Source organism: Pseudomonas sp. CROZ-RG-20F-R04-15 (assembly GCF_022662375.1).
In the GTDB taxonomy this organism is placed as follows: Bacteria; Pseudomonadota; Gammaproteobacteria; order Pseudomonadales; family Pseudomonadaceae; genus Aquipseudomonas.
Map to the genome: position 1 here is coordinate 225,372 of NZ_JAKNQL010000005.1, position 56,721 is coordinate 282,092.

The window sequence follows — 56,721 nt, forward strand, 5'->3', positions numbered from 1 at the left end:
TGAAGGCCAAGGGTGCTGATCTGGAGGCCGAAGATCCGTTGGGCAATAGCGCCGCGCGTCTGGCCAGCGGCGAAATCCGCAGTGCTGCGCCGCGCTGATCGGCGGCCCGTGCGTTATCATCGCGGTTTTTGTCGGGGGTTCTGATGGCCAAGGCCAAGCGCATGTATGGCTGCACCGAGTGCGGCGCAACCTTTCCCAAGTGGGCCGGGCAGTGCGGCGAATGCGGCGCCTGGAATACCTTGACCGAAACCATGATCGAAAGCGGCGGCGCCACGGCGCCGACCGGGCGCACCGGTTGGGCCGGGCAGCAGGCGCAGATCAAGACGCTGGCCGAAGTCAGCATCGAAGAGATACCGCGCTTCTCCACCGCTTCCGGTGAACTGGATCGGGTACTTGGCGGTGGCCTGGTTGATGGCTCGGTGGTGTTGATCGGCGGCGATCCGGGCATTGGCAAATCGACGATCCTGTTGCAGACCCTGTGCAATCTCGCCAAAAGCATGCCGGCCCTCTACGTCACTGGCGAAGAATCCCAGCAGCAAGTCGCCATGCGCGCCCGCCGTCTCGGTTTGCCGCAGGATCAACTGCGGGTGATGACCGAAACCTGCATCGAAACCATCATTGCCACCGCCCGCCAGGAAAAGCCCAAGGTGATGGTGATCGACTCGATCCAGACGATCTTCACCGAGCAACTGCAATCAGCACCCGGTGGCGTATCGCAAGTACGTGAGAGTGCGGCGCTGCTGGTGCGATATGCCAAGCAGAGCGGCACGGCAATTTTTCTGGTCGGCCACGTGACCAAGGAAGGCGCGCTGGCCGGTCCGCGCGTTCTCGAGCACATGGTCGACACCGTGCTGTATTTCGAAGGCGAATCCGATGGGCGTCTGCGTTTGCTGCGCGCGGTGAAAAACCGTTTCGGCGCGGTCAACGAGCTTGGCGTGTTCGGCATGACTGACAAGGGTCTGAAAGAAGTCTCGAACCCCTCGGCGATTTTTCTCACCCGCGCGCAGGAAGAAGTTCCGGGCAGTGTGGTCATGGCGACGTGGGAAGGCACGCGGCCGATGCTGGTGGAAGTGCAGGCGCTGGTCGATGACAGTCATCTGGCCAACCCGCGACGGGTGACGCTGGGTCTGGATCAGAACCGTTTGGCGATGCTGCTCGCAGTTTTGCATCGACATGGCGGAATTCCGACGCACGATCAGGACGTGTTTCTCAACGTGGTTGGCGGGGTGAAGGTGCTGGAGACGGCATCGGATCTGGCGTTGATGGCGGCGGTGATGTCGAGTTTGCGCAATCGTCCGTTGCCGCATGACCTGCTGGTATTCGGTGAGGTGGGCTTGTCCGGTGAAGTCCGTCCGGTCCCGAGCGGCCAGGAACGTCTGAAGGAAGCCGCCAAGCATGGCTTCAAACGGGCGATCGTGCCCAAAGGCAATGCGCCAAAGGAATCCCCGCCGGGCTTGCAGATCATTGCCGTCACCCGCCTTGAACAGGCCCTCGACGCATTGTTTGAGTGAACTCCTAACCTGTGGGAGCGAGCTTGCTCGCGAAGAGGCCGTGTCAGTCGACATCATTACTCGATGACACACCGTCTTCGCGAGCAGGCTCGCTCCCACAGGGGATTTGTATTGATGGCTAGATCTCGATCAGGGCGCCCAGCTCGCGTTCCAGCTCTTGCGGATCGGCCAGGTTCAGCTCTATCACCCGCCGCAACCGCTGGATCGATTCCAGGCTGATGTGTCGGCAGACAAAGCCCAAGTGTCCATGATCGTTGTGGGTCAGATGCACATCCATTTCGATTTCGACGTCCGGGCTCAGATGGATACTGACGAAAAAGTCTTGCGCTGCATCGCCCAGCCACGGCTCCGGCCGTTCAATCAGCAACCCTTTCAGCGACAGATCAATCAATTTGACCGGCCAGATGTACTCGCCCTGACTCAGCTCGGTTCTGGCATCGAACGCAATACGTTTGAAGCGACGACGGTTGGCTGGGTGCTCGCTCATGGCGCAATCCTCATGAAGGTTCGCTGACTATAGACCGCGAATGCGGGCGCCAGCCAATCGCTAAAGCGTCTAGACCAACGTCGGGGTATGGCCTTTGGCGCCGTAAGCGCTAAACTCGGGGTGGCTGTCTTTCTTGTCCACCCTGGCTGGAATAATAAAATGAAAAATAATAATAGCCTGCTACGCCACTTACCCTGGCTAGTGCTGGCAATCGTAGGAGCGTGCGCCCTCGGCGTAGTGGCCTTGCGCCGCGGCGAGGCGATCAACGCCTTGTGGATCGTGGTCGCTGCCGTGGCCATTTATCTGGTTGCGTACCGTTACTACAGTCTGTTCATCGCTAACAATGTGATGCAACTGGACCCGCGTCGGGCCACCCCCGCCGTGCTCAACAACGACGGTCTGGACTATGTGCCGACCAACAAACACATTCTTTTCGGTCACCACTTCGCAGCGATAGCGGGCGCCGGACCTCTGGTCGGTCCGGTATTGGCAGCGCAGATGGGTTATCTGCCCGGTACGCTGTGGCTGATAGCCGGTGTGGTGCTGGCGGGCGCGGTGCAGGACTTTATGGTTCTGTTCATGTCGACCCGGCGCAACGGCCGTTCCCTCGGTGACATGGTGCGTGAAGAAATGGGCCGCATTCCCGGCACCATTGCACTGTTCGGCTGCTTCCTGATCATGATCATCATCCTCGCGGTGCTGGCGCTGATCGTCGTCAAGGCGCTGGCGGAGAGCCCGTGGGGCATCTTCACCGTGATGGCGACCATCCCGATCGCGATGTTCATGGGCATTTACATGCGCTACATCCGCCCGGGCCGCATTGGCGAAATCTCCGTGGTCGGCGTGTTGCTGCTGCTCGGTTCGATCTGGCTCGGCGGGCAGATTGCCGCTGATCCGGTGTGGGCCAAGGCGTTCACCTTCACCGGCGTGCAGATTACCTGGATGCTGGTCGGTTACGGTTTCGTCGCGGCATCGCTGCCGGTCTGGCTGATTCTGGCGCCGCGTGACTATCTGTCCACGTTCCTCAAGATCGGCACCATCATCGCCCTGGCGATCGGTATTCTGGTAACCATGCCCGAGCTGAAAATGCCGGCGCTGACCCAGTTCGTCGACGGCACCGGCCCTGTGTGGAAGGGCGGTCTGTTCCCGTTCCTGTTCATCACCATCGCCTGCGGTGCGGTTTCCGGCTTCCACGCGCTGATTTCTTCGGGCACCACGCCGAAGCTGCTGGATAACGAAACCAACGCCCGTTATATCGGTTACGGCGGCATGCTGATGGAGTCATTCGTGGCGATCATGGCTATGGTTGCCGCTTCGGTGATCGAGCCAGGTGTGTACTTCGCCATGAACAGCCCTGCCGCCGTGGTTGGCAGTGATGTCGCTTCGGTTGCGCAAGTGGTTTCCAGCTGGGGCTTTGCGATTACGCCGGAAGCGCTGCAAGCGGTAGCGCACGACATTGGCGAAACCACTATTCTGGCCCGTGCCGGCGGTGCGCCGACCCTGGCGGTTGGTATCGCGCAGATTCTGCACAGTGTCCTGCCGGGTGAAAACACCATGGCGTTCTGGTACCACTTCGCGATCCTGTTCGAAGCGCTGTTCATCCTGACCGCAGTCGACGCCGGTACCCGTGCCGGACGTTTCATGCTGCAGGATCTGCTCGGCTCTTTCGTGCCGGCACTGAGACGTACTGAATCGTGGACCGCCAACCTGATCGCCACCGCCGGCTGTGTGGCGATGTGGGGCTGGTTGCTCTACCAAGGCGTGATCGATCCACTGGGCGGCATCAACACCCTGTGGCCACTGTTCGGTATCTCCAACCAGATGCTGGCCGGTATCGCACTGATGCTCGGCACCGTGGTGCTGATCAAAATGAAACGTCAGCGCTACATTTGGGTCACCCTGTTGCCAGCGGCCTGGCTACTGATCTGCACCACGACTGCAGGCTTCATCAAGCTGTTCGATGCCAACCCGGCGATCGGCTTCCTGTCGCTGGCCAAGAAGTACAGCGATGCGCTGGCCAACGGTCAGGTGCTGGCACCGGCAAAAAGCGTCGAGCAGATGCAGCATGTGATCTTCAACGCCTACACCAACGCAACGCTTACCGCGCTGTTCCTGTTCGTGGTCTTCAGCATCCTGTTCTATGCGCTCAAGGTCGGCATCGCCGCCTGGGGCAAAAAAGAGCGTACGGATAAAGAATCGCCATTCCAGGCCCTGCCGGACGCGTAACCAGAGGATTGCACCATGTTCAATGACCTGAGTCGCCTCGGTAAATACCTCGGTCAGGCCGCGCGCCTGATGGTCGGCATGCCCGACTACGACACCTACGTCGAGCATATGCAAACCAAGCACCCGGACAAACCGGTGATGAGCTACGAGATGTTCTTTCGCGAACGTCAGGAAGCCCGTTACGGTGGCAAGGGTGGGCCGAAGTGCTGTTGAGCTGACAGCGCAAAGGTTGAGGTAATCCCTGTGGGAGCGAGCCTGCTCGCGAATACGGAGTGTCAGTTGATGAATAATTTGACTGGCATACCGCTTTCGCGAGCAGGCTCGCTCCCACAGTTGTTTTTGTGTTGTTCATTCATTTTGTGAAGGAGAAAGCGTTTGTCCTCTCCCATTCCGGTAACGGTACTCAGCGGTTTCCTCGGCGCCGGCAAGACCACTTTGCTGCGCCATATCTTGAAAGCCGAGCACGGCCTGAAAATCGCCGTGATCGAAAACGAATTCAGCGACGCCGGCATCGACACTCAGTTGTTGGGTGACGAGCCGGTGCAAGTCATGACTCTGGCCAACGGCTGCGTCTGCTGCACCATTCACACTGATCTGACCAAAGCCTTGTACCTGCTGCTCGAACGACTGGACAGCGGCGAGATCGCCTTCGACCGTCTGGTGATCGAATGCACCGGTCTGGCCGATCCGGCCCCGGTGGCGCAGACTTTTTTCATCGACGAAGAACTGCGTGAGCGTTACCTGCTCGACGGCATCATCACCCTGGTCGATGCGGCGCACGCGGATGTGCACCTGACCCAGACCATTGCCCAGGCGCAGATTGGTTTTGCCGATCGCTTGCTGGTGAGCAAAACCGATCTGGTCGACGCAGCCACGTTCAACGCACTGAGCGAACGCCTGACGCGGATCAATCGCCGGGCACCAGTCCGTGTGGTTGATCACGGCAACATCGATCTGGCAGAACTGCTGGATGTGCGCGGCTTCAACCTCAATGCTGATCTTGGCGGCGGTTTGAGCCTGCGCCCGGTGAGCAAGGCGCCGTCGATTGATCGCATTTCCAGTCTGGTGCTGCGTACCGATCAACCGCTGGATATCGATCAGCTCAGCGAATTCATGAATGAATTGCTGGAAGAACACGGCAAACAACTGCTGCGCTACAAAGGCGTGCTGAACATTGCTGGGGAAGATCGGCGCTTGGTGTTTCAGGGCGTGTTAAAGCTTTATGGTTTCGACTGGGACACCGAATGGGCCGAGGGTGAGGCGCGGGAAAGCGTGATTGTGTTTATTGCTGATGATTTGCCGGAAGAGAAGATTCGGGCGGGGTTTGCCAGAGTGGTTTCTGCCTGAATCTTGGTTGTCAGTGATGGCCTCTTCGCGAGCAGGCTCGCTCCCACAGTGGACCGCATTTCTCTGGAAGGAATACGGTCTCCTGTGGGAGCGAGCCTGCTCGCGAAGGCGATTTAACCGACAGCACAATGCTCAAGGTCTGAACCCAGCAGCGTCTGTTCAAGATGATCCAGATGCTGATTCATCAGCATTCCGGCCTTGGAAGCATCTCGTCGCTCCACGGCCTCAACCAGCGCCAAATGCTCCCGCCACGCGCAACAGCTGTGCGTCTGCGACGAACTTCGCGCAATCGCCAATGAGGTCGACGGCACCAGACCGCTCAAAAAATGCGCCAACGGTGTATTTCCCGCCATCTGCGCCAAGTGCAAATGAAACTCCCCGGACAAGCGAATTGCTGCGCCGCGACGATCCTGCTCGACGGCCTCACGCTCGCGCTCGATCAATCCGCGCAGGCGTTTCAAGTCTTCTGCTTGCGGGCGCTGACACGCCAGACGCACCAACGTGCTTTCGGCCAGCCGCCGCGCATGCAGTGTCTGTCGTGTCTGCTCCCGATCAGGTGCGGCCACACGCGGGCGATGGTTGGCACGCAACACAATGACTTGCTCAAGCGACAACTGCGTCAGCACCCGCCGCACATCAGCGCGGCTGACACAGAACATCTCTTTCAAACTGTCTTCGGTGAAGCGGCTGTCGGGATTGATGCGCTGTTCGAGAATCGCATCCAACAGTCGCGGATAAAGATCCTCCACCGGCGCCCGCAGCCGGGAAAAGGGCAGGGGCGCGGCGCTCGGCCCGGCGTGCGAGGGTGACGCGAAACTGTTCATGGCCTGTCTCCAATAGGGATCAGCGACTCAAGTTGTCTTCCGGAATATTCAGCTCAATGCCCATGCGCTGACCTTCACGCAGAATGTGCCGACGCATTTCGGCGCTGGCCTGGGCGCTGTTCTTGCTGCGGATCGCGCGCACTACGGCTTCGTTTTCTTCAAGGCGTTCGGCGAGGTGTTCCGGGGAATTGCGTAGCACCTCGGCGCTCTGCTTGAGGGCATTGCTGGTTTGCTGCACGACACTCTGGAAAATCGGGTTCGAGGTCAGCGTGAACAGCTCTTCGTGGAAGGCGATGTAGGCGTTGACGCCGGCCTCGCTGTCGCTGGCTTCAAGGGCTTCGCGCATGTCCATCAAAGTCAGGCGCAATTGACCGACTTCCTTGCTGCTGATCGATTGCGCGACCAGGCCGACGATGAATGGCTCAAGGGTGTAACGCAGTTGCAGCACGTCTTCGAGGCTGGCCCCGGCGACCGCGCTGTCGTGGCTCTGGCTATCGCCGATGTGCGCGTCGAGCACGACCACGCCTTTGCCCGGCATCGAGCGGACGAGGCCGAGGGTTTCCAGGACGATCACCGCTTCTCGCAGGCTCGGGCGGCTGATGCCCAGTTGTTCGGCCAGTTCACGCTGGCCCGGCAGCATGTCGCCGGAGCGCCACTGACCACGGGCCAAAGCGGCCCGCAGTTTTTCTACCACTGAGTTGACGACGGTTGATGTAGTGATCACGTATTCGCTCCATGAGCCGTGCCTGCGGAGGGGCAGGCACGGCGGTCATTCAGAATTCTTTGGCCGCCGCATGGGCGACCGGTTTTCTCGGCTGAAAGCTATAGCCCTGCTCACCGTTGAGCACCTTGTTCGCCCGCTGTACGTCGATGTCCTTTTCCCAGCGCGCGATGGCCACAGTGGCGACGCAGTTGCCGATCAGGTTGGTCAGCGCCCGGCCGATGCCCATGAACCAGTCCACCGCCAGCACCAACACCAGACCGACCACCGGGATCGCCGGAATCGCCGTCAATGTTGCCGCCAGAATCACCAGCGCCGAACCCGGAATCCCGTGAGCACCTTTGGAGGTAATCAGCGACACCAGCAGAATCGTCAGCAGGTCAGTCATGGCCAGCGGCGTGCCGGTGGCGTTGGCAATGAAGACGATGGCCAGGGTCAGGTAGATCGAGAAACCGTCGAGGTTGAACGAGTAGCCGGTCGGAATCACCAGACCCACGGTCGAGCTGCCGATGCCCAGGTGCTCAAGTTTGCGCATGATCTGCGGCAGCACCGCGTCGGACGACGCCGTACCCATTACGATCAACAGTTCTTCACGCAGGTACTTGAGCAGCGGCCACATACGCAGGCCGGAGGCGCGCATCACCAGACCGAGAATCACGCTGACGAAGGCGATACAGGTCAGATAGAACAAACCGACCAGACTGCCCAGGTGCTGCAGCGAATCGAGGCCGTATTTGCTGGTGGTGAAGGCGATGGCGCCGAACACGCCGATCGGCGCCAGACGCACGATCATGCCCATGATGCGGAAGATCACATGGCTCAGTTCGTTGATCAGTCGGGAGATCCCGGACGCCGCTTCACCGACCAGATTCAACGCGCTGCCGAACAGCACCGAGAACAGCAGCACCTGCAGGATGTTGTTGTCGGCGAAGGCGCCGATCACCGATGTCGGGATCAGGTCCATCAGGAACTGCGTGGTGGTGTGCATGTGCTGGCCGCGCTGGGCGATGTCGCCCATATTAGCGGCGGACAGCTGCTCCAAATGGATGTTCGCGCCGCTGCCAATGCCGGTACTGAAGGCGAACACCAGGCCGATCACCAGCGCGATGGTGGTCAACACTTCGAAGTAGATCACCGATTTGAGGCCGATGCGCCCGACCTTCTTCAGATCGCCCGCGCCGCTGATGCCGCTGACCACCACGCAGAACACGATGAGGCCAATAAGCATCTTGATCAGTTTGATGAAGCCGTCGCCGAGCGGTTTGAGCTGGGCCGAGTATTCAGGAAGAGTCAGCCCGCAGACGATGCCGAGCATCAGTCCGAGAACCACTTGGAGGAAGATTGAACGCGAGCACCATCTGAGCATGGGAGGAATCCTGGTCGGTGTCCTGGCTGCCGTGCGCGGGGCGCATCAGATTCAGGACTTAATTATTGTGGTCTTACCGGTATGTCCAGTGCAGGCGCAGTCTAGGCGCTGGTTTTCCATGATCGCAAGTGAAAAGTGACGAATTGGCATGACCGGTCTGACCAGTTGAGCGGCAAGTCCCATTCTTGAGCGGTTCAGGCGTTTGAAAAAATCCGGACGAAAAAAAACCGGCCAATCACTTGGCCGGTTTTCATGCTGCGGGTTTAACGTCGCATCAAGCGCCGTACACCGGCAGTTTCTTGCAGATGGCTTTGACTTTCTCACGAACGGCGTCGATCACCGCTTCGTTGTTCAGGTCAGCCAGGATGTCGCAGATCCAGCCGGCCAGCTCTTTGCACTCGGCTTGCTTGAAGCCGCGAGTGGTCACAGCCGGAGTACCGAAGCGCAGGCCGGAAGTGACGAACGGCGAGCGTGGATCGTTTGGCACGGAGTTCTTGTTCACGGTGATGAACGCTTTGCCCAGAGCGGCGTCAGCGTCTTTACCGGAGATGTCCTGCTTGATCAGCGACAGCAGGAACAGGTGGTTCTTGGTGCCACCGGAAACGACGTCGAAACCGCGCTCGATGAACACTTCGGCCATGGCCTGGGCGTTCAGCACCACTTGTTCCTGGTAAGCCTTGAACTCTGGCTGCAGCGCTTCCTTGAAGCAGATCGCTTTAGCGGCGATCACGTGCTCCAGCGGGCCACCCTGGGCGCCCGGGAATACCGCGGAGTTCAGCTTCTTCTCGATGTCGGCGTTGGCGCGAGCCAGGATCAGGCCGCCACGTGGACCGCGCAGGGTCTTGTGCGTGGTGGTGGTCACGACGTCAGCGAAAGGTACCGGGTTCGGGTAAACACCAGCGGCAACCAGACCGGCCACGTGAGCCATGTCGACGAACAGGTAAGCACCAACCTTGTCAGCGATGGCGCGGAAGCGTGGGAAATCCAGAATCTGCGAGTAGGCAGAGAAACCGGCGACGATCATTTTCGGCTTGTGCTCAACCGCCAGACGCTCGACTTCGTCGTAGTCGATCAGGCCGTTGGCGTCGATGCCGTATTGAACCGCGTTGTACAGTTTGCCCGAGGAGGAAACGCTGGCGCCGTGGGTCAGGTGACCGCCGTGGGCCAGGCTCATGCCCAGAATGGTGTCGCCACCTTGCAGCAGGGCCAGGTAAACGGCGGCGTTGGCTTGCGAACCGGCGTGCGGCTGAACGTTGGCGTAATCGGCGCCGAACAGCTCTTTGGCGCGGTCGATGGCCAGTTGTTCAACGATGTCGACGTACTCGCAACCACCGTAGTAACGCTTGCCTGGGTAGCCTTCAGCGTACTTGTTGGTCAGGACCGAGCCTTGAGCTTCCATCACCGCTGGGCTGGTGTAGTTTTCCGAAGCGATCAGCTCAATGTGTTCTTCCTGGCGCTGAGCTTCTTGCTCCATGGCGGCAAAAAGGTCGGCGTCGTACTTGGCAATAGTCAAATCACGGCTGAACATGGCGGTCCTCAAGGATCGGGGGCAGAAAAGGGGGGCATTCTAACCCAATGGGTTTTGGATGGCATATGAAACGACATCATGTCGCAGACAAGTGGCGTTCATGACAGATGTGCGGTGCCTTTGAAGGCCCCTTCGCGAGCAGGCTCGCTCCCACAGTAACCGAGGTGCTCTGCGATTTTCTGACCGACATCAATCCCATGTGGGAGCGAGCTTGCTCGCGAATGCCGCGCCGCCGATCTTCAGTCGAACATGAACAGCGCATCATTGCTGAACTGCGCCTCAAACCGGCTAGCCGGCATCGGCCGCCCGAACAGATAGCCCTGAACCTCGTCGCAACCATGCTCACGCAGGAAGTCCAGCTGTTCATGGGTTTCCACGCCTTCGGCGATCACCGCCAGATTCAGGCTGTGCGCCATGGCAATGATCGCCCGGGCAATCTGCGCGTCCTGCTCGCCGGACGGCAAACCGTCGACAAACGTGCGGTCGATTTTCAGCACGTCGATCGGGAATTGCTTGAGGTAGTTCAGCGACGAGTAACCGGTGCCGAAGTCGTCGACCGCGATGCTCAGGCCAAGGTTTTTCAGCCCGGCGAGAATCTGCATCGCTTCGCTGACTTCGCGCATCAGGATACTTTCGGTCAGTTCCAGTTCCAGGCACGCCGGCGGCAGGCCGGTTTCGCGCAGGATCGTGGCGATCCGCGTGCCGAGCTGGCCATCGGAGAACTGCCGCGCGGAAATGTTCACCGAGACCTTCGGTACACGCACGCGGTTCTGGTGCCAGGTCTTCAACTGGCGGCAAGCCTCGCTGATCACCCAGTCGCCAACGTCCACCACCAGACCGAGTTCTTCCAGCACCGGAATGAAATCCCCCGGCGGCACCAGTCCGCGACGCGGATGACGCCAGCGCAACAGCGCTTCGGCGCCGGTCAGGCGTTTGCCGTCGCCGCTGAACTGCGGCTGGTAATACAGGACGAATTCGTTCTGCTCCAAGGCATGGCGCAAGTCGCTTTCCAGTTCCAGACGCTCCAGCGCACTGGCGTTCATGTCGGCCTGATAGAACTGGAAGTTGTTCTTGCCGCGCTCCTTGGCGTGGTACATCGCCGTGTCGGCGTTCTTCATCAACTGGCTGAGTTCGTTGCCGTCCTGCGGACTCAGGGCGATGCCGATACTGGCAGTGACGAAGAACTCGCGGCCTTCCAGCACGAACGGTCGGACCAGGCTGCCAAGGATCTGCTCGGCGACATGAATCGCCCGGTTCAGCGCCAGTTCGCGGCTCGAGCGATGTTGCAGCAGCAGCGTGAACTCGTCGCCGCCCATGCGCGCCACGGTGTCGTCATCGTCGACGCAAGCCAGCAAACGCGTGGCCATGTCTTTCAACATGCGGTCGCCGGCGGCGTGGCCGAGGGAGTCATTGATCGGTTTGAAGCGGTCGAGGTCAAGGAACATCAGCACCACCCACGACTTCTGCCGCTCGGCCGATTGCAGCGCGGTGTGCAGGCGATCCTGGAACAGCGTGCGGTTCGGCAAGTGGGTCAGGGCGTCGTAGTAGGCGAGGCGGTGAATCCGCTGCTCGCTGGCCTTGCGTTCGCTGATGTCGCTGAAGAAACACACGTAACTGGCCAGGTCGCCTTCGTCGTCGAGCACCGCGGTGATGCCGACCCATGCCGGGTAGTGCTCGCCATTACGGCGCTTCATCCAGACTTCGCCTTCCCACGTGTTGTGCTCGTGCAGTTGTTTGAGCACGTAGCGCAAGTGCGCGTCCTGTTGCTCGTCAACGGTGAGCATGTTCGGCAACTGGTCGAGCACTTCGCCCACGGCGTAACCACTGACGCGACTGAAGGCTTCGTTGGCCTGAACGATGTAACCGGCCGGGTCGGTGATCAGGATCGCCGACGTGGAATGCTCGAATACTGTCGCCGCCATGCGCAGGTCTTTTTCGGCGCGGCGCTGCTGGCTGATGTCGCGGCCGACACCGAGCACGCCTTCGAACGCGCCGTGCTCATCCCATACCAGCACCAGGCGCAGCTCGATCGGGATCTTGCGGCCATCGGCACGCAGGCAGTCGAACAGGAACAATTGCGTCTGTACCTGACGGCGCAAAATCGCCAGTTGTTCGGGGTTGTCCAGCGCCTTGCTGACCCGGTCCATCAGCGTATGGATGCCGCTCAGTTGCTGCGGGTTGGCGATGGTCGATTGCCAGCCGTTCTGGAAAATCCACTCGGCGTCGTAACCCAGCACCGCCTGCACCGACGGGCTGACGTAGTTCAGCGAGAGCTTGCTGTCGGTGGAGAAGATCACGTCGCTGATGCTTTCGGCGAGCATGCGGTAGCGCTGTTCGCTGTCACGCAGCGATTCGCTGGCTTCGATCTGTTCGGTGATGTCCTTGGCCACGCCGATGATCCGCGTGACTTGATCGTGCTTGTCGCGCGCCAGGGCCTGTTCGCGAATGTCGAAACGCCGCCATTTGCCGTCGCGATGGCGGAAGCGCAACTGGCATTGCAACAACTGGCTGTAACCGGCGTGGCGCTGCAACTGGCGCGAGCGGTGGTAGTAATCGGCGTCTTCCGGGTGCAGGAGAATTTCCCAGAAGTACTCGCCCATCTGGTGCAATTCGGTGCGGTTGTAGCCCAGGGTCTGGCCGAGGTGGTGGTTGCTGAAAATCATCCGCTGGCTGATCACATCCTGCACATACAGGTGATCCGGCACGGTGCGCACCACGTCCGACCAGAAACCTTCGCGTTCAAGCAATGACAACTCGATCAGCTTGCGGCTGGTGATGTCGTTGATGCTGAGGATCACCGCTTTGTAGTCGTGCTGCTCGGTCGGCAGGCGCAACACCATCCACAGGTGCTGGTCGCGGCCATTGATGTCCGGCAGTTTGATTTCCAGTTCCAGCTGCTTTTGTTGCTGCAGCACGGCATCGAGTACTTGATTGCCGATTGCGCAATGGCGGTGCGGATGGCCGTCGATCAGCAATTGCCAGGCGTGCTCGCAGGAATTGACATTGAGCAGTTGCAGCGCCACCTGGTTGACCTCGGTGACGCGCAGTTCCTGCAGCAACTGTTGGCGCTGCTGCGGTTGGTCGAGCCAGGCCTTGAGCTGGTCGCTGGTCTGGATCTGCGCCTTGTCGAAGACTTGCTTCAGACCCGACAGATCGAGCACGCACAGCGCAACCCCGGTGCCTTCGAAAATGTCCTGATAGCGTCGGCGTCCCTCATGTAACTGGCGTTGGCGGCGGCGCATGTTCAGCAGCGCGATCACCGGCAGCATCGAGAATGCCAGGCCCAACAGGCATTTACCGATAAACGCTGGCAGCAGTTCTTCGAGCACGCGTTGGCGGTCAAACAGCCCACGCAACTGCCAATCGCTGCTGCTCAGCGGCACAGTCAGTACGGTGTTGGCCAGGTCGTCCGGAGTCAGTACGCCGGGTTTGGCCGACGGCAGCGCTTCGTCGCGGCTGATGATCTGATGGTTGACGCGGTTTTCCACCAGCCACAGCGGACGTAAACCGATATCACCCTGTTTGGTCAGCGAATCGAAGAATGTCGGTGTCAGGCGCAATGCCCAGTAGCCGCGCGTGCTGCCGCTGGCCTGATGCAACAACAGATGCACCACCGAGCCGTCATCGGCGTTGCTGAAATAATGCGCCTGGGCGTGACTGCGGCGGACCAGTTCAGTGAGGTAGTCGGCGTCGTGGCTGTCGACGGCGCTGTCGCTGATGATTCGCCCGGAAGGGCTGAGCAACGCCATGCTGCGCAGATCGGGCAGCGACTGCTGGAGCTTGCGCAGCAGCGCCTGCTGTTCGTCGGCTGATTGCGGTTGTTCGACGATCGGTAGCAGATTGAGGGCGATTTGTGCGTTCAGCGCCATGTTCAGGCTGACCTGCGAGGCGAGGTCGGCGGTGTAGTCGATGGTGTACTGACGCTGGTTTTTCTGGGTTTCGCGCAGTTGATCGAGCAGTTGCCAGAACAGCAACGCCAGCAACAAAAGCACGAGCGTCGCCAGCGCACCCTTTAATGTACCGCGCAGGGACGAGCCGGGCGCCGGTGGGGTGCTGCTCACAGAAGCTGGCGGAGTGACATTGGACAAGCTGTAATCCTGCGGTTTGGCTGGACTGGCGCGACGTGCACTATAAGCCGGACGCCCAAAGGGCGGCTAGCATGCCTTGAGTCGTGGCGAAGTGCCAGCCCCGCGCGGCTGGACTGCCTTTCATCATTAAGGTAGCTTTGCCGGTTACGCGGGAGCCAAGACACTGTTAAAACTACTGCGCTCGGAAATACTGCGTTGAAAACAGGCTCGGACTGCTCATTTACAACCCGTAAACTCCGCGTCCTCGCCTGTTTTCGCCTTGTCTTTCCTTCGCTCGTTACGTTTTAACAGCGTCTGGTCCAGCTCCTAGACTCAGACTTTTTCAGCGCGCACGCATTGATAACCATCAAGTGAACGACGCGCATGGTCTGGCCGGGCATCGCCTGCGCTGCAATCATTCATCTGTCACTGACCCAAGGTTCTCCATGGCTCAATACGTCTTCACCATGCATCGGCTGGGCAAAGTTGTTCCGCCGAAGCGGGAAATTCTCAAAAACATTTCGCTGTCCTTCTTCCCCGGCGCCAAGATCGGCGTACTCGGCCTCAACGGTTCGGGTAAGTCCACGCTGCTGAAAATCATGGCTGGCGTCGACACCGAGTTCGAGGGCGAGGCCCGTCCGATGCCGGAACTGAACATCGGTTATCTGCCGCAAGAGCCGCAACTTGACCCAACCAAAACCGTGCGTGAAGTGGTCGAGGAAGCGGTCAGCGTGATCAAGAACGCCCAGGCTCGCCTGGACGAGGTCTACGCGGCTTACGCTGAAGAAGATGCCGACTTCGACAAACTGGCTGCCGAACAGGCCAAGCTCGAAGCGATCCTGCAAGCCAGCGACGGTCATAACCTTGATCGCCAACTGGAAGTCGCCGCCGACGCACTGCGTCTGCCTGCATGGGACGCCAAGGTCGAATTCCTCTCTGGTGGCGAAAAACGTCGCGTGGCCCTGTGCCGTCTGCTGCTGTCCGCTCCGGACATGCTGCTGCTCGACGAACCAACCAACCACTTGGACGCCGATTCGGTTGCGTGGCTGGAGCACTTCCTGCACGACTTCCCGGGCACCGTGGTAGCGATCACGCACGACCGTTACTTCCTCGACAACGTCGCTGGCTGGATTCTCGAACTCGACCGCGGCGCGGGCATTCCGTACGAAGGCAACTACTCGGGCTGGCTCGAAGCCAAGTCCGATCGTCTGGCCGCCGAATCCAAGCAGCAGTCGGCCCACGAAAAAGCCATGAAGGAAGAACTGGAGTGGGTGCGCAAAGGCGCGAAGGCCCGCCAGTCGAAATCCAAGGCACGTCTGCAACGCTTCGAAGAAATGCAATCGCAGGAATTCCAGAAGCGCAGCGAAACCAACGAGATCTACATCCCGGCCGGTCCACGCCTGGGCGACAAGGTCATCGAATTCAAGAACGTCACCAAGGGCTACGGCGATCGCGTGCTGATCGACAACCTGTCGTTCTCGATGCCGAAAGGCGCCATCGTTGGTGTGATCGGTGGTAACGGTGCCGGTAAGTCGACCCTGTTCCGCATGCTGATGGGCAAGGAAACACCGGATTCGGGCAGCATCGAAGTCGGCGAAACCGTGCAACTGGCCTGCGTCGATCAGAGCCGCGATGACCTCGATGGCAGCAAGACTGTGTTCCAGCAGATCTCCGACGGTTCCGACCAGATCCGCATCGGCAACTACGAGATCCCGTCGCGTACTTACGTCGGTCGCTTCAACTTCAAGGGCGGCGATCAGCAGAAGTTCGTCAAGGACCTCTCCGGTGGTGAACGCGGTCGTCTGCACCTGGCGCTGACCCTGAAGGAGGGCGGTAACGTCCTGCTGCTCGACGAACCGTCCAACGACCTCGACGTTGAAACCCTGCGTTCCCTGGAAGAAGCCTTGCTGGACTTCCCGGGCGCCGCCATTGTGATCTCTCACGATCGGTGGTTCCTTGACCGCGTGGCAACGCACATCCTGGCGTACGAAGACGATTCGCAAGCGATCTTCTTCGAAGGCAACTACACCGAGTACGAAGCTGATCGTAAAAAGCGTCTCGGCGAAGCAGCTGCCCAGCCACACCGGGTACGTCACAAGAAACTGGCCTGATTCAGGTTGGTTACATGAAAAAGCGGAGCCTTCGGGCTCCGTTTTTTTTGCCCGGTTTTTGTCAGCGGGACCGAGGCGATCCCTTCGCGAGCAGGCTCGCTCCCACATTTGAAATGCATTCCCCTGTGGGAGCGAGCCTGCTCGCGAAAGCGCTATAACTGCTGGTGCATTTCTTGAATCCAGACTCCCCATTCAGGTGCGGAATCACCTCGAAAATCCTTCGAATTTATATCCTGTGCACCATTTAATTTCATAACTGCGACATTTTGCTCTGTTCCAGTGCGCAATTCGTTTGTTACAGTCCGGCCCAATCTCCTCCAACGACAATAAATTTGCCGAGACTTTTGCCATGATCGAATCCGTCGAATCCTTCCTTGCCCGCTTGAAAAAACGCGACCCGGATCAACCCGAATTCCACCAGGCCGTCGAAGAAGTCCTGCGCAGTCTGTGGCCGTTTCTCGAAGCCAATCCGCATTACCTGACCTCGGGAATTCTGGAGCGCATTTGCGAGCCGGAGCGCGCGGTGGTGTTCCGCGTGTCGTGGGTCGACGATCAGGGCAAGGTCCAGGTCAATCGCGGTTTCCGCATCCAGATGAACAGCGCCATCGGTCCGTACAAGGGTGGTTTGCGCTTTCACCCGTCGGTGAACCTGGGCGTGCTGAAATTCCTCGCCTTCGAACAGACCTTCAAGAATTCCCTGACCTCGTTGCCCATGGGCGGTGGCAAGGGCGGTTCCGACTTCGATCCGAAGGGCAAGAGCGACGCCGAAGTCATGCGCTTCTGCCAGGCGTTCATGAGCGAGTTGTATCGCCATATTGGTGCCGACGTTGACGTGCCGGCTGGTGACATCGGTGTCGGTGCGCGCGAGATCGGTTTCCTGTTCGGCCAGTACAAACGCCTGAGCAACCAGTTCACCAGCGTTTTGACCGGCAAAGGCATGACCTACGGCGGCAGCCTGATTCGTCCGGAAGCCACCGGTTTCGGCTGCGTGTACTTCGCCGAAGAAATGCTCAAGCGTCGCGAGCAGACCGTTGAAGGCAAGCGCGTGGCGATTTCCGGCTCCGGTAACGTTGCGCAATACGCCGCGCGCAAAGTCATGGACCTGGGCGGCAAGGTGATTTCGCTGTCCGACTCCGAGGGCACGCTGTATTGCGAGGCCGGGTTGAGCGAAGAGCAGTGGCTGGCGTTGCTGGAATTGAAAAACGTCAAACGCGGACGCATCAGCGAACTGGCGGCAGCGTTCGGTCTGGAATTCCGCGCCGGGCAATTGCCGTGGTCGCTGCCGTGCGACATCGCGCTGCCGTGCGCTACGCAGAATGAGCTCGACGCTGAAGCCGCACACGCGTTGTTGCGCAATGGCTGCGTGTGCGTAGCTGAGGGCGCGAACATGCCGACTACGCTCGAGGCTGTGGATATCTTTATCGAGGCCGGGATTCTGTTTGCCCCGGGCAAAGCGTCCAACGCTGGTGGCGTGGCAGTGAGCGGTCTGGAGATGTCGCAGAACGCCATGCGCCTGCTGTGGACAGCGGGCGAGGTGGACAGCAAGTTGCACGCGATCATGCAGTCGATCCATCACGCTTGCGTGCATTACGGCGAAGAGAACGGCCGGATCAACTACGTCAAAGGCGCGAACATTGCCGGTTTCGTCAAAGTCGCCGACGCGATGCTGGCGCAAGGTGTGGTTTAAGCCGGTTCGATGCGGATCACTTCAATCACCTGATCGCCGGCGGGGCGCTGCCACAGCACCTCGTCGTTGAGTCGGGCACCGAGCAGGGCGCGGCCCAGCGGTGAGCCCCAATTGATCAGGCCTTTGCTGGCATCGGCCTGATCTTCGCCGACCAGTTGCACCCGGCGTTCGGTGTCGTGTTCGTCGGCGTAGGTCACCCGACTGCCGATCTGCACCTTGTCGGTGGAGGTCGCGGCAACCGCGACTTGTGCGCTGCTCAGGCGTTGATTGAAATAACGCAGATCCCGTTCCAGGTCCGCCAGGCGTTGCTTGTCGGCCTGCTCACCTTTGGCCGATTGTTCGGCATGCAGGGTTTGCAGTTCGGCGACTTTCGCCTGCAACTGCGCCAGCCCTTGCGGCGTGACGTAATTGGGCTGCGTGCTGACCTGGCGTTCGACCGGCTGATCGGCTTGCGCGGCGGCGTTGTCTTCGTTGACGAATGCGCGGCTCATGATGTCCTCCTCGTATGAGGTTTGGGCCATGCTCGCAGGCATTTGGTTTCACTGGATGTCTGGAAGCGACCTATGGCGAGCGATAGGCCCGCCCGGCGTCTTGATCCTTCTGTTGCTGCCAGGCGCGCTCGCGTTCGTCCCAGTGTTCGTTGCGATACTCTTCGCGGCCCTTGTTTTCCAGCATCGCCTGACATTGGCGAAAGCCGTCGGTCCAGCCTTCGGCGTATTGCTTGTCCTTGAGATAGCGCGGCACGTTCTTGCGAAACTCGCCGCTGATCGAACCGGCCGCCTGGCGACCGCTGACACAACCATCATCGAAGCCGTCGGCGAAGGCCGGTGGATAACCCTTGGCGATCAAATCTTCATGGGTGGACTGGCAACCGCCCAGCAACAGCACAACACCCAGCAAACCCGCACACCGCCACATCGCACTCTCCCGCGCCGGTTGTCCGGCTTATGGGGAAAGTCTAGAAGGGGATTCATGACACGGCTGTCGAAGCCCCGTGAAAAATCCATTAACACCACAAAACCAAATGTGGGAGCGAGCCTGCTCGCGAATGCAATCGGTTATTCAACAAAGATGCTGACTGACCCAACGCTTTCGCGAGCAGGCTCGCTCCCACAGGGTGGAATTTGTCGGGCTTCAGATCAGTAGTGATACCACTTCACTTCAAGCATCACTTCCGTTTCCGGCGTGGCAAGGTGGCTGAACTCACGCTGCGCACTCAGGCGCAAACCCAGATTGCGCGACAATTCCCACTGCTGGTTCAGACTCAGACTGCGGCGCACTTCGCCATTGAAGAAGTAATCCCCCTTGGCCTCCAGGCTCAGATTGCCCAGCGGGTTTTTCCACAACACGCCGGTATTGAAACCGCCGGCCGGAGAAACAAATTCGGCGAAGTCATTGTTGTGCTCAACGCGCACGGTACCGAGGGCAAAGCCCAGCACATCGTCACCCAACGCCCAAGTGCCGCCACCACCACCATTCACATGGCTGACCAACGTCTCGTCATCATGCTTGCCCGGTACCCGCTCAAGACCGCCAGTGACTTGCCATGACAGTGGCTGCAGCAGCTCATTGCGCGGTGTCAGCGAACGAATCGTCGCCAGATCCAGTTGCTGGAACTGCCAGTGATTGCCCTCGTACTGACGCAGCTTCATCTGCAGGATTTCAATCTGCGCGCCGAGCGGGAAGCTTTCGGCGTTGTCATTCAGGTCGTGATAAGCCATGCGCAAGCCGTATTCGCCGAACGCACGATCACCACGGGTGCCGAGACCGGCCTGCCAGGTGCGTGATTCGTGACCGTCTTCAGGCAGGCCCGGTTGCGGAATTTCCAGCTCGGGTGCGGGGTTCTTGTTGATCGCCCGCAGCAGCTCAAAACTGCGCTGCGCCCGTTGCGGATCACGTTCCTGACCGTTGGCGCGGTAGCGCTCCAGACGATACGCCGCGTCGATGATCAGCGCCTGACGGTCGCGGGGCAGGGCTTTGAAGGCTGGATCCTGCAGCACTTGCTGATCGGCGCTGACTTTCAGCACCCATTGCTGTTCTTCATCACTGAGCGGCTCGGCACGGCTGAGCAATTCACGCTCGCGCGATGGCCGGTATTCGATACTTTCCACCAGCCCGGCTTCCTTCACCGCTTTGACGGTATCGGTGGGAATCGCGGTCAATGGGAATTGTTCGGTCAGGCGCAGACTTGGCCGTGCGACCTGCAGCAACTCAAGCAGACGATACGAGCAGTTTTCGTCGAAGAAGAAATAGTCGAACTGAATCTGCTTCAACTCCCACACATGCTCGACCATGCGCGCGGTTTCTTCCTGGGTCAGATTCAGTCGGTATTCCCACAGATCGCGGTTTTCCAGGCTGCGGTATTCGGAAAGTTTCTCCTGATACGGCACCAGCGCGAACAACCCGGGATAACCGCCCATCAAGCCTTTCCAGGCGTAGAGAATGCTGTTGTCCGAACCTTCGATGTAGGCGCCGAAGTTGATCGCGTAACTGAGCAGCGACGTCTTGTCGGCCTGCACATCGGCCTGATCGATACGCAGCAAGGTGTGGCCGAACATCGATGACGGACTGTTCAAATAAGCCGCCGGGAAGATCATCACCGCGCTGTGCGGCGAGACGTCCTTGAACCATTTCTTGTACTCGGCGCACTCGGGCGTCGGCAGATCGGTGAGATTTAGCTGCGCTCTCAGCCAGCGAGTGCGCGCCGGATAAACACATTGCGCATGTTGCTCGCCGAGACTGGCCGGGGCGTACAGCGCTTGCACGGTGGCCGCCAGTTCATGATCGGGATGTTCGTTGCCATCGGGCGCGAGAAAGAATTTCTTGTCGCTGACATAGCTGCGCCAGCCGCCAAGCTTGGCGGTTTCGTAGTGACCGAGGGAAATCCAGAAGCGGTCGTTGGCCAGTTGCTGCAAACGTTGAGGGTCGATGGTTGGCGCGGCGGACAGCGGGGCGCAGACACAGAGCGCCAGCCAGGCAAGGCGTTTGAGCATAGTCGGCAACTTGAACAGGAAAGAAATAAAGACCCAAGGAGGGCGGGCCGAAAAAATAAAACCCGCTTCCCGAAAGAAGCGGGTGGGGTCGAGCTTAAGCCTGTGTGGCGTACTTGGCCAGACGAGGATCGGCTTTCAGAACAGCGATGGTGTTGGTATGCACGTCTTCAGCGGTCACGTCAGCCTTGCTGAAGATCTGCTGGAAGTGCTCGTGAGTCACGGCAGCGAAGTGCGCACGGTCTTCCGGCGCCACGCCCAGTACCACGGCGTAAGTCGTCAGCGCTTCGCCGTTGCCTTTGGCCATGTCTTCGGACAGCTCGTTCATCATGCCATTCATGGCAAACCAGGATTTGCCGCCGTAGGTCAGCGATGCATTGGTCGAGCAACCGTTGGTGCCGGACGTCATCCCGAAGGTGGCGTTACCGGAAGTGCCGTTGGTGGTGGAAGCGAGGAAGTGCGCCGGGGTGCCACGCTGACCTTCGAACAGCATGTTGCCCCAACCGCAATCCGGGCCGCCTGGAGCTTGCGCCATTGCGTTGATGGATACAGCGGTGAAGAGAGTACCGAGAAGAATCCGTTTCATAGCTTTTTTCTCTTTGTGTGCATACCAATGGACAGGGTTCTGGCCCCCCAAGCTCTGTACGAAACAGACCCAAACGAAGCCAGTGGGCCGGTATTAGTTCCAGCCGCGCAGTTTGGAGTTTAGGCACGTTCCTGCGGTTCCGTAATTTTTTACAAAAGATTCGGTAATGACCCCGGTTTCAGGGGGGCTGCTGTGCAGAGGCGCGGTTGTCTATGCTTTGTCACATGGCGCGCCTTGCCAGTGGGGCACGGGCAGCGCCAGAATGCCGCTATCTGCCCCGCCTGATTGTTAAGGAAGCCCGATGCCTGATCCTGTTGCTGCCAGCTTGCGTCTTGCGCCCGAAGCGCTGACCCGTCCGTTTTCCGCTGAACAGTTCAGCTTCACTACCACCAATGATCTGGAGCCCTTTCGCGGTGTGCTCGGCCAGGAACGCGCGGTCGAAGCCTTGCAGTTCGGTGTGGCCATGCCACGCCCCGGTTACAACGTTTTCGTCATGGGCGAGCCCGGCACCGGCCGCTTCTCGTTCGTCAAACGCTACCTGAAAGCCGAAGGCAAACGCCTGCAGACCCCGGCGGACTGGGTCTATGTGAATAATTTCGATGAGCCGCGCGAACCGCGTGCTCTGGAGTTGCCGTCGGGCACTGCCGGCGCTTTTATCGGCGACATCAACGGCTTGATCGACAACCTTCTGGCGACGTTTCCGGCGGTGTTCGAGCACCCGTCCTACCAGCAAAAGAAAAGCGCCATCGACCGCGCCTTCAACCAGCGCTACGACAAGGCCCTCGACATCATCGAGCGTCTGGCCCTGGAAAAAGACGTCGCCCTGTACCGCGACAGCAGCAATATCGCCTTCACGCCGATGCTCGACGGCAAAGCGCTGGACGAAGCCGAATTCGCCCAGTTGCCGGAAGCCGATCGCGAGCGTTTCCACGAGGACATCTCCGGTCTCGAAGAGCGTCTGAACGAAGAACTCGCCAGCCTGCCGCAGTGGAAGCGCGAATCGAACAATCAACTGCGTGCGCTCAACGAAGAAACCATCACCCTGGCCTTGCAGCCATTGCTGTCGCCGCTGTCGGAGAAGTACGCCGAGAACGCTGCGGTCTGTGGTTACCTGCAAGCGATGCAGGTCTATCTGCTGAAAACCGTGGTCGAGCAACTGGTCGATGACAGCAAGACCGACGCCGTCGCGCGTAAATTGCTGGAAGAGCAATACGCGCCAAGCCTGGTGGTCGGCCATCCAATCAGCGGCGGTGCGCCGGTGGTGTTCGAACCGCACCCGACGTACGAAAACCTCTTCGGCCGTATCGAATACACCACCGATCAGGGCGCGCTTTACACCACTTATCGTCAGTTGCGTCCGGGCGCCTTGCACCGCGCCAACGGTGGCTTCCTGATCCTTGAAGCGGAAAAAATGCTCAGCGAGCCGTTCGTGTGGGATGCGCTGAAACGCGCCCTGCAATCGCGCAAACTGAAGATGGAATCGCCGCTGGGCGAGATGGGTCGTTTCGCCACCGTGACCCTCAACCCGCAGCACATTCCGTTGCAGGTCAAAGTCATCATCATCGGTGCGCGGTCGCTGTACTACACGCTGCAAGACCTCGATCCGGACTTCCAGGAGATGTTCCGCGTTCTGGTCGACTTCGACGAAGACATTCCGATGGTCGACGAGAGCCTTGAGCAATTTGCCCAGCTGTTGAAAACCCGTACTTCGGAAGAAGGCATGGCGCCGCTGACTGCCGATGCGGTGGCGCGTCTGGCGACCTACAGCGCACGTTTGGCCGAGCACCAAGGGCGTTTGTCGGCGCGCATCGGTGATCTGTTCCAACTGGTCAGCGAAGCGGATTTCATTCGTCATCTGGCCGGCGATGAAATGACCGATGCCGGGCACATCGAGCGTGCACTGAAAGCCAAAGCCACGCGCACCGGACGTGTGTCGGCGCGGATTCTCGACGACATGCTCGCCGGGATCATTCTGATCGACACCGATGGTGCGGCAGTCGGCAAGTGCAACGGGCTGACCGTGCTCGAAGTCGGCGATTCGGCGTTCGGTGTGCCGGCGCGGATTTCCGCTACGGTGTATCCGGGCGGCAGCGGCATCGTCGACATCGAGCGTGAGGTCAACCTCGGTCAGCCGATCCACTCCAAAGGCGTGATGATCCTCACCGGGTATCTGGGCAGCCGTTACGCCCAGGAATTCCCGCTGGCGATTTCCGCGAGCATCGCGCTGGAGCAATCCTACGGTTACGTCGATGGCGACAGTGCGTCGCTGGGTGAGGCGTGCACGCTGATTTCGGCGCTGTCGAAAACCCCGCTCAAGCAATGCTTTGCGATCACCGGTTCGATCAACCAGTTCGGCGAAGTGCAGGCAGTCGGTGGGGTCAACGAGAAGATCGAAGGCTTCTTCCGTCTCTGCGAAGCGCGCGGGCTGACCGGCGAGCAGGGCGCAATCATTCCGCAGGCCAACGTCGCCACGCTGATGCTCGATGAGAAAGTGCTGGCGGCGGTGCGTGCCGGGCAGTTCCACGTGTACGCAGTGCGTCAGGCCGACGAGGCGTTGAGTCTGCTGGTCGGTGAACCAGCCGGGGAGCCGAATGCCGATGGCGAATTCCCGGAAGGCAGCATCAACGCACGGGTGGTCGAGCGCTTGCGCGACATCGCCGAAATGATCAGCGAAGAAGACCTAAAGGAAGCCGAGAAGGAGTTGGCCCAGGAAGCGCTGGCCGAAGCCAAACCGGCCTAAGCCTTAACGCGGTCAAAACTGTGGGAGCGAGCCTGCTCGCGAAAGCGTTGTATCAGACGACGAATAAGTTGCCTGACACTCCGCATTCGCGAGCAGGCTCGCTCCCACATTTGTTTGGTGTGAATCCATCGGAAATTCGCCACAACTCTGGCGCCAATATTCACACAATGACCATTCGGCGCCTTCTGGTTCCATTCGGCTTGCGCGGCAGACTTTTCTTCTATTCTCAGCTCAAGGATATCGACAGTATCACTGGATCGAGCCAGTCCTCCCGTGGGGGCTGAATACCGGCTTCACCGAGGGTCGCCGCCATGTCGCGCAACCTCTGTCTCACCCGTCAATGCCTGGGTCTGGTGACCCGAATCGAATGCGCCATCAAGCCGTTGGCCGGCGATAACGGTATGTGGACGCTGCTCTTCGCTGCCGGCATGGCCGGCGAACAACCTTCCGCCATCAAGGCCCAGGGCCCGTTTCATGGGCCGGTCGCCGCCGAATCGATACTCGACACCATTGTCGAAAGCCTGACGCTGCATGGCTACGAACTGGCCGACGATCCACAGATCTGGAGCCTGCACCTGCAAGCCCAGCTGCGGCAGATCAACGGTGGACGTGGCCGCAGCCTCAACAGTTAGTGCGCAGTGCCGGCCACTGGCGCCTTGTCGAGCTTGACCTCAAAGCCGTATTGCACGGTGGCGAGGTCGGTTCGCTGATAGGTTTCCACGTGGCTCGGGCGGCCATAAAAATAATGCACGCCAAACAACGCCGGGCCTTCTGCGCTCGCATCATGGCTGACCGAAAGAATCTGCTTGAGATAGTTGCCGCTGTCATCCTTGACGAAGAAACGCCATTCATTGGGTGGAAACAGTTTCAGGTCCACCACCAGCAGGTTGTTCTTGATCTCCAGGCCTTTGGGCAGGGACTTGGCGTCGTACGTCTGTTTGGCCACTGTGGCGAGAAACAGCGGCATTGAGCCGACGGCAATCGCCGGGGTTTCCGGGAACAGATTCAAGTCGTAAGTGATCGTCGCGCGCAGCGGATCGACTTGATACGCCTCGGGCGGCAGCTCGATCGGCTCATCGAGTTTGCCACTGCGCTTTTCGGTGAAAAACGTGACGGGGCTGACCCCCGGACTGAAATCATCGCCCAGCAATTCATCGTTGAACGTGCGGCGATGGGAGAACTCGATGCGGGCAGCGCTCGGTTCTTCTACGGATTGATGGATGCGAATGCCGGCCTTCAGTTGTTCTTCGGTCAGGCTCGCGCCCTTGAGCCAGTTGACTGCCAGGTCGTCATAAACCGTTACTGACGGATCCAGCGGCTGGATGGTTTTCTCCGTGGTGTGCTGATTGAACGTGCGAATCGGCAGATCCAGCGGTTTACGCGTCACGGTCGCCGAGGAGAAATCCAGCACGCTGACTTCGAGGGTATCGATCGGGCCGTTGAAATAGACCTTGTTGTAACGACGCGGATGTTTCTCCTCGAATGCCTGCTGCTCTTGCGTGAGCTGCTTTTCCAACGCATCGCTCCAGCTCTTCTGTTGCTGCAGGGATGCCAGTTGTTTCTCGTAGAAGGCCACTTGCTCCGGACTTTCGTTGATCGAGCCGGCACGCACCAGATACTGACCGGTTTTATCGCGGGCCTGCACGATCATCGGGTTGAGCTGGGCCTCGGCGACTTCTGCGGCCAGCGGCAGGCTGTTGCTGAACTCGACTTCGGCGTAGTCCTTTTCAAGCTTCAGCAGTTTGACGCTGAGGTTGTCGTTGGTGCGGGTCTGGCCGACGTCCTTTTGCGTCAGGTCGAAGCTGTACAAGCGGCGTGGGGCGATGACTTCGATCCGGCCTTGCAGGCTGACCGGTTGCGGCAGGGTCTTTTTGTCCACGTCCAGTCCGTCAATGAACGGGTAGGTCACGGTCAGGTCGTCGGGGTTGGTGACGTTGGAACTGGAGGGGCTGAGCTGGATGCCCGGATCGGTTTCCGACCATTCCGGCTGGTAAGCGATCACGCGTTTGTTGCTCAACGTTACCGACTGCCATTCCACGCCATGGGGAAACAGGAAACCGCCGGGAATATTCAGGTTGAACGGGAACACCGGTTGCAAGTCGGTGAGGTAATCGGAGCTGGCGTCCTTGTGCAGCACGAACAGGCCATTGATAAAGGTATCGACCAGTGTCTGCGGGACGGGGTAATGCTTGAGCACGGCGAGCGCGTCTTCGCCGTATTCGGTGCGCGGCGGATTGTCGCTGAGCTTGAGCTGCGCCCGTTCAAGCAACAGCAGTGAACCGCCGAGTTCGGTGATGACGTCCTTGAGCTTCGGATCGGTGATAGCGTCCAGCGACTGTTCGAACTTTGCGGTCTTTTCTTCGAGGCTGGTCGCGTGTTTCTCGTCGCCGGGCGAGCAACCGCTGATCAACAGAGCAAGGCAGATTCCGGCCGTCGTTATCGGTAATCGCACATCCATTTCCACACGTCCTGTCTGCAGTCACTGGGCTGTCAATGGTTTGGACACTAGCAGAAAAAAATCACCCACACGCGCAGGTGGCGGATTTTTGGGCAGTTTCTGGCTGTCACAGGGGGCTGGTATACTCGCCGCCATTTCCAGCCCCCCATGTGTGAGATTCAATGGAACGCTTTATCGAAAACGCAATGTACGCCTCGCGCTGGCTGCTGGCGCCGATCTATATCGGGCTGTCCCTCGGACTGCTGGCGCTGGCACTGAAATTTTTCCAGGAAGTTTTCCACATCCTGCCCAACGTGTTCTCGATGGCCGAATCGGAGTTGATTCTGGTGCTGCTGTCGTTGATCGACATGGCGCTGGTTGGCGGCCTGTTGGTGATGGTGATGATTTCCGGCTACGAGAACTTCGTCTCTGAACTGAACATCGATGAAGGCAAGGAAAAGCTCAGCTGGCTCGGTACCATGGACTCTTCGTCACTGAAGATGAAAGTCGCGGCTTCGATCGTGGCGATTTCTTCGATCCACTTGCTGCGCATCTTCATGGATGCCAAGAACGTCGATCCCGAGCACTTGATGTGGTACGTGATCATCCACATGACTTTTGTGGTCTCGGCGTTCGCCATGGGTTACCTCGACAAGGTCACCAAGCACTGATCCACCGCTGATCAATGCGAAAACACCGCCCGTCTGTTGCGAAACAGACGGGCGGTGTCGTTTGTGGCTTGTGCTTTGTGGCGCGCGGGCATATCCCTGTAGAGGTCTTGAGTCGCCACGGCATGAGGTGTGTTCATGAACCTGCAAGAGTTGAATGCGTTTGCCATCGCCAGGAAGGTTGATGAGTTGAACCTGATCTCCATGGAAGGCGGGATTTATCTGCTCGAGGCACGGATGCACGGCGCGGCGTATCCACTGAGAGATCCCAAGGGCAACATGCTGACGCTGCGCTCGGTGGAGCATGCGCGGGATTTGCTGCATGCGTTTCCGGTGCTGCCGTTCAACCTTGTACACACCTCGGTACACGATGAAATGTGTGGTCTGGGCGCCAGTGGCGAGGAAAGCCTGAAGGTGCCGCTGGCCTGGCCTTCAGCCCTGTAGGCGTTGCGCGCCATCGCCGGAACATCTGTGCTAGTCTGCTCGCCCTTTTGGTTCCGGGCGCGCCGGGACGCGCTGTGCACGCACGGCAAGTCCTGAGGCCGTCCGCACAGCGGAGCAGTGTCATGTCCGAAGTAAATCTGTCCACCGACGAAACCCGCGTCAGCTACGGCATCGGCCGTCAGCTGGGTGACCAGCTGCGCGACAACCCGCCACCGGGCGTTAGCCTGGACGCGATCCTGGCTGGACTGACCGACGCGTTCGCCGGTAAGGAAAGCCGTGTGGGTCAGGAAGAAATGTCCGCCAGCTTCAAGGTTATCCGCGAAATCATGCAAGCCGAAGCGGCTGCCAAAGCTGAAGCGGCTGCTGGCGAAGGCCTGGCCTTCCTGGCTGAAAACGCCAAGCGTGACGGCATCACCACCCTGGCTTCCGGTCTGCAATTCGAAGTGCTGACCCAGGGCGAAGGCGCCAAGCCGACCCGTGAAGACCAAGTGCGTACTCACTACCACGGCACGCTGATCGACGGCACTGTGTTCGACAGCTCCTACGAGCGCGGCCAGCCTGCAGAATTCCCGGTTGGCGGCGTGATCGCTGGATGGACCGAAGCCCTGCAACTGATGAATGCCGGCAGCAAATGGCGTCTGTACGTGCCGAGCGAACTGGCTTACGGCGCTCAAGGCGTTGGCAGCATCCCGCCGCACAGCGTTCTGGTATTCGACGTCGAGCTGCTGGACGTTCTGTAATTCCGGGCCTGCCTCGATGGCGGGCTAATGTAGGAGTGAGCCTGCTCCGGGCGGCGATCCGACGATGGCGTTTTTTCAGTCGACTGATTTGTTGTCTGACACACCGTCATCGCGAGCAGGCTCACTCCTACAGTTTTACCGCGTTTCATATTTCGATCTTGTGCTGCAGTTCATGGGTCGGGCGCAAGGCCCGGGCGTAGCAGAACAGGAACAGATTGCGCACCAGTTCCTTGAGCACCAGCGGCTCGCTGGAATTGAGGCTGCTGACGTCCAGATCCCCTTGATCCTGCAGTTCATGCAAGGCTTCCTCTTCAAGCACCGCACAGACTTCGCCGGTCTCCCGATGGAGGATTCTGAGGTAAGGGTGTGGGCGGTCCAGCCAAGCGTCGATCAGATAAGTCATGGTTCTCATCTCCATTGAAGGTGTTTGATGAGAATAATTCTTATTATCTAAATAGCAAGCGCCTATTGGCAGATTGTGAATTTTTCCGGGTAAAGATTGCGTAAGGTCAAAACGGCTGGCGTTTGGCTATTTCGCGGTTTTGCTGGAGCAGAACGGGGAGGGCGAAGCTCCATCCCGCGGCTGGCGCGGGATGGATGACAGCAGATTCAGACCTTTCTGACGAACTCGGATTTGAGTTTCATCGGGCCGATGCCGTCGATCTTGCAGTCGATGTCGTGGTCGCCATCGCACAGACGGATATTCTTTACCTTGGTGCCGACCTTGACCACCAGCGAGGTGCCCTTGACCTTGAGGTCCTTGATCACGGTGATGGTGTCGCCGTCCTGCAGGACGTTGCCGACCGAATCTTTCTTCACGGCATCATCGGACGCCACTTCGGCTTCGCCATTGGCGGACCACTCGTGGGCGCACTCCGGGCACACCAGTTGGGTACCGTCTTCGTAGGTGAATTCGGAATTGCATTTCGGGCAGGGTGGCAGCGTGCTCACTAAGGCTCCTTGGGATGTGGATCGCTAAAAGTCGCACATTGTATAGGGTTTTACGCGAGGGAGGGCATAGCGCAGAAACAACTGTGGGAGCGAGCCTGCTCGCGAAAGCGGTGTGTCAGTCAACATTGATGTCGATTGGCAGATTGCTTTCGCGAGCAGGCTCGCTCCCACAGTGGGCTGTATCAGTGCGTACGGGCGACCGCAAACTCACTCAGTTCAACCAGCGCATCGCGGTATTCGCTGGCCGGCAGCGCATCGAGGCACTTGATCGCACGGGCCACGTAATCACGGGCCAGTTGCGCGGTGTACTCCAGCGAACCAGACGCTTCCACGGCAATGCGGATGCTTTCCAGATCTTCGATCCCGCCTTTCTGGATCGCCTGACGCACCAGTGCAGCCTGTTCTGGCGTGCCTTCGCGCATGGTGTAGATCAGCGGCAGGGTCGGTTTGCCTTCGGCCAGATCGTCGCCGACGTTCTTGCCGAGGGTTTCCGCGTCGCCCTTGTAGTCAAGCAGGTCGTCGACCAGCTGGAAGGCAACGCCCAAGTGATCGCCGAAGGTACGCAGGGCTTCGCTCTGCTCGGCGGTGGCACCGGCCAGCGCTGCCGCACTGTGGGTCGAGGCTTCGAAGAGCATCGCGGTCTTGCCGCGGATGACTTCCATGTAGGTTTCTTCGGTGGTGCTGGCGTCGCGAACCTTGGACAGTTGCAGCACTTCGCCTTCGGCGATGATGCGCGTGGCCTGGGAAAGGATCTTCATCACTGGCATCGAGCCCAGTTCGACCATCATTTCGAACGAGCGCGAATACAGGAAGTCGCCGACCAGCACGCTTGGAGCGTTGCCCCACATGGCGTTGGCGGTCGAGCGGCCACGGCGCATGCCGGACATGTCGACGACGTCGTCATGCAGCAGGGTCGCGGTGTGCAGGAATTCGATGGTGGCGGCCAGCAGACGCATGTCGTCGCCTTCGCGACCCAGGGCCTTGCCACACAGCAACACTAATAAAGGACGCAGACGTTTGCCGCCGGCCGAGGTAATGTAATCGCCGATTTTCGATACCAGCGGTACACGGGAAGTCAGCTGCTTCTTGATGATGCCGTCGACGGCGCTAAAATCGTCCGCCACCGCGCGGTAGAAAGCTTGGGGTTGCATCAGCGAGAGTCGCTCCAGAAGGGTTGCGCGGCATGCTAGGACCCCCGTCCAGACCTGTCAAGGCGCGATGGACGGCTACTTGCAAGCCTGCCGCGCCTTGCGTACAATCGCGCACCCTGAACTTCCTGGGCAGCACCTGCCTTACGCAATTGCAACGGGCCTTCCAGCCTAATGCAGCCATGCCAGCCAATACCTCTTCTTATAAAGAGCTGGGTGAGCAGGATTATCGGAGAAATACCATGTCTTATGCAGTAATCGTTACTGGCGGCAAGCAGTACAAAGTCGCCCCGGGTGAATACCTGAAGATCGAAAAACTGGAAATCGCTACCGGCGAATCCGTTACCTTTGATCGCGTTCTGTTGGTTGCCAATGGCGACGACGTGAATATCGGCGCTCCAGTTGTTGCTGGCGCTACCGTTGTGGCTGAAGTGATCTCCCAAGGTCGTCACGATAAAGTCCGCATCATCAAGTTCCGTCGCCGTAAGCACCACATGAAGCGTATGGGCCACCGCCAGTGGTACACCGAGATCAAAATCACCGGTATTCAGGCTTAATTTCAGCCTAATTCCTCACTAGGAGAATTGACTCATGGCACACAAAAAAGCTGGTGGTAGTACCCGTAACGGTCGCGACTCAGAAGCCAAACGCCTTGGCGTTAAGATGTATGGCGGCCAGAAAATCATTCCGGGCAACATCATCGTGCGTCAGCGCGGCACCCAATTCCACGCTGGCTACGGCGTTGGCATGGGTAAGGATCACACCCTCTTCGCGAAAATCGAAGGCGTGATCAAGTTTGAAGTAAAAGGCGCGTTCAACCGCCGTTACGTGAGCGTTGTCGCAGCTTAATTGCGCGATCGCTGGAAAAGCCCTGTCTCGCGACGGGGCTTTTTCGTTTGTGGGGTGAGTCTCTTGCAAAACTGTTTGTATGGGCTGTCGGCGTGCGATGCAGGTCGTGTTTTGGGGTCGCTGCGCTCATTTTTGCAAGAGTCTTATGTCTTGATTGTTTTTCGGCTCGTCCGTATGGCGAGAGGCGTTGGTTATGAAGTTTGTTGATGAAGTATCGATTCGCGTAAAGGCTGGTGACGGCGGCAATGGCGCCATGAGTTTCCGTCGGGAAAAATTCATCGAAAACGGTGGCCCGAACGGCGGTGATGGCGGTGACGGCGGTTCCATCTACATGATGGCCGACGAAAACCTCAACACCCTGGTCGACTACCGTTACACCCGGCACTTCGATGCCGAGCGTGGTTCCAACGGCGGCAGCACCGACTGCACCGGCAAGAAGGGCGAAGACCTGATCCTGCGCGTGCCGGTCGGCACCACGGTGATTGACTCCGCCACTCAGGAAGTCATCGGCGACCTGACCAAGGCTGGCCAGAAGTTGATGGTAGTGCAGGGCGGCTGGCACGGTCTGGGTAATACCCGTTTCAAATCCAGTACCAACCGGGCGCCGCGTCAGACCACTCCGGGCAAGCCGGGTGAGCAGCGCGACCTGAAACTGGAAATGAAAGTACTGGCTGACGTCGGTCTGCTGGGCTTGCCGAACGCCGGTAAAAGTACCTTTATCCGTTCGGTCTCGGCCGCCAAGCCGAAAGTTGCCGACTACCCGTTCACCACGCTGGTGCCGAACCTCGGTGTGGTCAGCGTCGATCGCTGGAAGAGCTTTGTCGTCGCGGACATTCCGGGTCTGATCGAAGGTGCTTCCGACGGTGCTGGCCTGGGTATCCGTTTCCTCAAGCACTTGGCGCGTACGCGTCTGCTGCTGCACCTCGTCGACATGGCGCCGCTGGATGACAGCAGTGCGCCGGATGCTGCTGAAGTGATCGTCAACGAGCTGATCAAGTTCAGTCCGTCCCTGGCCGAGCGTGATCGCTGGCTGGTGCTGAACAAGTGCGACCAGATCCTTGAAGAAGATCACGATGAGCGCGTCAAGGAAATCGTTGATCGTCTGGAGTGGACGGGCCCGGTTTACGTGATCTCGGCCATCGCCAAGATCGGCACCGAGCGTCTGTGCCACGACATCATGCGTTACATGGAAGATCGTGCCGATCGCCTGGCTGCCGACCCGGCGTACAAGGAAGAGCTGGCCGATCTCGATCAGCGCATCGAAGATGAAGCGCGCGCGCAACTGCAGGCGCTGGATGACAAGCGTGCCCTGCGTCGCAGCGGCGTGAAGTCGGTCCATGACATCGGCGACGATGATTGGGACGAAGAAGATGTGGATGACGAGGACGGTCCGGAAATCATTTACGTGCGTGACTGATTCGTTGCAGTAAACTTAAGCGCCGCTCAATCGAGCGGCGTTTTAGTATCTGGAAATCGCAAGTCACAAATAACGTCATGGGCGGCGCTGGGTCGCGCTGCCCTCAAGCTAAGGTTGAAGATGATGCGGAGCAAGGTGACAGGTGCGCAGCGTTGGGTCGTGAAGATCGGCAGCGCTTTGCTGACAGCGGATGGCAAAGGGCTGGATCGCGCGGCAATGAGTGTCTGGGTTGAGCAGATGGTGGCCTTGCATGAGGCAGGCGTCGAGTTGGTGCTGGTGTCCTCCGGAGCGGTAGCGGCTGGCATGAGTCGTTTGGGCTGGACCGCACGACCCAGTGCGATGCATGAGCTCCAGGCGGCTGCGGCAATTGGTCAGATGGGCTTGGTGCAGGCGTGGGAATCGAGCTTCGCCGAGCATGGCCGGCACACTGCGCAGATTCTCCTGACTCATGACGACTTGTCCGACCGCAAACGCTACCTCAACGCCCGCAGCACTTTGCGCGCATTGGTCGAGCTGAAAGTCATTCCGGTGATCAACGAAAACGACACCGTGGTCACCGACGAAATCCGTTTCGGCGACAACGACACGCTCGCGGCGCTGGTGGCCAACCTGGTCGAAGCTGATCTGTTGGTGATTCTCACTGATCGCGACGGCATGTTTGACGCCGATCCGCGCAACAACCCTGATGCGCAGCTGATATACGAAGCACGCGCCGATGATCCGAGTCTTGATGCGGTGGCAGGCGGTACGGGTGGTGCGTTGGGGCGTGGTGGCATGCAGACCAAACTGCGCGCGGCGCGACTGGCGGCACGTTCCGGTGCGCACACGATCATTGTTGGTGGGCGTCTTGAGCGCGTACTTGATCGCCTGAAAGCGGGTGAGCGCATCGGCACATTGCTGTCGCCTGAGCGCGGCATGCTTGCGGCGCGCAAGCAATGGCTGGCCGGGCACCTGCAAACTCGCGGCACCTTGGTGCTGGACGAGGGCGCGGTGTCGGCGTTGTCGAAGGGTAACAAGAGTCTGCTGCCCGTCGGTGTGAAGTTGGTGCAGGGCAGTTTCCGTCGCGGCGAAATGGTGGTCTGTGTGGCGCCGGACGGTCGTGAGATCGCCCGTGGCCTGGCCAACTACAGCGCGCTGGAAGCACAAAAAATCATCGGTCAGTCGTCGGATGCGATTGTCGGTTTGCTCGGTTACATGGCGGAGCCAGAACTGGTTCACCGTGACAACCTGATCCTGGTGTAAGGAAAACTCGATGCGTTTAGCAAAAGGATTGTTGGGCCTGCTGATGGCGATGCCATTGCTGGCCTCGGCCGAAGAGATCGGTCAGGTGTCGACGGTGTTCAAGTTTGTCGGCCCGAACGACCGCATAGTGGTCGAGGCTTTCGATGATCCGAAGGTTGAAGGCGTGACCTGCTACCTGTCGCGGGCCAAGACCGGCGGCGTGAAGGGTGGTCTGGGTCTGGCTGAGGATCGCGCCGAAGCTTCGATCGCTTGTCGCCAGGTTGGTCCGATCAAGTTCAAGGGTGATCTGAAGGATGGCGATGAGGTGTTCAAGGAGCGCACTTCGCTGGTGTTCAAGACCATGCAGGTGGTGCGTTTCCTCGACAAGAAGCGCAATACGCTGGTGTATCTGGTCTACAGCGACCGCTTGATCGAGGGTAGTCCACAGAATGCCGTGACCGCGATCCCGATTTTGCCATGGGTGCCCGTGCAGCAATAACACCGCAAAACCAACTGTAGGAGTGAGCCTGCTCGCGATAGCGGTGTGTTAGTCAGCAAATATCTATCTGACACACCGCTATCGCGAGCAGGCTCACTCCTACATTTTTTTTGCGCTGGATTTGTTAAATCACAGGCAATAAAAAACCGACCCTAAGGTCGGTTTTTTAATGACTACGTCGATTAAGCAGCTTCTTTCAGCGCTTTGACGTGGCCATTCAGGCGGCTCTTATGGCGAGCAGCCTTGTTCTTGTGGATGATGCCTTTATCGGCCATACGGTCGATAACTGGCACAGCCAGAACGTATGCAGCTTGAGCTTTTTCAGCGTCTTTTGCGTCGATGGCTTTAACTACATTCTTGATGTAGGTGCGAACCATGGAACGCAGGCTGGCGTTGTGGCTGCGACGCTTCTCAGCCTGTTTTGCACGTTTTTTGGCGGAAGGTGAGTTGGCCACCGTCGAGCTCCTCGAAAGACTTTTTAGGAAATAGCAAACAAAATAGGCCGCGAATCATGCCGATGAGTTGAAGTCTTGTCAAGGGCACTTGAAACGTTCCGCTAAGTGGTAGGTATAAAGAGGCGGGATATTTATTTCCGGCGCTTGACCTGTAAACTCGCGAGCTTTGGCTCTGTGCTGCTGCGGCGCGGAGTATCGCACAAGTAGGCGCTTTGTTCGCCTGCTGTTTATCGACAGGCACAAATTCCCTCAATGAATCTGCTCAAATCGTTGGCCGCCGTCAGCTCTATCACGATGCTTTCCCGGGTTTTGGGGTTTGTTCGTGACACATTGATTGCCCGTACATTCGGTGCCGGAATGGCGACGGACGCCTTCTTTATCGCCTTCAAATTGCCCAATCTGCTGCGGCGGATCTTCGCCGAGGGCGCTTTCTCGCAGGCATTCGTGCCGATTCTGGCTGAATACAAAAGCCAGCAGGGCGAAGAGGCGACCCGTACCTTCATTGCTTATGTGTCGGGTCTGCTGACACTGGTACTGGCGATCGTCACTGCGCTGGGCATGATCGCTGCGCCCTGGGTGATCTGGGCCACGGCTCCGGGCTTTACCGATACACCGGAAAAATTCCAGCTCACCTCGGATCTGTTGCGGGTGACCTTCCCTTATATATTGCTCATCTCGCTGTCTTCGCTGGCGGGCGCGATTCTCAATACCTGGAACCGTTTCTCGGTACCGGCCTTCGTGCCGACTCTGCTCAACGTCAGCATGATCGTGTTTTCGCTGTTCCTCACGCCGTACTTCGATCCGCCGGTCATGGCCCTTGGCTGGGCGGTACTCGTCGGTGGTCTGGCGCAATTGCTCTATCAACTGCCGCACCTGAAAAAGATCGGCATGCTGGTGCTGCCGCGCCTGAATCTGCGCGATACCGGCGTCTGGCGCGTGATGAAGCAGATGCTGCCGGCGATTCTCGGCGTCTCGGTCAGCCAGATTTCGCTGATCATCAACACCATCTTCGCCTCGTTTCTGGTGGCAGGCTCAGTGTCGTGGATGTATTACGCCGACCGCCTGATGGAACTGCCTTCGGGTGTGCTGGGCGTGGCATTGGGCACGATTCTGCTGCCGACGCTGGCGAAAACCTATGCCAGCAAGGATCGCCACGAGTATTCGCGGATTCTCGATTGGGGTCTGCGCCTGTGCTTTGTACTGGTGCTGCCGTGCTCGCTGGCGTTGGGGATTCTCGCTGAGCCGCTGACCGTGTCGCTGTTTCAGTACGGTCAGTTCAGTGGCTTCGACGCCGAAATGACCCAGCGTGCGCTGATTGCTTATTCTGTCGGCCTGCTAGGGATTATCGTGATCAAGGTGCTGGCACCGGGCTTTTATGCGCAACAGAACATCCGCACGCCAGTAAAAATCGCAATCTTCACGCTGGTCGTTACTCAACTGTTCAACCTCGTTCTGATTGGTCCGCTGGCTCACGCCGGTCTGGCCCTGGCAATCAGTGCTGGTGCCTGCCTGAACGCCGGATTGCTGTTCTATCAACTGCGCAAGCAGCAGATGTATCAGCCGCAGCCGGGTTGGGCCAAGTTCGGCTTCAAACTGGTGTTGGCAGTGGCGGTGATGTCCGTGGTGCTGCTGATCGGCATGCATTTCATGCCGGCGTGGGATCAGGGGCACATGCTTGAGCGCTTCCTGCGTCTGGGCGCATTGGTCGCGGCGGGCGTGGTGTCCTATTTCGGCATGTTGCTGCTGCTCGGTTTTCGTCTGCGCGACTTCAATCGCAAGGCCTTGAGCTAAGGTTTTAGCCTTTATGGATGGGCGCGGGCCGGCAGTTTTGTCGGCTCGTTCACTTTGCGTTACGGTGTTGCCTGTCGTCGGCCGTCGGGTGTGGTTATAATCGACCACTTTATGAGCAAGAAGCGCGTTATGCAGCTGGTTCGAGGCCTCCACAACTTGCGCCCCCAGCATCGGGGCTGCGTCGCCACTATTGGCAACTTTGACGGTGTTCACCGTGGTCACCAGGCTATCCTGGCCCGACTGCGTGAGCGTGCGCTCGAGTTGGGCGTACCCAGCTGCGTGGTGATTTTCGAGCCGCAGCCACGGGAATTCTTTGCTCCCGAGACCGCGCCGGCGCGTCTGGCGCGGTTGCGCGACAAGCTGCAATTGCTGGCCGCTGAAGGCGTTGACCGGGTTTTATGCCTGGCATTCAACCAGCGCTTGAGCAAACTCAGCGCCAGTGAATTCGTCGACACTATCCTCGTCGATGGCCTCGGCGTGCAGCATCTGGAAGTTGGTGATGATTTCCGCTTTGGTTGCGACCGCCTCGGTGATTTCGATTTCCTGATGCAGGCCGGGCAGGTTCACGGTTTTACCGTTGAAGCAGCGCAAACCGTCGAGCTGGACGGCATTCGTGTCAGCAGCACGCAAGTGCGCAACGCGTTGGCCGCCGCCGATTTTGCCTTGGCCGAACGTTTGCTCGGCCGCCCGTACCGCATTGCCGGTCGCGTGCTGCACGGCCAGAAGCTGGCCCGGCAACTCGGTACGCCGACTGCCAATATTCAACTCAAGCGTCGTCGCGTGCCGTTCACCGGGGTGTACCTGGTGGATGTCGATATCGACGGCAAGACCTGGCCCGGTGTCGCCAATATCGGCGTACGGCCCACGGTGCAAGGTGATGGCAAGGCCCACCTTGAAGTCCATCTTCTAGATTTTGCCGGCGATCTGTATGACCGGCGTTTGACGGTGGTTTTCCACCAAAAGCTGCGTGAAGAGCAGCGCTTCGCCTCTCTGGAGGCATTGAAAACGGCGATCAATGCGGATGTCGCCACCGCCCGTGCACTAGCCGCACCTAGCGCCCATCGCTAATGAAGAGCCTTAAATGACCGACTATAAAGCCACGCTTAACCTTCCGGACACCGCCTTCCCAATGAAGGCCGGCCTGCCACAGCGCGAACCGCAGATCCTGCAGCGCTGGGACAGTATTGGCCTGTACGGAAAGTTGCGCGAGATTGGCAAGGATCGTCCGAAGTTCGTTCTGCACGACGGTCCTCCGTATGCCAACGGCACGATCCACATCGGTCACGCACTGAACAAGATTCTCAAGGACATGATCATCCGCTCGAAAACCCTGTCGGGTTTCGACGCGCCGTACGTCCCGGGTTGGGACTGCCACGGCCTGCCGATCGAGCACAAGGTTGAAGTGACCCACGGCAAGAACCTCGGCGCGGACAAGACCCGCGAACTGTGCCGTGCCTACGCCACCGAGCAGATCGAAGGGCAGAAGTCCGAGTTCATCCGTCTCGGCGTGCTGGGCGACTGGGCCAACCCGTACAAGACCATGGATTTCAAGAACGAGGCCGGTGAAATCCGCGCTTTGGCTGAAATCGTCAAGGGCGGTTTTGTGTTCAAGGGCCTCAAGCCTGTGAACTGGTGCTTCGACTGCGGTTCGGCCCTGGCCGAAGCGGAAGTCGAGTACGAAAACAAAAAGTCCTCGACCATCGACGTCGCCTTCCCGATCGCTGACGAAGCCAAACTGGCTGCCGCGTTCGGTCTGCCGTCGCTGGGCAAGCCTGCGTCGATCGTGATCTGGACCACCACCCCGTGGACCATCCCGGCCAACCAGGCGCTGAACGTGCACCCGGAATTCAACTACGCGCTGGTTGATGTCGGCGACAAGTTGCTGGTGCTGGCTGAAGAGCTGGTTGAAGCTTGCCTTGCTCGTTACAGCCTGGAAGGTTCGGTCATCGCGACCACGACTGGTAAAAAACTCGAGCTGATCAACTTCCGCCACCCGTTCTATGACCGTCTGTCGCCGGTGTACCTGGCTGACTACGTCGAACTGGGCGCGGGCACCGGTGTGGTTCACTCCGCTCCGGCCTACGGCGTGGACGACTTCGTGACCTGCAAGAAGTACGGCATGGTCAATGATGACATCCTCAATCCAGTGCAGAGCAACGGCGTGTACGTGCCATCGCTGGAATACTTCGGCGGCCAGTTCATCTGGAAGGCCAACCCGGCCATCGTCGACAAGCTGACCGAAGTCGGTGCGCTGATGCACACCACCGTCATCGAACACAGCTACATGCACTGCTGGCGCCACAAGACTCCGCTGATCTATCGCGCGACTGCGCAGTGGTTCATCGGCATGGACAAAGAGCCAACCAGCGGCGACACCCTGCGTGTGCGCTCGCTCAAAGCCATCGAAGACACTAAGTTCGTCCCAGCATGGGGCCAGGCGCGTCTGCACTCGATGATCGCCAACCGTCCTGACTGGTGCATTTCGCGTCAGCGCAACTGGGGCGTGCCGATCCCGTTCTTCCTCAACAAGGAAAGCGGCGAACTGCACCCACGCACCGTTGAGCTGATGGAAGAAGTCGCCAAGCGCGTTGAAGTCGAAGGCATCGAAGCCTGGTTCAAGATGGACGCCGCAGAACTGCTCGGCGACGAAGCGCCGCTGTACGACAAGATCAGCGACACCCTCGACGTCTGGTTCGATTCGGGCACCACGCACTGGCACGTCCTGCGCGGTTCGCACCCGATGGGTCACGAGAGCGGCCCGCGTGCCGACCTGTACCTGGAAGGTTCCGACCAACACCGTGGCTGGTTCCACTCATCGCTGCTGACCGGTTGCGCCATCGACAACCACGCGCCGTACCGCGAACTGCTGACTCACGGTTTTACCGTCGACGAAGCCGGCCGCAAGATGTCGAAGTCTTTGGGCAACGTGATCGCGCCGCAGAAAGTCAACGACACCCTCGGCGCCGACATCATGCGTCTGTGGGTGGCATCGACTGACTACTCGGGGGAGATGGCGGTTTCCGACCAGATTCTGCAACGCAGTGCGGACGCCTATCGTCGTATCCGTAACACCGCGCGCTTCCTGCTCTCGAACCTGACGGGTTTCAACCCGGCCACCGACATCCTGCCGGCTGAAGAAATGCTCGCGCTGGATCGTTGGGCGGTAGACCGCACCCTGCTGCTGCAACGCGAGCTGCAAGAGCACTACGGCGAATACCGTTTCTGGAACGTCTACTCGAAGATCCACAACTTCTGCGTGCAGGAGCTGGGTGGTTTCTACCTCGACATCATCAAGGATCGTCAGTACACCACTGGCGCCAACAGCAAGGCCCGCCGTTCGGCGCAAACCGCGCTGTTCCACATCTCCGAAGCGCTGGTGCGCTGGATCGCGCCGATCCTCGCCTTCACCGCTGACGAACTGTGGGAATACCTGCCGGGCGAGCGTAACGAATCGGTGATGCTCAACACCTGGTACGAAGGTCTGACCGAACTGCCGGCCGACGTTGAACTGGGCCGCGACTACTGGGAGCGCGTGATGGCGGTCAAAGTAGCGGTCAACAAAGAAATGGAAATCCAGCGTGCGGCGAAAGCCGTCGGTGGCAACCTGCAAGCCGAAGTGACGCTGTACGCCGAAGACGCCTTGAGCGCAGATCTGGCCAAGCTGAGCAACGAACTGCGCTTTGTCCTGATCACCTCGACCGCCAGTGTTGCGCCGTTCGTACAGGCTCCGGCCGATGCGGTAGTGACTGAAGTCAGCGGCCTGAAGCTGAAGATCGTCAAATCGGCCTTCCCGAAGTGCGCCCGTTGCTGGCACTGCCGCGAAGACGTCGGCGTGAACCCGGAACATCCGGAAATCTGCGGTCGTTGCGTCGACAACATCAGCGGCGCTGGCGAGGTTCGTCACTATGCCTAATGCCGTTGGCCGTTTCGGACGGTTGAGCTGGCTCTGGTTGAGCTTGCTGGTTCTGGTCATCGACCAGGCCAGCAAGTTCTACTTCGAAGGCAAGCTTGAGATGTACCAGCAGATCGTGATCATTCCTGATTACTTCAGCTGGACCCTGGCCTACAACACTGGCGCTGCGTTCAGCTTCCTGGCTGACAGCTCCGGCTGGCAGCGCTGGCTGTTCGCCCTGATCGCGATCGTGGTCAGTGCGGTGCTGGTGGTCTGGCTCAAGCGTCTGGGCCGCAATGAAACCTGGCTGGCCATCGCGCTGGCGCTGGTTTTGGGCGGCGCGCTGGGCAATCTGTATGACCGCATCGCCCTGGGCCATGTGATCGATTTCATTCTGGTGCACTGGCAGAACCGCTGGTACTTCCCTGCGTTCAACTTCGCCGACAGCGCCATTACCGTTGGTGCGGTGATGCTTGCACTGGATATGTTCAAAAGTAAAAAGACCGGAGAAGCCGTTCATGACTGAACAGGTATTGGCTGAGCAACGCATCGGCCAGAACACGGAAGTCACCTTGCACTTTGCATTGCGCCTGGAGAACGGCGACACCGTCGACAGCACGTTCGACAAAGCCCCGGCGACTTTCAAGGTCGGTGATGGCAACCTGCTGCCGGGTTTCGAAGCGGCGCTGTTCGGCTTCAAGGCCGGCGACAAGCGCACGCTGACCGTCGAGCCGGAAAACGCTTTCGGCCAGCCGAACCCGCAGAACGTGCAGATCATCCCGCGTTCGCAGTTCGTCGACATGGAGTTGTCACCGGGTTTGCTGGTGATCTTCAACGATGCGGCCAATACTGAGCTGCCGGGTGTGGTGAAAGAGTTCGACGACGCGCAAGTGACCATCGACTTCAACCACCCGCTGGCCGGCAAGACGCTGACCTTTGACGTCGAGATCATCAACGTTAAAGCGATCTAACTGACTCTATGGAGTCAAATGTGGGAGCGAGCCTGCTCGCGAATGCTGACTGACATTCAACATAGCTGTTGTCTGACACACCGCTTTCGCGAGCAGGCTCGCTCCCACAATGTTTTCCACCGTTTTCGCTATTTCTTGCGCGCAAGACACGAGGCACAGCATGCAAATCAAACTCGCCAACCCCCGTGGCTTCTGCGCCGGCGTGGACCGGGCGATCGAAATCGTCAACCGCGCCCTGGAAGTCTTCGGGCCGCCGATCTACGTGCGTCATGAAGTGGTGCACAACAAGTTCGTCGTTGAAGACCTGCGCAGTCGTGGCGCGATCTTCGTCGAAGAACTGGATCAGGTGCCGGACGACGTCATCGTCATTTTCAGTGCCCACGGCGTATCCCAAGCTGTGCGCACCGAAGCCGCCGGTCGTGGCCTGAAAGTGTTCGACGCCACCTGCCCGCTGGTCACCAAGGTGCACATCGAAGTGGCGAAATACAGCCGCGACGGTCGTGAGTGCATCCTGATCGGCCACGCCGGTCATCCGGAAGTCGAAGGCACCATGGGTCAGTACGACGCCAGCAATGGCGGCGCGATCTACCTCGTCGAAGACGAAAAAGACGTGGCCGAACTGCAGGTGCGTAACCCGGAAAAACTGGCCTTTGTCACCCAGACCACGCTGTCGATGGACGACACCAGTCGCGTCATCGATGCCCTGCGCACACGCTTCCCCGCCATTGGTGGTCCGCGCAAGGATGACATTTGCTACGCCACGCAAAACCGTCAGGACGCGGTCAAGCAATTGGCTGACGAGTGCGACGTGGTGCTGGTGGTCGGCAGCCCGAACAGCTCCAACTCAAACCGTCTGCGTGAACTGGCCGAACGCATGGCCACGCCGGCCTACCTGATTGACGGCGCAGAAGACATGGAGAAGAGCTGGTTCGATGGCGTTGAGCGCATCGGCATTACTGCCGGCGCCTCCGCACCGGAAGTATTGGTGCGCGGTGTGATTCAGCAATTGCAGGCTTGGGGCGCCACCGGTGCCGATGAACTGGCCGGGCGTGAAGAGAACATTACGTTCTCGATGCCTAAAGAGCTGCGCGTGCGTTCGATCTGACGCTTTTGTTTTTTTGACACAGCGCCTGCTCAGCTTTTTCGCTGCTCAGGCGCACGCGACCGGTCGCCGCCAGCACTATCTGGAGCTGGCTGACCGGCTCGTTTACCGAGCAGATATGTAGTTTTCCTGCCTGAAACATTCGTCCGGGCATCAGCGGCTTACCCAGGCTGCCAAACCTTATATAGCGACTCACCCACCAGTTACCGGCAATTGGAATTCGCTGATCGCTCGCGCGTTCGACCAGCAGTGGATTGCTGCTGTCCTCCGGCCCCTTGCCGCTGATATCCAGAATGATTCGCCAGCCCCGGCTCCAGTCGCCGTCGATGCCATGAATGACCACGCTTTGATTGTGCGTGATCGCTAACGTTCGAGCATTGCGAATACCGTCGAGCAGCGATTGCGCAGCCTGATGGCGATGGTTCGACTCGGTTAGCGCGGCAAACGCCGGACTGACCAGCAGCAGAACAATTGCGCCAATCGCCAGTCCCATAAGCAGTTCAATCAGGCTGAAACCCTGTTGTGGCATGAAAACTCCCTCCGTGGCGGGTGATGTACGGCGCGGTCCGTGCGCCGGGCAGGGCAAATCAACCGACACAGGTCAGTCGAATGTTCTAGCGTGTAGAAGCAGGTATAGCCGACGGCAACGGAGGGCATCGATGGATCTTCGTACAAAAGGTTTCACGCTGATCGAGTTGCTCGTCGCACTCGCGATCTTCGTGATCCTGATCACTCTGGCGGTGCCTGCGTTCACCCGATCAATACAGGGCAGCAAGGCTGATACCGAAATGGGTGATCTGCAACGGGCGATCAATTACGCCAGGCTTGAGGCCATCGACCGTGGCACCACCCTGCGTTTGCGCCCGACCGCTGGCGGCAGCGTATGGACCGGTGAACTGGCGGTCTATGACAGTACTGGCACTCCGGCCAATGTGTTGCGGGTTGTTCCCGCGATGAGCAGCGGCGCGACTCTGACGCTACCCTCAGGAGTGACCGCACTGGATTTCAACAACCTCGGCGGTCTGGCGGCACCGTCGACGGCGGTGACCATCAGTTACACGCTGGGAACGCAAAGCAGGACGCTGAACGTGTGTTTGAACGGACGAATTCAATTGGGTGGAACTTGCGGATGAGGGCAGGGAGTCAACACATACAGCAGGGCATGACGCTGATCGAGGTGCTGGTCGCGTTGCTGATTCTGACGGTCGGCCTGCTGGGGGCGGCGGCGGTGCAACTGAATGCGCTGAAGTACACCGACAGCTCGCGAATGACCAGTCAGGCCAGTTTTATCGCCTACGACATGATGGACCGCATCCGCGCCAACTCCGGCGCCGACTACACCGTCACGCCACCGACGTCGGGCAATCTGAGTGTTGCCCGCGATCAGGATCTCTACGATTTCGCCACCAACATCGTCAACTTCGGTGGACCGACCGCGACTGGCAGCATCACCCTCAATCAGCGGGTCTACACCATCACCATCAACTGGAGCGACGCACGGGCAGCCAACACCGCCAGTGCTCAACGCAGTTTTGTCCTGACCAGCCGCGCAGCTGTTGATCCGGTGGCGACGCCATGACGCGCCATCAGCGGGGGTTCGGCCTGATCGAGTTGCTGATTGCCCTCGCACTGGGCTTGATCATTGTGCTGGGGGTCGTGCAGATTTTCATTGCGGCGAAAAATACCTACGTCAGCCAGAACAGCGCCGCGGCGATGCAGGAAGACGCGCGTTTTGTACTGAGCAAAATGATTCAGGAAATTCGCATGGTCGGGATGTTCGGCTGTCTTGGCACCATCACCGATTCGAGCAGCGCAGGCGATTTCAACGTCTCGCAGGTCACACCGATCAGTTGGGACAATGCCAACCTCAAACTGACGCTGGTCACTGCCGATATTGGCAGCGGCGGTGGCACGCCGACCTGGACGGTGGTTTCCGATTGCCGCAACAGCGCCACGGCGTATACGGGTATACGAGCGGCGGCGAGCGGGCAGATCGCCTTTCCGATCCGGCGTCTGATCTACAACTTCAGCAACAACCAGATTCTCATGGGCACCGGCAGCGGCACACCGACTCAGCAGGTGTTGGTGAACAACGTCAGTGCTTTCAACGTGACGTTTGGTCTGGCCAGTTCCGCGACGGATGTGGCAGCCTCGACGTACAGCGCCAACCCCAGTGATCCGGCACGCATTCGCAGTGTGCGCCTGAGCCTGACGCTCACCGACCCCAACAGCCGGGTCGCCACACAAACCTTCAACGTGGTTGCCGCTTTGCGCAACCGCCTGCAGTGAGGGCCGGGGTGATGCGGATTTCTTTTCATGACCGGCAAGCGCAACGCGGCATGGCGTTGCTGGTCAGTCTGGTGTTTCTGTTGTTGCTGACGTTGATTGGTCTGTCGTCGATGCAAAGCGCCAACCTGCAGGAAAAAATGGCCGGCAGCGTGAGTCTGCGTAATCAGTCGTTTCAAACGGCCGAGGCGGCGTTGCGGGTGGGGGAGAGTGCGGTGCAACTCGACAGCTACACCTTGGCGGTGTGCAGCGGTACGACGCAATGCGCACCGCCGGCGGAGTCATCGGTGGTCAGTGCGGCGGGGCTCAATTCAACCTCGGGTGTGACCTGGATCGCTGCCGGTAATGGTTTCTATGGTGTGCAGAATATCGGCACCACGCTCACTGCAGTGAACGTGCCGAGTAATACTTCGGCGACGTTGTATCGGGTCACCGCCGTTGGTATCGCCGGCACTTCGCGCAGTGTGGTGGAGAGTGTCTATGCGAAGTATTGAGCGGTGTGGATCGCTGTTGCTCGGCCTGTTGCTGAGCTTGTATCTGGCGTCGCCGGCCTACGCCTTTACGCCGTCTGATTCGCCGCTGTTGAGTGCGGCGGCGGTGCCGCCCAACGTCATGCTGCTGATCGACGACTCAGGGAGCATGAACAGCATCATTTATGCGGCTGGATTCGACCCGACGGCTGATCGCACGCCGGCGCGGCAATGCAACGCTTTGCTTGGCTTGTGCCTGAGTTCGACGACGATCACCGGCGACACGATCTTTCTGTCGAGCCTGCCGACATCAGGTTGCTCCGGCGGCGCCTATGCGTTCTATAACAACAGCCTGGCGCCGCTGTGTCTGAAACTGCCGGATCCGGTGGGCAGCGGCAATACGCGTTATTCCGGGGATTACATTTCCTACATCGTCGGCCTGGCCATCAACAACGGCACGCGAGACTTCACCACCGGGGCGATTCCCAACGACTACCGGATCAACGTGGCGCGCAACGTGTCGACGGCACTGGTCAGCAGCAACCGCACGTTGCGTATCGGCCTGTCGACATTCAATCCAGCCACCAGCAACAACTCGGGGAATGGCGGATTCATTGCCCGTTCGATCAGCGATCTGTCGCCGGTCAGTGGCAGCGTGACCCAGGCACAGGCCGACACCAACTACAACGCATTGATCTCTTCCATCAACGGCTTGAGCGCCGTGGCCAACACGCCATTGGCGGAAACCTATTACGAAATCACCCGCTACATGCGCGGTATGGCGCCTTACTACAACAGCACGCCCGCGACCTACACCAGTCCGATCCAGTACCGCTGCCAGAAAAACTATGGCGTGGTAATAACCGACGGCTTGCCGACTTTCGACCGGACCTTTCCTTCTAACGACCCATTGGGCGGCAGCCGTTTGCCGAACTGGGACGGCGTCAACAATGACGGCAACAATCTCAATGGTGACAACGAAGGCGACACGCTGTATCTGGACGACATCGCCAAGTTCGCGTTCGATATCGATATGCGCTCAACTGGTACTGACACGGCAGGCAAGAGCTGGAACGCGGTGGATTTTCCCAAGCAGAACATGAATACCTACACCGTGGGCTTCACCGCTGACAATGACATGCTGTCGGACGCGGCAAGTTATGGGCAGGGCAAGTATTACCAAGCGACTGACAGCACGGGACTCAATGCCGCCTTGTCGTCGGCCTTGAGTGATATCACCTCCAAGGCCGGTTCCGGCGGCGCAGCTGTTGCCAGCGTCGGTACGCTCACCAGTGGCAGCAGTTTTTACCAAACCACTTATGATCCCAAGGATTGGCGAGGCACCATCAAGTCTTTCGGTTTTACGTCGGCCGGGGTGGTGAATACTTCGACCGCACTTTGGACGACTGACACAACCATCGTGCCGGGGGCGACCGCGCCAACGTATCAATCGTGGAACACCACCAGCAGCGCCGCCGTAACGCTGGCTTACGGCAACTTTTCCCCTGCGCAGCAGACGACACTCAGCCAGAGTCTGCCCACGGGTATTACCGGCAATGACCTGGTGGAGTGGAGCAAAGGCACCAACAAAACCGGGCTCAAGGTTCGCAGTGTGTTGCTCGGTGACATCATCAACTCGCCGTTGGTGCTGGCGGCCCCCACGGACAAGACCGCTGCTGACTTGTCCGGCGATACCACTTACACCTCATATCTGACCACCAAAGCTGCCAACATGAACTCCAGCCTGGTGGTGAATGCCAACGACGGTTTCGTCAACGTCATCAACTCGACCAATGGCACCCGACGCTATGCCTACATGCCATCCAGTGTGTTGCCATCGCTACGGCTGATTGCTGATCCGACCTATATCAACGGTGTCAGCCACAAGTTTCTCGTCGACGGTCAGGTCGGGGTGTTCGACGCGCAGTCCGGCACGGCCTGGAAAACCCTGGCCATTGGTGGCGTCGGTGCCGGGGGTAAAACGTTCTACGGGCTGCAGCTGTTTGATGCTTCTGCGGGCAATGTGATCAAGGCGTTGTGGGAGGTCAGCGCGCCGACCACGGCCAACACCGCCAATGTATTTAATGATCTGGGTTACGCTTATGCCCGCCCGGAAGTGGCACGCTTGGCCGATGGTCGTTGGGCGGCGTTCGTCTCGAATGGTTACGGCAGCAACTCGGGTGTGGCCGCGATGTATGTGCTGGATGTGCGCGATGGTTCGCTGATCAAGAAAATCGTCATCGACAGCACGGAAACCACTAACGGTTTGTCCTCGGTAAAACTCAAGGTCAACTCTTCAAATGTCGTCCAGGCCGCTTATGGCGGTGATTTGAAAGGGCGCCTGTGGAAATTTGATCTGAGCGCGACATCGACGGACAGCTGGGGCGTGGCGTTTTCCGGTAAACCGCTGTTCACCACGGCGGGCGGGGCGACACAGCCGATTACCGCGCAGCCGCTGCTGGCGGATAACGCATTGGGCGGCAAACAGATCTTTGTCGGCACTGGCAAATTCAATGAAACGGCCGACAAGACCAACAAGGATTTGCAGGCGTTCTATTCGGTATGGGATGCCGATGGCGGCTCCGGAAACATCACTGTCAGCAGTTTGCAGGCGCAGGCGATTACCGGATCATTTTCTGGCAGCTCCGGGCAGTTTCTGACCACGACGCAAAATGACACGACATATCCGGGGGAGAAGGGCTGGTACCTGCCATTGGTGTACAACAACGTGTTGACCGGCGAACGGGTGATCAATCAAGCGAATATCGTGCTTGGCCGTATCGTCTTCACCACGGCCATTGTCGATACCACCGATCCTTGTGCGAGTTTTGGTACGGGCAAGTTGGTCGAACTCGAGGCGTTCAGCGGTAAGATGCTCAACTATGCGGTGATTGATACTGGTGGCGATAGTTTGGTCGACAACAATGACTCAATCTCCAGCGGCGTGAGTTTCATTGACGGCATTCCGAGCTTGTCATTTATAACCCCAACTGGTACGGAAAAGGGAGTGAATGACACCAGTGGAAAGCTCACGATAATCAAGGAAAAGGGCGGCGGTGGCAGCCGTCGTATCATGTGGCGACAAATACAGTAAGCGAGAGTTTGAGGCATGCGTAGATCCAACCGAGGTTTCACCCTGATCGAAATCATGATCGTGATTGCGATCATCGGGATCGTCATCACCATTGCCGCACCGAGCTATACCGAGTACCTGAAAAAGGGCCGTCGCGCCGAAGTGGTGTCGCTGCTTTCGGAGCAAGCGCAGAGCCTCGAGCGTTTTTACACCAAAAACAATGTCTACACCGGTATCACCGGACTCAGCACGGGCAATGATTTCTACACCATCACCCCGACCATCGCTGACCAGACTTTCCTGCTGACCGCTACCCGTAAAGCGGGTACCTCCATGGCCACCGACAAGTGCGGGGATTTCACCCTGACCAACACCGGTGTCCGCAGCATGAACAACGCGACCACCGGGCTGACCACCAAGGATTGCTGGGGCCGCTGAGGCGCTTTCTTTTCGAGTGCCTTTTGCGCTCACTGTCTTTTTACGGTTGGAACAAACATGACCAGGCAACAGCAAGTGGTGATTGTCGGTGGCGGGGTGATTGGCCTGCTGACCGCTTACAACCTCGCCTCCGAAGTACGCAGCGTGGTGCTGCTCGATCGCTCGAACCTCGGCCAGGAATCGTCCTGGGCGGGCGGCGGTATCGTTTCGCCGTTGTACCCGTGGCGCTATAGCCCGGCGGTTACCGCACTGGCGCACTGGTCGCAGGACTTTTATCCACAGCTCGGCGAGCGTTTGTTTGCCGGCACTGGCGTTGATCCTGAAGTACACACCACCGGCCTGTACTGGCTCGATCTGGACGATGAAGCCGAGGCACTAGCGTGGGCCGAGCGAGAAAATCGCCCGTTACGGGCTGTGGATATCTCGGCGGCACACGATGCGGTGCCGGTGCTCGGTGGCGGGTTCGCGCGGGCGATCTACATGGCCGATGTCGCCAACGTGCGCAATCCGCGTCTGGTGAAGTCGCTGAAAGCGGCGTTGCAGGCACTGCCGAACGTGACGATTCACGAACAGTGCGAGGTCAGCGGGTTCGTCCGTGAGGGCGCGCAGGTCGTCGGCGTCGAAACCTCCAACGGCGTGATCAAAGGTGATCAGGTCGTGCTGACGGCCGGTGCGTGGAGCGGTGACTTGCTCAAGACGCTGGACCTGACGCTGCCGGTCGAACCGGTCAAAGGCCAGATGATTCTCTACAAGTGCGCGGCGGATTTTCTGCCGAGCATGGTTTTGGCCAAGGGGCGTTATGCGATCCCGCGTCGCGATGGCCACATTCTGATTGGCAGCACGCTGGAGCACGAAGGCTACGACAAGACGCCGACCGATGTGGCGCTGGAAAGTCTCAAGGCTTCGGCAGTGGAATTGTTGCCAGCGTTGGCCGATGCCGAAGTGGTCGGGCACTGGGCAGGGTTGCGCCCGGGGTCGCCAGAGGGCATTCCGTACATTGGCCGGGTGCCGGGGTTTGACGGGTTGTGGTTGAACTGCGGGCATTACCGCAATGGGCTGGTGCTGGCGCCGGCGTCGTGCCATTTGTTTGCCGATGTGATGCTGGGAAGGGCGCCGATTATTGATCCGGCGCCGTATGCACCGGAAGGCCGCATTTAGTCAGATATTTCTCTGATGCCTGGCAGGCCGCTTTCGCGAGCAGGCTCGCTCCCACAGTTGATCTTTGTCGTTCACAAAATCCAATGTGGGAGCGAGCTTGCTCGCGAAGGGGCCCTTAATCCAGGCCGAGTTTTTTCAGGCGATAGCGCATCGACCGAAACGAAAGACTCAAGCGCTGCGCCGCCGCCGTACGATTCCAGCGCGTTTCTTCCAGCGCTTGCAGAATCAGCTTTCTCTCGACGTTCTCCAGATAATCCTCAAGATTATCGATCTGCGTCAGATCGGCGATCCCGCCCTCCGCCGCGCAGTTGCCCTCGCTCAAACGTAAATCTTCAGCTTCGATCGTACGGTTTTCACACAAGGTGTGTGCCCGCTCAAGCACGTTTTCCAGCTCCCGCACATTTCCCGGAAACCGATAGTTCTTCAGCGCTTCCAACGCCTGCGCATGCAAGCGCGCCACGGGTTGACCCGTGTCCTTGGCCAAACGCTTGAGCATATGCGCCGCCAGCACTTCAATGTCATCACGGCGCTCACGCAGTGACGGCACGCGCAGTTCGATCACGTTCAAGCGGTAATAAAGGTCCTGACGGAAACGCTCGGCAGCCACTTCAGCATCAAGATCCTTGTGCGTGGCGCAAAGAATCCGCACATCGACCACGCTTTCCTGTTGTCCGCCGACACTGCGCACGGCTTTTTCCTGGATCGCCCGCAGCAGCTTTACCTGCATCGACAGCGGCAAGTCCGCCACCTCATCAAGAAACAACGTGCCGCCATGGGCTGCTTGAAACAGTCCGGGTTTGTCCTCGACGGCGCCGGTAAAACTGCCTTTGCGATGGCCAAAAAACTCGCTTTCCATCAGCTCCGAGGGAATCGCCCCGCAGTTCACTGGCACAAACGGCTGGCTGGCGCGCGGGCCCTGTTCGTGGATCAGTCGTGCGACCAGTTCTTTACCGCTGCCGGATTCGCCGCTGATGTATACGGGCGCCTGACTGCGAGCGAGTTTGTCGATTTGCTTGCGCAGGTTGCGCATCGGCTGTGAATCACCCAGCAGCCGTCGATCAATCGAGGTGCAAACCCCGCCCACGGCTGGCATACGCAGGGCTGTACCGACCAGTTCGCGCAAGCGGGTGAGGTCTACCGGTTTGGTCAGAAAGTCGAAAGCACCGGCCTTCAAAGCGTTGATGGCCGTTTCCAGACTGCCGTACGCGGTGATCATGGCTACCGGTAGTTGTGGATAACGCTGCTGAATATGCTGCACCAGTTCCAGCCCCGTGCCGTCGGGCAGACGCATGTCGGTCAGGCACAGATCGAAGCTCTCGCGGTTCAGAAGTGCCTGGGCTTCAGCCACATTGCGGGCGCTGTAGGTGTCGAGTTTCATCCGTCCCAGAGTGATTTCCAGGAGTTCGCGGATATCCGGTTCGTCGTCGACGATAAGAATTTTTTGCCGTGGGCTCGTGTTCAACTTTGTTTCCGTCCGTGAGCAAAGGTGATGCGAAAGCAGCCGCCGCCTTGGCGTGATTGAAAGTCTAGGCGCGCTTGGTTGCTTTCGCACAGCTCACGGGACAGATAAAGCCCAAGGCCGGTGCCTTGGCTGCTGGTGGTGAAAAACGGTTCGAACAGATGCGTCTGTTCATCGGCCGGGACACCGGGGCCGTTGTCCTGCACTTCGAGGACCGCCAACTGGCTGTCGGGATCGCTGAACAGGGCCAGCCAGACTTGCGCCTGATCGTGCAGCAGGGCGCTGTGGCGCCAGCCATTGCGCAACAGATTGTCGAGAATTTGCGTGAGCTGGTTGGGGTCCATCAGCGTGGTGAAGTCTCCCGAATTGATCCGCAGATGAATCTGCTGGCGCTCGCTGGCCTGTTCGCGGCTTTCGGCGACGAAGTTTTCCAGCCACGGTTTGAGATCCAGCCGTTGCGGCGCGCTCTGCTGGCGGCGGGACAGTTGCAGGACGTTTTCGATGACTCGGTTCATGCGCTGGGAGTGGTCTTGAATGATCTGCGTCAGACGCCGGTCGGCGCTGTCGAGTTCCTCGGACTCAGCCAATAGCTGCGCAGCATGACTGATGGCACCGAGTGGATTGCGGATTTCATGGGAGATGCCGGCGGTCAGGCGACCGAGCGCGGCGAGCTTCAGTTGCTGAGCCTGCTGGGCGATTTGCGCGAGGTCTTCGAGAAACACCAGGGTTTGGTTGGGGCTTTGTTCCAGCGCGATGAAGCTCGGTTGCAACTCCAGACCATTGCCGGGAATTTTCAGGCTTTGTGGGCGCAGGGTCGGGTTGTTCATCCACAGTTGCAGGCGGTCGACCATCGCCGGCGAGTAATCGTCGATCAGATGGCCCTGCAAATGTGTTTGCGCGAGCAACGTCTGGGCACTGTGGTTGGCCAATTGCACGCGACGTTCTTCATCGAGCACCAGAATTCCGGTACGCATGCGTTGCAAGATCAATGCGTTCAATGCTTCGAGGCCGACGACTTCGCTGGCACGTTGCTCGGCCAGTGTTTCACTGACCTCCAGGCGCCGGATCAGGCCCTGCACCAGTAATGAGGCGGCAAAGCACAGGGCGCCGAGCGTGCCGGCTTGCAGGTATTCATTGGCGCTCAGGGGATGATCGACGCTCAGCAGGACACTCGAGCCGATGATGCCCAGCGCGCCGATGGCGGCGATCAACAGGCCGATGCGCCGGCGTAGCAAGGTGTTGCTGATCGCCACCGAGACAATCAGCAGGTTGCCCAGCGCACTGCCAACGCCACCGGCAGCGAAGAACAAAGCGCATAAAAGCAGGACATCGACGAGGGCCAGGCTGAACAGTTGCGCCGGCCGTCGCGTGTTTTCGAGGAATACCACCAACAGAATGTTGAGAATCAGGTACAGCCAACTGCCGCCGCGCAGCAATTCGTCGTTGGCCGACGTCAGCAGGCGGTTGTCCATGTTGCTGGAAATCAGCAGCACCAGAGTGATGCCGACGCTTAAACGGTAGAGATGATAAAGGCGCAGCAGGCGCTGCGCCTGTTTGCTGTCGGCGTGGGTGGCCTCAGCGATCACTGGCACCCGGGCCTTGCTCGAGGTGAGCCTGGCTGCAATACCACTGTTGTTGCACGCTCAGCGCGCGGTCGCGCGGCAGGTGCACGCCGCAATGGGCACAACGCACCATCGGCGCGGCGTCCTGCTCGCGTGATGGGCGATTGGATTGAGAGGACGCGGCAGGGGCCTTGAATTTACGCCACAGCCAGATGGCGGCGAAAATCACGACGATCCAGAACAATAAACGAAGCATGATGAGCGGCTTTTCGACTGATGATCCGGCAGTTTAGCCAAGGACCCGACAAGCGCACAGCCTATTAATGCGCGGCAATAAAAAAGGGAGATCCGCAGATCTCCCTTTTCTGTACATCCGGTGTGATCAGTCGAACACGCCGAAGGTCATGTAGCTGAACCACGAGCGGTCGGTGTTGCTCGACTCAGGCTCTGGCTCTTCGATCACGTCGCCGTTTTCGTCTTTAGGCTTGAGCTCGTTCGGGATCGCGTCTTTGGCGTCCTGGAACTGCTTCTGCACGTCCTGGTTGGCGCGGGTTTCGCCCGGCGGCAGCGGCGGACGCGACTCGATCAGGCCCAGTGTAGCCTTGCTCAGGAACGAGCGGTTGTCTGCTTCGGCAACCCGTGGCACGAACTGGCCGTCTTGCAGGCTCGGGTGGTTCGGGTAGTTGAGCTTCAGGGTTTCCAGACTGGTGCCGGCCAGTTCGTCCAGGTGCAGACGCTGATAGGCTTCAGTCATCACCGCCAGGCCGTCGCCGACCGATGGGGTTTCCTGGAAGTTTTCCACCACGTAACGGCCACGGTTGGCAGCGGCTACATAGGCCTGACGGGTCAGGTAGTAGTCGGCCACGTGGATTTCGTAGGCTGCCAGCAGGTTGCGCAGGTAGATCATGCGCTGCTTGGCGTCCGGCGCGTAGCGGCTGTTCGGGTAGCGGCTGGTCAGCTGGGCGAACTCGTTGTACGAGTCGCGCGCGGCGCCCGGGTCACGCTTGGTCATGTCCAGCGGCAGGAAGCGCGCCAGCAGGCCGACGTCCTGGTCGAAAGAAGTCAGACCTTTCAGGTAGTACGCGTAATCCACGTTCGGGTGCTGCGGGTGCAAACGAATGAAACGCTCGGCGGCGGACTTTGCAGCTTCCGGCTCGGCGTTCTTATAGTTGGCGTAGATCAGCTCCAGCTGCGCCTGATCGGCGTAGCGACCGAACGGATAACGCGACTCCAGAGCCTTCAGCTTGGCTGTGGCGCTGGTGTAGCTGTTGTTGTCCAGGTCAGTCTGAGCCTGCTGATACAGCTCGGCTTCGCTGAGGTTTTCGTCTACGACTTCCTTCGATGAGCAAGCAGCGGTCAATGCGAGGATGGCGATCAGCAGCAGGTGTTTCACTTGCATGGCGGCTTGCGTCCCTATGACGGCCGCTGTCTTGGGCGGGGCCGTCCTGTTATGATGAGCGCCCCGTTGAAAAGCCTCGGGGCAAAAGACGCCGTATTTAACCACAAGCGCGCAGCCGAAACCAAAAGCTGTGCCGACGCACAGTCAGAGCATGTCCGATAAAATTGAACTTCGCGCAGAGGTGCCGTCCGAATTGGGCGGCCAACGCCTCGATCAAGTCGCTGCCCAACTCTTCGCTGAGCACTCTCGCTCGCGCCTTTCCGCCTGGATCAAAGAAGGTCGCCTGACTGTGGACGGGGCGGTCATCCGCCCGCGCGACATCGTGCACGGCGGTGCCATCCTTGAGCTGACTGCCGAGCAGGAAGCCCAGGGCGAGTGGATCGCCCAGGACATCGAACTCGACATCGTCTATGAAGACGACGACATTCTGGTGATCAACAAGCCTGCGGGCCTGGTGGTGCACCCGGCTGCCGGTCACGCCGATGGCACTTTGCTCAACGCCTTGCTGCACCACGTGCCGGACATCATCAATGTCCCGCGCGCCGGTATCGTGCATCGTCTGGACAAGGACACCACTGGTCTGATGGTGGTGGCCAAGACCATTCAGGCGCAGACCAAGCTGGTTACGCAACTGCAGAGTCGCAGCGTCAGCCGCATCTATGAGTGCATCGTGATCGGTGTGGTCACCGCTGGTGGCAAGATCAATGCCCCGATCGGTCGTCACGGCCAGCAGCGCCAGCGCATGGCGGTGATGGAAGGCGGCAAGCCTGCCGTCAGCCACTACCGCGTGCTGGAGCGATTCCGTTCGCACACCCACGTACGGGTGAAGCTGGAAACCGGGCGTACTCACCAGATTCGCGTGCACATGTCGCACATCAACTTCCCGTTGGTCGGCGACCCGGCATACGGCGGTCGTTTCCGCATTCCGCCAGCGGCGAACCCGACGATGGTTGAATCGCTCAAGCATTTCCCGCGTCAGGCCCTGCACGCGCGCTTCCTTGAGCTGGATCATCCGACGACCGGCGAGCGCATGAGCTGGGAATCGCCGCTGCCGGAAGATTTCGTCTGGCTGCTGACCCTGCTCAAGCAGGATCGCGAGGCATTCATCGGATGAACTGGCTGACGCCGGACTGGCCTGCGCCGGCCAGCGTCAAAGCCTGCGTCACCACCCGTGAGGGCGGTGTCAGCGAGGCGCCGTTCGATAGCCTCAATCTGGGCGATCATGTCGATGATCGTCCTGAGGCTGTGGCCGAGAACCGCCGGCGCCTCACCGATCACTTCTCTATACAGCCTGCCTGGTTGCAGCAAGTGCACGGGATTGCCGTGGCGCATGCTGATCCGGGCATTGTCGCGACCGCCGATGCCAGTTGGACGACAACCCCCGGAATTGCCTGCACGGCGATGACGGCGGACTGCTTGCCGGCATTATTCTGCGATCGCGCCGGCACCCGCGTTGCTGCGGCTCACGCCGGTTGGCGCGGTCTGGCGGCGGGCGTGCTTGAAGCAACTCTCGACAGCCTTGATGTTCCGGCTGGAGACGTTCTGGTCTGGCTCGGCCCGGCGATTGGCCCGAAAGCCTTTGAAGTCGGCCCGGAAGTGCGGGAAGTCTTCATCAATCAATTGCCGGAAGCGGCACAAGCCTTCGTGCCGAGCGACAATGCCGGCAAGTTCATGGCGGACATCTATATGCTGGCGCGCCTGCGTCTGGCTGAACGCGGTGTCACAGCGGTTTACGGCGGCGGTTTCTGCACCGTGACCGATCCACGCTTCTTCTCCTACCGTCGTGCCTCGCGCACCGGTCGCTTTGCCTCCCTCGTTTGGCTCACCCGCTAAACTCTCTGATCTGCATCAACTCTTTGACGCTTGAATCTCCCAGAATCGACCGCATCTATAGCGGTATCTGGCAGGTTTCTTTATTCAGGATGGTTTTTAGGTCCGGCCTGCTCAAAAGGAAGGTGACTTATGCGAATAGACCGTTTAACCAGCAAATTACAGTTGGCCTTGTCCGACGCCCAGTCGTTGGCAGTCGGCCACGATCATCCGGCCATCGAGCCGGCGCACTTGATGCAAGCCATGCTTGAACAGCAGGGTGGTTCGATC

53 protein-coding genes and 1 pseudogene (2 of these 54 running past the window's edge) are annotated in these 56,721 nt (G+C 59.3%); 33 read left to right on the forward strand and 21 right to left on the reverse strand.

All coding sequences use genetic code 11. From position 1 onward, the window contains the following. Positions 1 to 98, forward strand: the 3' end of a protein-coding gene (locus tag L8H52_RS10575) for an ankyrin repeat domain-containing protein (RefSeq protein WP_242206994.1). Its footprint begins 448 nt before the window's first position; 98 of the gene's 546 nt are visible here — the last part of the coding sequence; its start codon lies off the left edge, out of view; the stop codon is at positions 96 to 98. 45 nt (positions 99 to 143) lie between these two features. Beyond that, on the forward strand, positions 144 to 1,511 hold the full coding sequence (radA, locus tag L8H52_RS10580) for a DNA repair protein RadA (protein WP_007909773.1): 1,368 nt from the start codon (positions 144 to 146) through the stop codon (positions 1,509 to 1,511). A 118-nt stretch (positions 1,512 to 1,629) separates the two neighbouring features. Here the strand turns inward: radA and L8H52_RS10585 are convergent, their stop codons facing one another. Beyond that, positions 1,630 to 1,998, reverse strand: coding sequence for a PilZ domain-containing protein (locus L8H52_RS10585; RefSeq protein WP_242206995.1), 369 nt, complete (start codon positions 1,996 to 1,998; stop codon positions 1,630 to 1,632). Between the two features lie 159 nt (positions 1,999 to 2,157). On the opposite strand from L8H52_RS10585, the gene L8H52_RS10590 reads away from it, so the two are divergent. The 3 genes from L8H52_RS10590 to yjiA all read left to right on the forward strand — a co-directional run bounded on the left by L8H52_RS10590 (position 2,158) and on the right by yjiA (position 5,571). Continuing rightward, positions 2,158 to 4,224, forward strand: a complete 2,067-nt coding sequence (locus L8H52_RS10590) for a carbon starvation CstA family protein (RefSeq protein WP_242206996.1) — start codon at positions 2,158 to 2,160, stop codon at positions 4,222 to 4,224. 15 nt (positions 4,225 to 4,239) lie between these two features. Continuing rightward, positions 4,240 to 4,437, forward strand: coding sequence for a YbdD/YjiX family protein (locus L8H52_RS10595; protein ID WP_003228401.1), 198 nt, complete (start codon positions 4,240 to 4,242; stop codon positions 4,435 to 4,437). 162 nt (positions 4,438 to 4,599) lie between these two features. Beyond that, positions 4,600 to 5,571: a GTPase gene (yjiA, locus tag L8H52_RS10600; protein ID WP_242206997.1), complete on the forward strand. Its 972-nt coding sequence runs from the start codon at positions 4,600 to 4,602 to the stop codon at positions 5,569 to 5,571. Between the two features lie 113 nt (positions 5,572 to 5,684). Here yjiA and L8H52_RS10605 read toward each other — a convergent pair whose 3' ends face one another. The 5 genes from L8H52_RS10605 to morA form a co-directional block, all read right to left on the reverse strand. Further along, entirely contained in the window at positions 5,685 to 6,395 is a 711-nt protein-coding gene (locus L8H52_RS10605; protein ID WP_242206998.1) for a GntR family transcriptional regulator, read from the reverse strand. A 19-nt stretch (positions 6,396 to 6,414) separates the two neighbouring features. Beyond that, complete coding sequence (locus L8H52_RS10610) at positions 6,415 to 7,119, reverse strand: FadR/GntR family transcriptional regulator (protein ID WP_242206999.1); 705 nt, start codon at positions 7,117 to 7,119, stop codon at positions 6,415 to 6,417. 49 nt (positions 7,120 to 7,168) lie between these two features. After that, positions 7,169 to 8,482 (reverse strand): C4-dicarboxylate transporter DctA, encoded by a 1,314-nt coding sequence (locus tag L8H52_RS10615; RefSeq protein WP_242207000.1) that lies wholly within the window; start codon positions 8,480 to 8,482, stop codon positions 7,169 to 7,171. Between the two features lie 274 nt (positions 8,483 to 8,756). After that, positions 8,757 to 10,010 (reverse strand): serine hydroxymethyltransferase, encoded by a 1,254-nt coding sequence (gene glyA / locus L8H52_RS10620; protein ID WP_007909785.1) that lies wholly within the window; start codon positions 10,008 to 10,010, stop codon positions 8,757 to 8,759. A 239-nt stretch (positions 10,011 to 10,249) separates the two neighbouring features. Beyond that, on the reverse strand, positions 10,250 to 14,098 hold the full coding sequence (gene morA, locus L8H52_RS10625) for a cyclic di-GMP receptor MorA (protein WP_242207001.1): 3,849 nt from the start codon (positions 14,096 to 14,098) through the stop codon (positions 10,250 to 10,252). Between the two features lie 425 nt (positions 14,099 to 14,523). Here morA and ettA point away from each other — a divergent pair, with 425 nt between their 5' ends. Both ettA and gdhA read left to right on the forward strand, forming a co-directional pair. Beyond that, positions 14,524 to 16,188: an energy-dependent translational throttle protein EttA gene (gene ettA, locus L8H52_RS10630; protein ID WP_064118743.1), complete on the forward strand. Its 1,665-nt coding sequence runs from the start codon at positions 14,524 to 14,526 to the stop codon at positions 16,186 to 16,188. A 349-nt stretch (positions 16,189 to 16,537) separates the two neighbouring features. Then, positions 16,538 to 17,875, forward strand: coding sequence for an NADP-specific glutamate dehydrogenase (gene gdhA, locus L8H52_RS10635; RefSeq protein ID WP_242207002.1), 1,338 nt, complete (start codon positions 16,538 to 16,540; stop codon positions 17,873 to 17,875). Here the strand turns inward: gdhA and L8H52_RS10640 are convergent. From L8H52_RS10640 to L8H52_RS10655, 4 genes are all read right to left on the reverse strand, one after another. Beyond that, positions 17,872 to 18,366, reverse strand: a complete 495-nt coding sequence (locus L8H52_RS10640; protein ID WP_242207003.1) for a GreA/GreB family elongation factor — start codon at positions 18,364 to 18,366, stop codon at positions 17,872 to 17,874. The genes gdhA and L8H52_RS10640 overlap by 4 nt on opposite strands. Before the next feature lie 70 nt (positions 18,367 to 18,436). Continuing rightward, positions 18,437 to 18,793, reverse strand: a complete 357-nt coding sequence (locus L8H52_RS10645) for a hypothetical protein (RefSeq protein WP_242207004.1) — start codon at positions 18,791 to 18,793, stop codon at positions 18,437 to 18,439. 221 nt (positions 18,794 to 19,014) lie between these two features. Continuing rightward, a complete protein-coding gene (locus tag L8H52_RS10650; protein WP_242207005.1) occupies positions 19,015 to 20,868 on the reverse strand; it encodes a DUF4105 domain-containing protein in 1,854 nt (617 codons plus the stop codon). A 94-nt stretch (positions 20,869 to 20,962) separates the two neighbouring features. Then, complete coding sequence (locus tag L8H52_RS10655; protein WP_242207006.1) at positions 20,963 to 21,451, reverse strand: DUF3015 domain-containing protein; 489 nt, start codon at positions 21,449 to 21,451, stop codon at positions 20,963 to 20,965. A gap of 301 nt (positions 21,452 to 21,752) precedes the next feature. Here L8H52_RS10655 and L8H52_RS10660 point away from each other — a divergent pair, with 301 nt between their 5' ends. Further along, the gene (locus L8H52_RS10660; RefSeq protein ID WP_242207007.1) at positions 21,753 to 24,191 is read left to right on the forward strand and encodes an ATP-binding protein; all 2,439 of its coding nucleotides are present in this window, start codon (positions 21,753 to 21,755) and stop codon (positions 24,189 to 24,191) included. 311 nt (positions 24,192 to 24,502) lie between these two features. After that, the gene (locus tag L8H52_RS10665; RefSeq protein ID WP_064118737.1) at positions 24,503 to 24,823 is read left to right on the forward strand and encodes a hypothetical protein; all 321 of its coding nucleotides are present in this window, start codon (positions 24,503 to 24,505) and stop codon (positions 24,821 to 24,823) included. On the opposite strand, the gene L8H52_RS10670 is transcribed toward L8H52_RS10665, so the two are convergent. After that, positions 24,820 to 26,649 (reverse strand): hypothetical protein, encoded by a 1,830-nt coding sequence (locus L8H52_RS10670; RefSeq protein ID WP_242207008.1) that lies wholly within the window; start codon positions 26,647 to 26,649, stop codon positions 24,820 to 24,822. The two genes, L8H52_RS10665 and L8H52_RS10670, sit on opposite strands and share 4 nt — an antisense overlap. A 161-nt stretch (positions 26,650 to 26,810) precedes the next feature. Between L8H52_RS10670 and L8H52_RS10675 the strand changes: the two genes are divergently transcribed. The 3 genes from L8H52_RS10675 to L8H52_RS10685 all read left to right on the forward strand — a co-directional run bounded on the left by L8H52_RS10675 (position 26,811) and on the right by L8H52_RS10685 (position 28,480). After that, on the forward strand, positions 26,811 to 27,299 hold the full coding sequence (locus L8H52_RS10675) for a TIGR00645 family protein (protein ID WP_007909801.1): 489 nt from the start codon (positions 26,811 to 26,813) through the stop codon (positions 27,297 to 27,299). A 135-nt stretch (positions 27,300 to 27,434) separates the two neighbouring features. After that, the gene (locus L8H52_RS10680; protein ID WP_242207009.1) at positions 27,435 to 27,740 is read left to right on the forward strand and encodes a DUF6482 family protein; all 306 of its coding nucleotides are present in this window, start codon (positions 27,435 to 27,437) and stop codon (positions 27,738 to 27,740) included. A gap of 122 nt (positions 27,741 to 27,862) precedes the next feature. Beyond that, the gene (locus L8H52_RS10685) at positions 27,863 to 28,480 is read left to right on the forward strand and encodes an FKBP-type peptidyl-prolyl cis-trans isomerase (protein WP_008078561.1); all 618 of its coding nucleotides are present in this window, start codon (positions 27,863 to 27,865) and stop codon (positions 28,478 to 28,480) included. A gap of 145 nt (positions 28,481 to 28,625) precedes the next feature. Here L8H52_RS10685 and L8H52_RS10690 read toward each other — a convergent pair whose 3' ends face one another. The 4 genes and pseudogenes from L8H52_RS10690 to L8H52_RS10700 all read right to left on the reverse strand — a co-directional run bounded on the left by L8H52_RS10690 (position 28,626) and on the right by L8H52_RS10700 (position 30,582). Further along, entirely contained in the window at positions 28,626 to 28,883 is a 258-nt protein-coding gene (locus L8H52_RS10690) for a hypothetical protein (RefSeq protein ID WP_122592776.1), read from the reverse strand. Positions 28,884 to 29,089: 206 nt separating this feature from the next. Then, positions 29,090 to 29,431 carry a zinc ribbon domain-containing protein YjdM gene (locus tag L8H52_RS10695; RefSeq protein ID WP_064118733.1) on the reverse strand — a complete coding sequence of 114 codons (342 nt, stop codon included), beginning with the start codon at positions 29,429 to 29,431 and terminating at the stop codon, positions 29,090 to 29,092. A gap of 78 nt (positions 29,432 to 29,509) precedes the next feature. After that, a pseudogene (locus tag L8H52_RS30505) lies at positions 29,510 to 29,617 on the reverse strand (metal ABC transporter ATP-binding protein); the annotation flags it as partial. Continuing rightward, complete coding sequence (locus tag L8H52_RS10700) at positions 29,614 to 30,582, reverse strand: polyprenyl synthetase family protein (protein WP_007950962.1); 969 nt, start codon at positions 30,580 to 30,582, stop codon at positions 29,614 to 29,616. The gene L8H52_RS10700 and the pseudogene L8H52_RS30505, both read right to left, overlap by 4 nt. Before the next feature lie 239 nt (positions 30,583 to 30,821). On the opposite strand from L8H52_RS10700, the gene rplU reads away from it, so the two are divergent. The 5 genes from rplU (at position 30,822) to L8H52_RS10725 (ending at position 34,565) form a co-directional block, all read left to right on the forward strand. Further along, on the forward strand, positions 30,822 to 31,136 hold the full coding sequence (gene rplU, locus L8H52_RS10705; protein WP_003176051.1) for a 50S ribosomal protein L21: 315 nt from the start codon (positions 30,822 to 30,824) through the stop codon (positions 31,134 to 31,136). A 34-nt stretch (positions 31,137 to 31,170) separates the two neighbouring features. Beyond that, positions 31,171 to 31,428: a 50S ribosomal protein L27 gene (gene rpmA / locus L8H52_RS10710; RefSeq protein ID WP_003176049.1), complete on the forward strand. Its 258-nt coding sequence runs from the start codon at positions 31,171 to 31,173 to the stop codon at positions 31,426 to 31,428. 193 nt (positions 31,429 to 31,621) lie between these two features. Next, positions 31,622 to 32,845 carry an Obg family GTPase CgtA gene (gene cgtA, locus L8H52_RS10715; protein ID WP_242207010.1) on the forward strand — a complete coding sequence of 408 codons (1,224 nt, stop codon included), beginning with the start codon at positions 31,622 to 31,624 and terminating at the stop codon, positions 32,843 to 32,845. A 123-nt stretch (positions 32,846 to 32,968) separates the two neighbouring features. Continuing rightward, positions 32,969 to 34,087, forward strand: coding sequence for a glutamate 5-kinase (gene proB, locus L8H52_RS10720; protein ID WP_026000682.1), 1,119 nt, complete (start codon positions 32,969 to 32,971; stop codon positions 34,085 to 34,087). Positions 34,088 to 34,097: 10 nt separating this feature from the next. Then, positions 34,098 to 34,565, forward strand: coding sequence for a CreA family protein (locus tag L8H52_RS10725; RefSeq protein ID WP_007909822.1), 468 nt, complete (start codon positions 34,098 to 34,100; stop codon positions 34,563 to 34,565). Positions 34,566 to 34,747: 182 nt separating this feature from the next. Here the strand turns inward: L8H52_RS10725 and rpsT are convergent, their stop codons facing one another. Continuing rightward, the gene (rpsT, locus tag L8H52_RS10730) at positions 34,748 to 35,020 is read right to left on the reverse strand and encodes a 30S ribosomal protein S20 (protein ID WP_003228351.1); all 273 of its coding nucleotides are present in this window, start codon (positions 35,018 to 35,020) and stop codon (positions 34,748 to 34,750) included. 252 nt (positions 35,021 to 35,272) lie between these two features. Between rpsT and murJ the strand changes: the two genes are divergently transcribed. From murJ to ispH, 6 genes are all read left to right on the forward strand, one after another. After that, complete coding sequence (murJ, locus tag L8H52_RS10735; RefSeq protein ID WP_242207011.1) at positions 35,273 to 36,811, forward strand: murein biosynthesis integral membrane protein MurJ; 1,539 nt, start codon at positions 35,273 to 35,275, stop codon at positions 36,809 to 36,811. A 129-nt stretch (positions 36,812 to 36,940) separates the two neighbouring features. Beyond that, entirely contained in the window at positions 36,941 to 37,879 is a 939-nt protein-coding gene (gene ribF / locus L8H52_RS10740) for a bifunctional riboflavin kinase/FAD synthetase (RefSeq protein ID WP_038361708.1), read from the forward strand. Positions 37,880 to 37,892: 13 nt separating this feature from the next. Further along, positions 37,893 to 40,724, forward strand: coding sequence for an isoleucine--tRNA ligase (ileS, locus tag L8H52_RS10745; RefSeq protein WP_242207012.1), 2,832 nt, complete (start codon positions 37,893 to 37,895; stop codon positions 40,722 to 40,724). Further along, positions 40,717 to 41,229 carry a signal peptidase II gene (gene lspA / locus L8H52_RS10750; protein ID WP_242207013.1) on the forward strand — a complete coding sequence of 171 codons (513 nt, stop codon included), beginning with the start codon at positions 40,717 to 40,719 and terminating at the stop codon, positions 41,227 to 41,229. Before ileS ends, lspA begins: the two co-directional genes overlap by 8 nt. 7 nt (positions 41,230 to 41,236) lie before the next feature. After that, entirely contained in the window at positions 41,237 to 41,674 is a 438-nt protein-coding gene (fkpB, locus tag L8H52_RS10755; protein WP_177325639.1) for an FKBP-type peptidyl-prolyl cis-trans isomerase, read from the forward strand. A gap of 160 nt (positions 41,675 to 41,834) precedes the next feature. Continuing rightward, on the forward strand, positions 41,835 to 42,779 hold the full coding sequence (gene ispH / locus L8H52_RS10760) for a 4-hydroxy-3-methylbut-2-enyl diphosphate reductase (RefSeq protein ID WP_242207014.1): 945 nt from the start codon (positions 41,835 to 41,837) through the stop codon (positions 42,777 to 42,779). Here the strand turns inward: ispH and L8H52_RS10765 are convergent. Next, on the reverse strand, positions 42,751 to 43,305 hold the full coding sequence (locus tag L8H52_RS10765) for a GspH/FimT family protein (protein WP_242207060.1): 555 nt from the start codon (positions 43,303 to 43,305) through the stop codon (positions 42,751 to 42,753). The two genes, ispH and L8H52_RS10765, sit on opposite strands and share 29 nt — an antisense overlap. A gap of 130 nt (positions 43,306 to 43,435) precedes the next feature. On the opposite strand from L8H52_RS10765, the gene L8H52_RS10770 reads away from it, so the two are divergent. The 7 genes from L8H52_RS10770 to thiO are packed head-to-tail and all read left to right on the forward strand — an operon-like array spanning position 43,436 to position 50,201. Next, positions 43,436 to 43,909 carry a GspH/FimT family pseudopilin gene (locus L8H52_RS10770; protein WP_242207015.1) on the forward strand — a complete coding sequence of 158 codons (474 nt, stop codon included), beginning with the start codon at positions 43,436 to 43,438 and terminating at the stop codon, positions 43,907 to 43,909. Continuing rightward, positions 43,906 to 44,355 (forward strand): type IV pilus modification protein PilV, encoded by a 450-nt coding sequence (pilV, locus tag L8H52_RS10775; RefSeq protein ID WP_242207016.1) that lies wholly within the window; start codon positions 43,906 to 43,908, stop codon positions 44,353 to 44,355. The genes L8H52_RS10770 and pilV overlap by 4 nt, the downstream gene beginning before the upstream one ends. Continuing rightward, on the forward strand, positions 44,352 to 45,065 hold the full coding sequence (locus L8H52_RS10780) for a prepilin-type N-terminal cleavage/methylation domain-containing protein (protein ID WP_242207017.1): 714 nt from the start codon (positions 44,352 to 44,354) through the stop codon (positions 45,063 to 45,065). The genes pilV and L8H52_RS10780 overlap by 4 nt, the downstream gene beginning before the upstream one ends. 11 nt (positions 45,066 to 45,076) lie before the next feature. Further along, on the forward strand, positions 45,077 to 45,556 hold the full coding sequence (locus tag L8H52_RS10785; protein ID WP_242207018.1) for a PilX N-terminal domain-containing pilus assembly protein: 480 nt from the start codon (positions 45,077 to 45,079) through the stop codon (positions 45,554 to 45,556). Continuing rightward, positions 45,543 to 48,626 carry a PilC/PilY family type IV pilus protein gene (locus L8H52_RS10790; protein ID WP_242207019.1) on the forward strand — a complete coding sequence of 1,028 codons (3,084 nt, stop codon included), beginning with the start codon at positions 45,543 to 45,545 and terminating at the stop codon, positions 48,624 to 48,626. Before L8H52_RS10785 ends, L8H52_RS10790 begins: the two co-directional genes overlap by 14 nt. A 15-nt stretch (positions 48,627 to 48,641) precedes the next feature. Beyond that, positions 48,642 to 49,043 (forward strand): type IV pilin protein, encoded by a 402-nt coding sequence (locus L8H52_RS10795; protein WP_242207020.1) that lies wholly within the window; start codon positions 48,642 to 48,644, stop codon positions 49,041 to 49,043. 57 nt (positions 49,044 to 49,100) lie between these two features. Beyond that, the gene (gene thiO / locus L8H52_RS10800; protein ID WP_242207021.1) at positions 49,101 to 50,201 is read left to right on the forward strand and encodes a glycine oxidase ThiO; all 1,101 of its coding nucleotides are present in this window, start codon (positions 49,101 to 49,103) and stop codon (positions 50,199 to 50,201) included. Between the two features lie 115 nt (positions 50,202 to 50,316). Here the strand turns inward: thiO and L8H52_RS10805 are convergent, their stop codons facing one another. The 4 genes from L8H52_RS10805 to L8H52_RS10820 form a co-directional block, all read right to left on the reverse strand. After that, positions 50,317 to 51,663, reverse strand: coding sequence for a sigma-54 dependent transcriptional regulator (locus L8H52_RS10805; RefSeq protein ID WP_242207022.1), 1,347 nt, complete (start codon positions 51,661 to 51,663; stop codon positions 50,317 to 50,319). Beyond that, positions 51,660 to 53,246, reverse strand: coding sequence for an ATP-binding protein (locus tag L8H52_RS10810; protein WP_242207061.1), 1,587 nt, complete (start codon positions 53,244 to 53,246; stop codon positions 51,660 to 51,662). The genes L8H52_RS10805 and L8H52_RS10810 overlap by 4 nt, the downstream gene beginning before the upstream one ends. After that, positions 53,236 to 53,478, reverse strand: a complete 243-nt coding sequence (locus L8H52_RS10815) for a PP0621 family protein (protein ID WP_160059470.1) — start codon at positions 53,476 to 53,478, stop codon at positions 53,236 to 53,238. Before L8H52_RS10815 ends, L8H52_RS10810 begins: the two co-directional genes overlap by 11 nt. A 126-nt stretch (positions 53,479 to 53,604) precedes the next feature. Beyond that, positions 53,605 to 54,621: an outer membrane protein assembly factor BamD gene (locus L8H52_RS10820; RefSeq protein ID WP_242207023.1), complete on the reverse strand. Its 1,017-nt coding sequence runs from the start codon at positions 54,619 to 54,621 to the stop codon at positions 53,605 to 53,607. Between the two features lie 151 nt (positions 54,622 to 54,772). Here L8H52_RS10820 and rluD point away from each other — a divergent pair, with 151 nt between their 5' ends. The 3 genes from rluD to clpB all read left to right on the forward strand — a co-directional run. After that, positions 54,773 to 55,735 carry a 23S rRNA pseudouridine(1911/1915/1917) synthase RluD gene (rluD, locus tag L8H52_RS10825; RefSeq protein WP_034153865.1) on the forward strand — a complete coding sequence of 321 codons (963 nt, stop codon included), beginning with the start codon at positions 54,773 to 54,775 and terminating at the stop codon, positions 55,733 to 55,735. Beyond that, complete coding sequence (pgeF, locus tag L8H52_RS10830; RefSeq protein WP_242207024.1) at positions 55,732 to 56,454, forward strand: peptidoglycan editing factor PgeF; 723 nt, start codon at positions 55,732 to 55,734, stop codon at positions 56,452 to 56,454. Before rluD ends, pgeF begins: the two co-directional genes overlap by 4 nt. A 129-nt stretch (positions 56,455 to 56,583) precedes the next feature. Further along, positions 56,584 to 56,721 carry the 5' end (the start) of an ATP-dependent chaperone ClpB gene (gene clpB, locus L8H52_RS10835; RefSeq protein WP_242207025.1) on the forward strand. 2,427 nt of this gene lie beyond the right edge of the window, so 138 of the gene's 2,565 nt are visible here — the first part of the coding sequence; it begins with the start codon at positions 56,584 to 56,586; its stop codon lies beyond the right edge, outside the window.

Bases quoted from the DNA above. Each gene is read 5' to 3' on its own strand.
- L8H52_RS10650 (WP_242207005.1), bottom strand. From the start codon at position 20,868: ATGCTCAAACGCCTTGCCTGGCTGGCGCTCTGTGTCTGCGCCCCGCTG.
- pgeF (WP_242207024.1), top strand. From the start codon at position 55,732: ATGAACTGGCTGACGCCGGACTGGCCTGCGCCGGCCAGCGTCAAAGCC.
- L8H52_RS10640 (WP_242207003.1), bottom strand. From the start codon at position 18,366: ATGAGCCGCGCATTCGTCAACGAAGACAACGCCGCCGCGCAAGCCGAT.
- pilV (WP_242207016.1), top strand. From the start codon at position 43,906: ATGAGGGCAGGGAGTCAACACATACAGCAGGGCATGACGCTGATCGAG.
- rpmA (WP_003176049.1), top strand. From the start codon at position 31,171: ATGGCACACAAAAAAGCTGGTGGTAGTACCCGTAACGGTCGCGACTCA.
- thiO (WP_242207021.1), top strand. From the start codon at position 49,101: ATGACCAGGCAACAGCAAGTGGTGATTGTCGGTGGCGGGGTGATTGGC.
- L8H52_RS10770 (WP_242207015.1), top strand. From the start codon at position 43,436: ATGGATCTTCGTACAAAAGGTTTCACGCTGATCGAGTTGCTCGTCGCA.
- L8H52_RS10655 (WP_242207006.1), bottom strand. From the start codon at position 21,451: ATGAAACGGATTCTTCTCGGTACTCTCTTCACCGCTGTATCCATCAAC.
- L8H52_RS10585 (WP_242206995.1), bottom strand. From the start codon at position 1,998: ATGAGCGAGCACCCAGCCAACCGTCGTCGCTTCAAACGTATTGCGTTC.
- L8H52_RS10645 (WP_242207004.1), bottom strand. From the start codon at position 18,793: ATGTGGCGGTGTGCGGGTTTGCTGGGTGTTGTGCTGTTGCTGGGCGGT.
- L8H52_RS10685 (WP_008078561.1), top strand. From the start codon at position 27,863: ATGTCCGAAGTAAATCTGTCCACCGACGAAACCCGCGTCAGCTACGGC.
- L8H52_RS10615 (WP_242207000.1), bottom strand. From the start codon at position 8,482: ATGCTCAGATGGTGCTCGCGTTCAATCTTCCTCCAAGTGGTTCTCGGA.
- ribF (WP_038361708.1), top strand. From the start codon at position 36,941: ATGCAGCTGGTTCGAGGCCTCCACAACTTGCGCCCCCAGCATCGGGGC.
- glyA (WP_007909785.1), bottom strand. From the start codon at position 10,010: ATGTTCAGCCGTGATTTGACTATTGCCAAGTACGACGCCGACCTTTTT.
- lspA (WP_242207013.1), top strand. From the start codon at position 40,717: ATGCCTAATGCCGTTGGCCGTTTCGGACGGTTGAGCTGGCTCTGGTTG.
- L8H52_RS10700 (WP_007950962.1), bottom strand. From the start codon at position 30,582: ATGCAACCCCAAGCTTTCTACCGCGCGGTGGCGGACGATTTTAGCGCC.
- L8H52_RS10670 (WP_242207008.1), bottom strand. From the start codon at position 26,649: ATGGATGTGCGATTACCGATAACGACGGCCGGAATCTGCCTTGCTCTG.
- L8H52_RS10785 (WP_242207018.1), top strand. From the start codon at position 45,077: ATGCGGATTTCTTTTCATGACCGGCAAGCGCAACGCGGCATGGCGTTG.
- L8H52_RS10795 (WP_242207020.1), top strand. From the start codon at position 48,642: ATGCGTAGATCCAACCGAGGTTTCACCCTGATCGAAATCATGATCGTG.
- L8H52_RS10790 (WP_242207019.1), top strand. From the start codon at position 45,543: ATGCGAAGTATTGAGCGGTGTGGATCGCTGTTGCTCGGCCTGTTGCTG.
- L8H52_RS10820 (WP_242207023.1), bottom strand. From the start codon at position 54,621: ATGCAAGTGAAACACCTGCTGCTGATCGCCATCCTCGCATTGACCGCT.
- L8H52_RS10660 (WP_242207007.1), top strand. From the start codon at position 21,753: ATGCCTGATCCTGTTGCTGCCAGCTTGCGTCTTGCGCCCGAAGCGCTG.
- murJ (WP_242207011.1), top strand. From the start codon at position 35,273: ATGAATCTGCTCAAATCGTTGGCCGCCGTCAGCTCTATCACGATGCTT.
- L8H52_RS10605 (WP_242206998.1), bottom strand. From the start codon at position 6,395: ATGAACAGTTTCGCGTCACCCTCGCACGCCGGGCCGAGCGCCGCGCCC.
- L8H52_RS10765 (WP_242207060.1), bottom strand. From the start codon at position 43,305: ATGCCACAACAGGGTTTCAGCCTGATTGAACTGCTTATGGGACTGGCG.
- L8H52_RS10780 (WP_242207017.1), top strand. From the start codon at position 44,352: ATGACGCGCCATCAGCGGGGGTTCGGCCTGATCGAGTTGCTGATTGCC.
- ileS (WP_242207012.1), top strand. From the start codon at position 37,893: ATGACCGACTATAAAGCCACGCTTAACCTTCCGGACACCGCCTTCCCA.
- radA (WP_007909773.1), top strand. From the start codon at position 144: ATGGCCAAGGCCAAGCGCATGTATGGCTGCACCGAGTGCGGCGCAACC.
- rplU (WP_003176051.1), top strand. From the start codon at position 30,822: ATGTCTTATGCAGTAATCGTTACTGGCGGCAAGCAGTACAAAGTCGCC.
- L8H52_RS10590 (WP_242206996.1), top strand. From the start codon at position 2,158: ATGAAAAATAATAATAGCCTGCTACGCCACTTACCCTGGCTAGTGCTG.
- ettA (WP_064118743.1), top strand. From the start codon at position 14,524: ATGGCTCAATACGTCTTCACCATGCATCGGCTGGGCAAAGTTGTTCCG.
- rluD (WP_034153865.1), top strand. From the start codon at position 54,773: ATGTCCGATAAAATTGAACTTCGCGCAGAGGTGCCGTCCGAATTGGGC.
- L8H52_RS10665 (WP_064118737.1), top strand. From the start codon at position 24,503: ATGTCGCGCAACCTCTGTCTCACCCGTCAATGCCTGGGTCTGGTGACC.
- proB (WP_026000682.1), top strand. From the start codon at position 32,969: ATGCGGAGCAAGGTGACAGGTGCGCAGCGTTGGGTCGTGAAGATCGGC.
- L8H52_RS10595 (WP_003228401.1), top strand. From the start codon at position 4,240: ATGTTCAATGACCTGAGTCGCCTCGGTAAATACCTCGGTCAGGCCGCG.
- L8H52_RS10690 (WP_122592776.1), bottom strand. From the start codon at position 28,883: ATGACTTATCTGATCGACGCTTGGCTGGACCGCCCACACCCTTACCTC.
- L8H52_RS10675 (WP_007909801.1), top strand. From the start codon at position 26,811: ATGGAACGCTTTATCGAAAACGCAATGTACGCCTCGCGCTGGCTGCTG.
- L8H52_RS10725 (WP_007909822.1), top strand. From the start codon at position 34,098: ATGCGTTTAGCAAAAGGATTGTTGGGCCTGCTGATGGCGATGCCATTG.
- ispH (WP_242207014.1), top strand. From the start codon at position 41,835: ATGCAAATCAAACTCGCCAACCCCCGTGGCTTCTGCGCCGGCGTGGAC.
- cgtA (WP_242207010.1), top strand. From the start codon at position 31,622: ATGAAGTTTGTTGATGAAGTATCGATTCGCGTAAAGGCTGGTGACGGC.
- gdhA (WP_242207002.1), top strand. From the start codon at position 16,538: ATGATCGAATCCGTCGAATCCTTCCTTGCCCGCTTGAAAAAACGCGAC.
- L8H52_RS10815 (WP_160059470.1), bottom strand. From the start codon at position 53,478: ATGCTTCGTTTATTGTTCTGGATCGTCGTGATTTTCGCCGCCATCTGG.
- L8H52_RS10680 (WP_242207009.1), top strand. From the start codon at position 27,435: ATGAACCTGCAAGAGTTGAATGCGTTTGCCATCGCCAGGAAGGTTGAT.